Below are 55,365 nucleotides of genomic sequence, written 5' to 3' on the forward strand. Positions count from 1 at the left end.
GTCCCCGCTCGCGTATTCTACAAATCGCGAGCGGGGACGCTCGCACTATAAATGCAAAACTGAGATGCTCCAATTTAATTGAATACCCTAGCATTTGTTCACACTTAGAATAACAAAGAGTTTTTCTTTTTAAGCGAGCTATCCGGGTGTCTTAGTCTTGTATTTTCACCCTCAACTCTTGTCATATAGGTTTTGCTAATAATCTGATCTCCCTCCGGAATAACATTTGGGTAAACTTTCGGGCCATCTGTCACATAAAAATAGCATTTCCATTTACTAACAAGATCCCATAGTGGTTCAAAAGTTTTTGCGATATGGTCGCCTAAAGTCCATCCTAAAATACCTGGCTTAAAGTGGTCTACTGCTGTCCAGATCCAGAAGTTTTTTTTTGAACCGACAAATGTTTGTAATTCATCTAATTCTCCCACTTGTGGATTTATTTGTGGTTCATAAAAATCTGGCAAGAGTTTTCCTGCTTGTTTTACCCAATTAATAATTGGGCGTTGCTGAATACAGGTATGAATTAAAGATTTCCCAATTGCTATAAGCCAAGTATGGTGAGTTTTGTAACATCAAGCGAAAGTTGATTCATACGCCAGAATCAGCAACGCCAACGATTCTAGGGCGGTAGCAACCAAGTGAGCTTTATTTAAGGCGTCAGTGATGCCCTGCATTGTGAGGTAGCACCCACAAGTTTTGTTGACCCGCTTGTCGCCTAGTCTGAACTGAAGGGTGATGTAAGACCCTTTAGCCTTACTATCCTTCTTTAGTCCTACCCCTTTGGGGCATTCTTTCTGTGCTTGCTTGAAGTAGTCTAAAATCTGCTCATACCCAATAAGGTAGTCAGCGGATGTGCTGAGTGTGACTGAATTAGATTTTTCGCTCAATGTTGCATAATGTTGCATAATGCTGAGTCGCTTACTGTGTAAAGAATACAGCAGACCGCTCTGTTTTCGCTCAAACGCAAAACAGGTTGCCTAGATTGAGCGAAAAAATGGGCTAGGATGGCGGAAAGTGGTAGAATAGTTCTGAGAGCTTAATTCAAATCCTGTCATCCCGATTTTAAAATTAAATTGGATATTCCGCAGCAAGTGAGTTTGTATTGGGCGATCGTCCGGCTGGGTATATTTGTGGTAGGAGTAAATTGGTCTAGCTCCTTGTCCTGTTAATTCCCATTTGCTAAAAAATCAACTGTAGCCACTGTTTTCGTAAAGGGAATTAGACAATAAGGCGTAAAGAATCTGAGCAGCAATAGAGAATAGAGAGTAAGTGTTTGCGTTCTCCCTCTGTGAGGATTTTGGAATGTGTTTAATGACACGTACTTGCTCAATGCTGAGAAATTTTGCCCAGGTTTGAAACCACAGGCAATTAAAAAGACCGCAATAATTCTCAACTGCAAGCTCATCAATATTTAGATATTGAGATAGATGTATTAATAGCTGAATGAGCTTATAATAAAAGTAAATTGCTAGCTGTTCTAAAATTAACCCAAAAACCGGAGCATATTCCAATGCAAAGAAGTGGCAAAGCCTTCGGGTCATGCTCTCGCTGCGAAACAGTACCCGAAAAAATAGACGGAGGCGGAGGCCTATACTTGTGGTTTCCAGTATCGCACACGCTGAACAAGGTTATTTCTGCACTGACCCAGGCTAAATTTGAATTCCGGCTTTTAGAAGAGAGCAAGTGTTTGTACATTATGCTTGAGGGAATAGCGAAAGAAAAGTTTAGCGCCCTAGCCTCATCGGCGCTGACAAATCAAGAGTTGAAAAAGACAAAAGTTTTGTGGATGCGCGAAGTTGAACAGCCGAAACTTAGCGATTTTTCTCGCAGCACTTCCTTAGACTCTTTTATTAACTTCAGCAACTCTGATTGGCTGTTAGATTTATTGTCGGAAGAACGCATTACTACGCATTTTCAGCCCATTGTTTATACCTCAGATACTTCTAAAATTTTTGCCCACGAAGCGCTGTTCCGAGGAATTGACGAGCAGGGAAACTTAATTTATCCGGGTCGGATTTTTGCCCAAGCAGAATCAGCAGGCATAATTTTTCAACTAGATGCTTTGGCCCGGACTCGCGCTATCCGCGAAGCCCATGTTTACGATATCCAAGAACTACTTTTTATTAATTTTTCTCCGACTTCAGTTTACGATCCCGCTACGTGCCTGCGAATGACAGTACAGGCTATTGATGAATCGGGAATTCCTCACAGCAATATTGTTTTTGAGGTAGCGGAATCTCGGCACCCTCCAGATATCGAGCACTTGATTAAAATTCTGAGGTTTTACCGAGATGCGGGATTTTTAATTGCACTAGATGATTTTGGCAGCGGTTCTTCTAATTTAAACTTGATACACCAGTTGCGTCCTGATTTTATTAAGTTAGATATGGAATTGATTCGCAATGTCCATCAAGATTATTATAAGGCACTAATTACGGAAAAGATGTTAGAAATTGCCTGTAAATTAGACATTAAAACAGTTGCTGAAGGTGTGGAAACTGTGGAAGAGTTGGAGTGGGTGCGGCAGCGGGGAGCGGATTTTGTTCAAGGTTATTTGATTGCTAAACCAACTTCTCCGCCGATCGCAGTTACGAGCTATATTGGTGGTGTTGAAGCAGTGCCTATGTCTGCTTAAATAATTTCCAGTTGCGATTTGGCGCTACATTTGCTCGTTCCCAGGCCCTGCCTGGGGACGCATATCAGGAGGCTCTGCCTCCATTAAAATGAGACAACAATTTGGAGGCAGAGCCTCCGGATCTTCATTACCAGGCAGAGCCTGGTAACGAGAATAACCAGCACTTTAAACGCTCAAATTGCGCCGCAAAAAGCTTTCTAAGGATTCCATTCTCATGCCGTAGATTGATTCCAAGTTTTGCACTTCTTCGGGAGTGCAGAAAAACTCGTTACCCAGCAATACCCGCAAAGTTCCCAAGCCTTTTTGAGCTTGAGGGTTCAACAAACCCACAGCAGTTCGCAAGCCGTCAAACACAACCAATGGCGGGTTGATTACTATCGGTTCGCGATTGAATAAGCGTCCGAAAATGCGGGCAATGTCGTCTCTTGTCAGCACATCTGGGCCGCCGACTGGCAAGATTTGGTTGCGGGCGCCTGCAAGAGTTGGCGAGTCTACTGCAATCTTTGCCAAGTCGTCGGTACTAACAACAGATGTGCGGTTTTTGCCGTCGCCAATTAGCAGGTAAAGTCCGGTTTCTCGAAATCTTTCTGCTAGCGGTAACAAGCTGGAAGCAAAACCGGCAGGCCGCAAAATGGTATAATTCAATCCGCTGTTTTGCAGGTATTTTTCTACTTCTCGCTTGGCTTTAAATACTGCGGAATCTTCGTATCCCCGATCGACTCCCAGTACAGAAATAAAGACAAAGTGCTGCACTCCGGCTGCTTTGGCGCAGTCGATCAATTCTATGTTAGCGCGGTAGTGTACTGCTTGAACGTCGCCGCCGGTGCCGTGGGTGCTGATGATGTACTGCACTCCTTGGCAGGCTTTTTTAATATCTTTGTCTTGTTTTAAGTCGCCGATAAAAATCTCGGCGCCTCGGTTTTCTAGTTCCGAGTAGCGAGAGGCGAGGCGAACAAATGCGCGAACAGGCTTGTCTTGCTGTCTGATTTCTCGTACAATTCGGCGGCCTAGTGCGCCTGTTGCTCCGGTTACTAAGAACATGATTTTTAGTTGTTGGTTGTTACTTACATCTTGTACCTTTCTCAAGAACAGGCAAGATGCCTGTACCACAAAGAGTGAATTTTCTTGTGGGGTGGGCATCCTGCCCGCCCATAAAAGGCTTATTGAGAATGGTGCAAGATGTCAGTTGTTATTAACCTTATAACTGATAAATCAAATTTCGACAATTACGGGGGCGTGGTCGCTGGGTTTGATTAATTTTCTGGGGGCAATGTCTATTGTACAGTTTTTTGCTTGTTCGTACAGGGGAAAACTGAGATAATGGTGGTCGATTCTCCAGCCGTTGTTGCGGGGAAATGCGGCGGCGCGGTAGTCCCACCAGCTATAATGTCCGCCTTCTGATGTGAATTTGCGGAAGGGGTCGTTTAATCCTAATTCTATGATTTCTGTGAGTGCGAGGCGTTCGGCTACTGATAGGCCAACTGAGTTTGCAGCAGCTTTGGGATTGTGGATATCTCGATCGTCCGGGACGATGTTGAAATCGCCGCAAATGCACAATTTTGGGGATTTGTCGAGGGTAATTTTGAGGTATTTTTGGAGGAGTTTGAGCCACTTTAGTTTGTACTCATATTTCTCGCTGCCGACTTCGGAACCGTTGGGAACGTATACGCAAATAATGCAAATATCGTCGATTATTCCGGCTATTAGGCGTTTTTGTTCGTCAAAAATACCTGCGGTTTCGTCGCCGAGAATGGGGGCAAATCCGCTGCTGATTTGCTTTAGGGGCGATCGGCTGAGAATGGCGACGCCGTTGTAGGATTTTTGACCGGAAATGTAGCAGTTGTAGCCGAGGTTGGTGAAGGCTTCTAGGGGGAAGTCTTTGTCTGTAACTTTGGTTTCTTGGAGGCAGATAACGTCTGGGGAGTTTGCTTGCAACCAGCTAGTAACGTGTTCTAGGCGGGTGCGGATTGAGTTGACGTTCCAGGTGGCGATTTTCATTAATACAGTAATCCTAACGGTGATGTGGGGGGAACCCAAATTTGGATGACTCGGCGGTTGAAAGAGACTGTTGGCGAATCTCTGAGGGGCTTCACCCCTGGTAGATCGCCGTCCTGAATAGGCAGCATGATTGTGCGATCGTGCACCATATTAAATAATTTATTATGACTCTTCACCCACACAACTGGTCATGGATTCGAGAAATGACCGCCTCCGTAGCACGAACCTCCTTTCCCAAACCAAATCCATAGATGAAAATGCGCGACGAACTCGGAGTGTTGTACCAAGATACTGACTTTGTGACCTTGTTTCGAGCCGACGGCGGTCAAAGTGCGCTATCACCTGGACAATTAGCATTAATCAGTGTGATGCAATTTGCCTCCTGATTGACTGACCGACAAGCAGCAGAAGCGGTCAGAAGTCGTAGAGATTGGAAGTATGCTTATTCGACTAGAAATTACCGATAGCCGTGCGTGATTATTCAGTTTTAAGTGAATGGAGAAGTCGATTAATTACTTCGGGACGTGAAAGTGAATTACTCGCTCGAATGCTAGCACACTTTCAAGATAAGGGATGCCTCAAAGCCAGGGGGCAAGGCAGAACTGACTCGACTCATGTCATCGGAGCCATCCGCAAAATCAACCGTCTCTCAGGGGTTGGAGAAACTTTACGTCATGCCTTAAATCAGTTAGCAACTGTGGCGGATGAATGGTTGTTAACAGTAGTCGCTCGGGATTGGTCGGTACGTTATGGCGCGAGATTTGAGCAATACCGTTTACCAAAATCTCAAACAGAAAAAGAAAGCTTGGCATTGACTATTGGCCGTGATATAGCAATCCTAAATGATTTGAAAAATAGTACGCGAGCAAGATGCTCGCACTACAAGGATTCCGATCTAGCTCGATTTTGCGACAGATTTAGGACTGCTATAGTCATCTGTTATTGTCAGCTTTATATCACCCGTTAAGTCCTGAATGGTTGCGCCAGCTCAAAGCGGTAGAAATTTTACGATGTGTGTGGATACAGCAATATCGGTGGTGTAAAGGGCAAGTCTATTGGCCAGAAGCCGATAATTTACCGCCTCACAAGCAGTTAATTATTTCCCCCGATGATACCGAGGCTGGTAATCGGACAAAAAGAGATGTAAATTGGACAGGTTATACAGTACATATTACAGAAACTTGCGATCGAGATGCACCTGATTTAATTACTAATGTGGAAACGACACCCGCCACCACTGGAGATGTAGAACTGACTCAGGTGCTCGATTGAGCTAAAGCTCGATAAACATCTGTTGCCACAAGAACATACAGCATATTCCATGTATAGCCTTTCTCAAAAAGATGAGGTATGACTGACAGCTTACATAACCACCCACACTTATTGGGCCGGGGCCCAACAACGTCCGCGAATCTTTCGCTCGAACCGCTATATATAGCCTTTCTCAAAAAGATGAGGTATGACTGACAGCTTACATAACCACCCAGACGCTTGAGGGCCCAAGCCCAACTACGTACCTCATCTTGCTGAGAACCGCTATATGTAGTACACACAATCTTGTAGTAAGTAAGGTGCGTCGCTTTCAGAGTCAATCTGCAAGTTCCATTTAAAAGGTCGCAGCGACGCACCCTACATATTAGACCTCTTGCAAAAATTCTTTTATCAATTGATGGGACGGGCAAGATGCCCGTCCCACAAAAGTTATTTTTTATTGTGGGACGGGCATCTTGCCCGTCCTAACTATTTTTGCAAGAGGTCTATTAACATCACACAATATAAATATAGCGGCTGCTGTACTTCATCAACCTGGAATATGCTGTATCGTCGATACTGCTGATGTTGATGCCCAACATTTGCTGACGAGTGAGACTCAATTAGGTATTGAACTCTTTGGCCCTGTACCCTCTGACTCAAGTTGGCAAGAAAAAGCCAAGCAAGGCTTTGAGCTTTCTGGTTTTACCGTTGATTGGGAGCATCACCATGCTATTTGTCGGCAAGGCAATATCAGCCAATCCTGGCATCCACGCTCGGATAACTATGGCAATCGGGTGATTCAAGTCCGATGAAAGTCGCCCCGATGGTGCTGGTTGTCCTGTTCGCTCTCAATGTACTCATTCGCCCGCCTGGGCCGGTGTTCTGACTCTCAAACCTCAACCTCTTTACGAAGCTAAGGCCAAGGGTAGGGCCAGACAACATACCCTGGATTTTAAGCAGCGTTATGCCCGCTCGGGCTGGTGTTGAAAGCTCTCTGTCTCAAGGAATTCGTGTTTTTGGTTGGCTGCTTGTGCTGGTTATATGGGTCTTGCCAAGACTCGTCTGCAACATATTGTGACTGCGGCGATGAATCTGTCAAGAATCTGGGCAAGAGGGCGCAACATTCCGATTGGCTTGACGAGTGTCTCTCGTTTTTGTGCTCTTTTTACCTCCGCCCGATCGTAGTTCTCTTGCCATGATTATGGGATGTTTGGTTTCACCCTTTTTTAATTCGCCAACAGTCTCTTTCAATCGCCGAGTGACTTATAAAACTTCCCGTCCTAAATATGGTTGTAAGGCTTCCGGCACTTTTACAGTTCCGTCTGGCTGCTGGTAATTCTCCAAAATTGCCGCCATTGTGCGGCCCACAGCTAAACCGGAACCGTTGAGGGCGTGAACGAATTGAGTGCCTTTTTTACCAGCTTCTTTAAAGCGAATATTCGCCCGCCGCGCCTGAAAATCTGCGACGTTAGAACAACTGGAAATCTCGCGGTATTTGCCCGCAGATGGCAGCCACACCTCTAAATCGTAGGTTTTTGCTGCCGCGAAACCTAAGTCGCCCGTACACAGTGCGATCGCCCGATAAGGCAATTTCAGCGCCTGCAAAACTCCCTCGGCATCCTGCACTAACTTTTCGTGTTCTGCTTCGGAGGTACTCGGATGCACGAGTTTTACCAATTCAACTTTATTAAATTGGTGCAGTCTAATTAATCCCCTGGTATCTTTGCCGTAACTGCCAGCTTCGCGGCGAAAGCAAGGAGTGTAAGAACAGTGATAAATTGGCAACTGTTCTGCTGTCAATATTTCACCTCTGTACAAATTGACAACCGGAACTTCGGAAGTAGGAATTAACCACAAATCGTCTTGGTCGCACTTGAAACTTTCTTCGGCAAATTTTGGCAGTTGACCTGTGGCTGTGAGAGATTCGGTGTTAACTAAAAATGGGGGAAGAACTTCTACATAACCGGCTTTTGTGTGCCGGTCGAGCATGAATTGAATTATCGCTCTTTCCAGGGCTGCACCTGCGCCAATTAAGCTGACGAAGCGGGGCTGAGCGATTTTTACTGCCCGTTCAAAGTTGATGATTCCTAATTTTTCGCCGATTTCCCAGTGCGGCAAAATACCGGAATTTTGGGGAATGTATTCGTCTCCCCAGCGCCGGATTTCGACGTTTTCATTTTCATTTTTGCCGATCGGCGTTGACTTGTCGGGCAAGTTTGGCAGCGGCAATAATAAGGCTTCTATTTGAGCTTTTAGGTCTTTTTCTTGTGCTTGCAGTTCGTTCGACTCGGTGCCGACTGCGTTGCCTTCTGCTTGCAGTTCCTGAACTTCGGGAGATTCGAGGGTTAAACCCGATTTTCTTTTTTGACCGATGAGTTTGGCAATTTCGTTGCTGCGGGCTTGCAGTTGCGATCGCTTCCCTTCCAACTCCCGCTGCTGTTTGTCTAACTGCACGATCGGCTCGATTTCATAGTTACCTCCGCGCAGGTTGAGGCTTTCTTGCACGGCTTGCGGGTTTTCTCGGATTAATTTGAGGTCTAGCACAGATTTATTCTAAATCTTAAATCTTAGATCGGCTGGGACAAAACGAGATGATACAGAAGCTTTGTCAATCATTGGCGCATTCAATCATAACTTATTCTGATCTAAAATATCCGTTGGGTATCACCCATGAAGGGTGACACCCCACAAATGTCTGCTATACTTGCAAATATTAGTAGATGCACCCTGATAATTTTTTACCCCAGCCAGCAATGGCCGGGTTTTTTGTTGTGGCATGGACTTGAAAGGCGAGAGCGTATTGGTGCGTCAGTCCTGACAAATATCTTTCCGACTAAAAGTTAAACCCAGTGCGGAGCAACCAAACCCATTGAGTGTCGTTGCGGCTGTCATTCTCAGGATTCACAACGACCCAAAAAGCAGGGGTGATGGAAATGTTGTCGTTGACCTGAAAGCGATAGAACGCTTCAATGTGATAGGAAGTATCTCGCTCGCGGCGCACATTACTGCTGGTCACGCGACCTGGTAAACCCACCAAAATCCCGGGTAGATTGCCTTCACCTCCTACATCTGGGAAACTGATCCCGATCGCCCCATACACAATATCCGCGCGATCGTCGCCGTCAACATTTAGCAAAACCACGCCGCCTCTACCATCAGAAACGCTGCTAACACCCGAATTTTCTGCATTGGCGCGAGTATAAACGCCCCAACCGTGAACTTGGAAGCGGGGAGCAAGGCGGTAGAATCCTTGTACGGCTACAGAATCGCTGGATGTAGCAATATTGTCCCCAAACGGTCGCGCAGCCAGAAAACTGCCCGTACCGCCTGTGAGGTCGGCTTTACCGCTTGGTGCAAAGGTACGAGAATAGGCTACGCCAATTGCTCCGCGATCGCGCCGGTAGGCAAGCTGAACCAGAGCGTTGTACGAACCGTTGAATAAACCGTTACTTTGCTGCGAGAGATTGGGATTTCCGGCGACATAGCCCACAGTCAGGGTGAGGTTTTTGACGATCGTCCAGTTGACAGCAGCACCGCCACCTCCCCGGCGGTAGAGGGGACTGTATTGTCCGAACTTCGAGGGAATTCCCTCACTATCGCTGGCGATCGTGGGAGGAGTCAGCAAATCGGTAATATCGGAATACCCAACACCTGTCGGGCCCACGGTCAGCGAGAGATTAGAGGTCAGCGGGGTGACATACAATATGTGAGGGACGGTGATTGTGTTATCGACATTGCCGTCAAAGTTCAAGGCCGTCATATTTGTACCCGTCTTGTCGGCAATTCTGCCCAAGTTGCCGAATTCCAAACGGGTTCTCAGCATATCGCGACCGGTGAAGCTGGTTTCAAAATTTAATCGCCCCCGGTTGGCAAGAATTGTGTTGGTGCGATCGCGCGAATCCCCAACACTGTTACCGGAGGTATCTGTTACCACCACGATAATTTCGGCATTCAGCTTCGTCGTAGTCGAGAACTGATTCGCTTCTAGTTCTGCTGTGCGTGCATCGAGAGCATCGACTCGACCCCGCAACACCGATAATTCAGTTGCAAATTCTGCTTGCAGCTTTTGGACGATCGCTAAATCTTCCCCAGTAATCTGGTTGGTTGTTCCGGCGGCAATTAGTTCGCTGACTCGATCGAGACAGCTATTCAATCCTGCTGCAAATTCGTACCGCGTTACCGCGCGGTTTCCTCTGTAAGTACCGTCGGGATAACCGGCAATGCAACCGTAGCGTTCTACTAGAGATTGCAGCGCCTGAAACGCCCAGTCAGTGGGTTTTACATCCGAGAGTTGAGAGACAGAATTCACCTGCGCGAAAGGGTCTTCTGCCAAGGTATTTAACGGTTCAGAAGCTACCGTTTCAGTTGACTGAGGAGCAACTGAGCTATCAATTGGTGCAGCAAAACTTGAGGATAATGTTAGTAGAAATACAGCAGGCGTTCCCAGGATAAAAGCAGTAATCGGGTGATAATAATGCTGGATGTGCATAGGACAAAGCTCCGCATAAAAAACAGATAGAACGAATTAGCAATACCTTTACGCTGCGCTAGAACTGGTGCGAACTTTGTCAATCGTCACAGCGACAATAATCACCCAACCTTTGACAACTAACTGCCAGAAGAAAGACACATTCATCAGATTTAGTCCATTGTTAAGCAAAGCAATACTACTGGTTTTTGTTTGCATTTCGCTCATGATTTTTTGACCTCTATTGCCCCAGTGGCATAAGCCATAATGTTCTCTTGTGTAATTTTTTCGCCCGTCGATCCGCCGACTTCACCTACGAGACTTCCGGCCCGCATCACTAAGACGCGATCGCTCATTCCCACAATTTCCGGCAACTCGCTGGAAATCATCAAAATGGCTACCCCTTTGGCTGCCAATTCGCTAATAATTCGATAAATTTCGCTTTTTGCCCCAATGTCCACACCCCGCGTCGGTTCATCTAGCAAAAGTACCTTTGGATTAATGGCCAACCAACGTGCTAACAGTAATTTTTGTTGATTTCCCCCAGATAAATCCATTGCTCTGATGCTCGGACTGGCAAGACGAATGCCTAAGTCTTGAATGGCATCAGTCACAACTTTTGCCAGGTTTTTGGAATTGATTATGCCAGCTTTTGTCTCTCGATCCAAAATATTTAGGGTGATATTTTCGCCCGAACTCATATCGAGAAATAAACCGAGATTTTTCCGATCTTCTGGTACGCAGGCAATTCCAGCTTCTATTGCATCATCTGGACTTAAGATGTACTGTTGTTTTGCTTGAGTGCATCTAGAGCTTCTGGTGCGCCATCTACGCCAACTATAAAGAATTAGCTCCTTTGTGCCTGTTTGGCGGCTAATTCTGCACCTATGGCACAGGGGTCATTAATTGCAAAAACGCCGTCTATACTAAAAATACTGAATGCGATCGTTATTCGTTTCACCTCAAACTCCAATTAATGCTTGTTTGGAGAGAGTCGCTTGCCCGTATGACATTGGACACCCAACATTATTTTTTGTTGGTTTAAGCTTAAATACCTAATGTTTTATGTGACAGGCTTTTCTTGGTACATGATTGTACGAGACCTTGTTTTTTTCTGCTCGTAAAACTTTCTCTATCGGCTCGATAAACTAATTTTGTGAACAGAAAAGATACGAATATATAATCTCTGTCCTCACTGCAAAAAAATCAACGATGCTTGAATTTTTTAAATGCTTTATGAGCCTTATTCTTTTTATTTGGAGAAGATTTCTAGGAGAATATTTTCGACAAAATCTTTCAGAATTTTAAAAAAACCTGGCAGAATTATATTAGATTTAACTCTCTATCTCGGATGATGATAACAGTTAAAAACTGGCTCGATATCTATCTTTGGATAGATAATACTTTTACCAAAAACTAAAGAGGCGATCGCCTCGATCGGCACCGGTCTGCTAATCCGCAGTCTGGTCGGACGCGCTGCGCCAACTCAATAAATCTTAAATTTTGCTTGGGGTAGGATATTGTTAAAAATCATTAAGTTTACAGTAAATTACGGTAGATTATAGTAAACTTCAACCACAGCCTCGCACTCACCCATGCAGCTAGTTAAAAAGCCCTAATAAAAAAGCAGATCGTCGCTCAAAACCAACGGTGAAAGTAGGCGAGTCAAATATTTGCCTGTAAAACCTGCAACTACAGTCATCTTGACATGGTTTAAAAGCTCTGGATAATGGCGATCGCCCTTTTTTGCGGTTACTATACAGCAATAATTGTCTGCGCTGTCAATGCGTAAATCTGAGATGCGATCGGCAAATTACCTATTCTGTTTCCTAGAAATATTTGCCAGCGAAGGCGGCATTCAATCCTACGTTCAAGACATTCTGAAAGCTTATGCGTCAATAACCGCAAAGACAAACTCGCCGCAAGCTGAAGTTTTGCTGTTGCGAGATTCCCCAAACTGCAACAATCCTTACCAGTCAAAAAATCTGAAATTTTATTACCTCAAAACTGAGAATGCCGGGTTGGGCCGTCTTAAGTTTGCTACAGTATTACTAACTCGCTTGCTGCAAAAACGACCGAAACGGGTTTTCTGCGGTCACATCAAACTCGCACCGCTAATTCAGACTTTGTGCCAACCTTTAGGAATTCCCTACACGATTTTAACTTACGGCAAGGAAGTTTGGGAACCGCTTCCGCCCAAATATCAAATAGCAATGAGCAAAGCTGAGAGTATTTGGACTATTAGCAGGTACACGCGCGATCGCACTTGCTGCAATAATCAATTAAATCCCGAAAAATTCCACATAGTACCTTGTACTGTAGATGGTAATATGTTTGCTACTGGCCCTAAACCGCTGCATTTATTAAAGCAGTACGATCTGGTTGGTGCTAAAATATTGATGACCGTGGCCAGATTGCGATCGACAGATATTTACAAAGGTGTCGATGTCACAATTCAAGCTTTGCCGCTAATCGCAAAAACGTTTCCCAATGTGAAATACTTAGTTATTGGCAGAGGAGACGATCGACCTAGATTAGCCAAACTCGCTGATGATTTGGGAGTTGCCGAAAGAGTAATATTTGCGGGTTTTGTACCGACAGAAAATTTAGCAGCCCATTACCAGTTAGCCGATGCTTATGTAATGCCCTCCCAGGAAGGCTTCGGTATAGTTTATTTGGAAGCGCTGGCTTGCGGAATACCTGTCCTTGCGGGGGACGCGGACGGCTCGGCAGATCCGCTGCAAGATGGTAAACTGGGGTGGCGAGTTCCTCACCGAGATTCGGCAGCAGTAGCGGTTGCTTGTGGGGAAATGCTGCGGGGGGAGGATAAAAGGTGCGATCGCCGCTGGTTGAGGGAACAAACCCTCGCAAGATTTAGTTTTGAATCCCTTTGTCAATCCTTGCAAGGATTTTTTCAACCCTCTGAGTCAGATTAACTTATGCAGTAGAGAGCGGTCTCTCCGTGTACAATGGGAAAATTAACTCGATCGACCGCAGGAATTTCTGAGTAGGATAGAGTTATGCCTACCTGCAAAGACACCCAAGGAGACCACCGTGAACCAAGGCACCCCCAAAATCTCTTTAAAGTTACCCCGTATTAGCAATTGGCTGATACTGCTGGGGATCGCGTGTTTGTTGGTGTCAATCGGTTTGGGTTGGGTAGTTAAATCATTGTTGATTGTAGTAGGTTTTTTGTTTCTGACGCCTGTGGTCGCATTTTTCGCGCTTCAGTGGTGGCTGAAACGCAATTTAATTGAGGACAAGTGTCCGGTTTGTCAATACGAATTTACAGCTTTAAATCAAACTCAGTTTCAGTGTGCCAACTGCGGCGAACCTCTGAAAATAGAGCAAGGTCATTTTAGCCGTTTGACTCCGCCCGGTACGATCGATGTTACCGCAGTTGAAGTATCATCGGTGCAACAGTTGGAAGAATAGTTAGTTGTTATTGGTTATTGGTTATTTGTTACTTGTCAGTAGTTTTTGGTTGTTAGTTGTTAAGTTCTTAGTTGTTGGCTCTAATAACCAATAACCAATAACCAATAACAACTAACTATTCCCAAAATTACTTTTCTAGACGCACTGCATACCACTGCAAAAACTTTCCAGGCCCGACATCTAATTCACAATAAGTATTAATTAAATACTTAGCTTGAGCTTCCAAACCCGATATTTTATTCACGTCCTGCGGCAAATCTTCGTGTTCCTGAGCTAAGACAGCTTTCAGCTTTTCTAAGAGTTCCGCCGCATTCAAAAACTGCTCTGGCTGGTTTGTTTCTAACACCACAAAGGTGTCTTCGTCATACAGTGACATAGTTTCAAAGGTTGAGGTTAATTATTTGTAAAATTTCGTGCAGTTAAGCGATCGAAAGTATAAACTCTTAATTACAATTTTCCAGCCCCGGCTCGATCGTGTTACACTTGAACAACATCAGAATTCCTACCGGATTACCGTTATTAACTTACTTGTTAACTTACTTGTTAACCGAGTGGTCAACATATCCGACACAGCATTTCTGAGTAAATTTGTCAAGTACAAATTTGTCAAGTGTCAAATTGTCAAGAAATATTCGATCGGCTGTATCTAATTATAACTGGCACTATACATTCCCATGATCACATCTTCCACTTCAACCCCAGTTGCGCGCAAGCCCTCTAAATCAGAAGGTCTCAAAGAACGCAGCAACTATTTACGAGAACCTGTTGCGACTGAACTGTTACAAGAAACTACCCACTTCACCGAAGACGGGATTCAGATTCTCAAATTTCACGGCTCGTACCAGCAAGACAACCGCGACAATCGAGTTAAAGGACAAGAAAAAGACTATCAGTTCATGCTCCGCACCCGCAATCCCGGCGGGTTCACTCCGTCGCAATTATACCTAGCCTTAGACAAGCTATCTGAAGAATACGGCAACCGCACGATCCGCGTTACAACGCGCCAAGGTTTCCAACTTCACGGGGTGTTGAAAAAAAATCTTAAAGCAGTGTTTTCCTCAATTATTAAAAATATGGGGTCAACCTTGGGAGCTTGCGGCGACTTGAACCGCAACGTCATGGCACCGCCAGCACCGTACAAAAATCGCCCAGAATACAAGTATGCGCTGGAATACGCCAACAATGTCGCCGATTTGCTGACGCCGCAAACCGGTGCTTATTACGAAATTTGGTTGGACGGCGAAAAAGCTATTTCGGCCGAGGAAGACCCCGCAGTGAAGGCTGCGAGACAGAAAAACGGCAACGGCACAATTTTTAGCGACGACAAAGAAGAACCGATTTACGGCAGCCATTATATGCCGCGCAAATTTAAGTGTTCCGTTACCGTGCCGGGAGACAATTCAATTGACTTGTACTCTCAGGATTTGAGCTTGGTGGTAATTACCAATGAAGCTGGCGAATTGCAAGGTTTTGACGTGTTTGCTGGCGGCGGTTTGGGCCGCACTCACAATAAAGAAGAGACTTTTGCGCGGGTTGCGGATGAGATTTGCTATGTTGCCAAGGATGATGTTTACTATTTGGTCAAGGCAATTGTAGCAACGCAAAGAGATTACGGCGATCGCACAGACAGACGGCACGCGCGGCTGAAGTACCTGATGAACGACAAAGGCGTAGAGTGGTTCCGCGAAAAAGTAGCAGAATATTTTGGCAAACCCCTAGAAGCCTTTAAACCGCTGCCTGAGTGGAAGTATTTTGATTTCTTGGGCTGGCACGAACAAGGAGACGGCAAACTGTTTGTCGGCATTTCCGTGGATAATGGCCGGATCAAGGATGAAGGTTCATTTCAGCTAAAAACGGCTTTGCGGGAAATTGTGCAGAAGCACAACTTGCCGATACTGGCGACGCCGCACCAAAACGTGCTGATTTACGATATTTCGCCGGATCTCAAACAGGAAATTCAGGGAATACTCGATCGATGCGGCATTCAGCGGGAAACAGCGATCGACCCCTTAGTGCGCTATGCAATGGCCTGTCCGGCAATGCCGACTTGCGGGCTGGCGATTACCGAGTCTGAGCGCGTGATTCCGAGCATTTTAGAGCGGATTCGGGCGATTTTGACCAAAGTTGGCTTGGCAGACGAGCATTTGGTGGTGCGGATGACTGGTTGCCCAAATGGATGCGCCCGCCCTTATATGGCAGAATTGGGGTTTGTCGGGAGTTCGCCGGAATCCTACCAGATTTGGCTGGGCGGTTCTCCCGAACAAACGCGGCTGGCAAAACCAATTGAGGAAAAGCTGCACGTCAAGAATTTTGAAGCTTTTCTGGAGCCGATTTTTGTTTATTTCAAGCAAAAACGGCAACTGAGCGAGAGTTTTGGCAATTTTTGCGATCGCGTCGGGTTAGAATCTATCCGTCAATTTGTAACCAACTACCAATCTACTGACTCGATGACAACCGATATTAATGATTTAGATGTTACGTCTAGTAACGATGACGGGAACGAGACAGCCACTCCTAGCGGTGGCAAAGTCCGCCGTCGAATTAGCGTCCGCGATGAAATCTACAACGAGCTCAAGGAAGAAGCAGCCCGTCAGGGCAAGCCGATTACACAGCTAGCTACAGAGGCGATTTCCACTTATTTAAAGAAGATTAAGGAGGAAGCATAAGCCGATTTTCACTTTTCGATTTTTGCTCGCATCAAATAAACCTCACGCAAAAATAACATAAGGGCAGAGCATTTGCAGAAAAAAACTTGGATTTGTAAAATAATTCCGGTTGTAAATGCTTTGCCTTTATATTGTTTTTGAGCGGTTAAAACCCCGCCTGCCTATCTCCTTTCATTCTCTCTTACTCTGCGTTCTCTGCGTTCTCTGCGGTTAAATAAAAAAAAATCTAATAGAAAACGAACAATCCCAAATTCAATGCCTCAATTACAAAGATTAGCAATTAGTGCCGCTCAAATTTGCGATCGCAAAATCGACTTAACCAAAGAACAGCAGCATTATTTAAACCGAGTGCTGCGTTTGAGTGAGGGCGATCGATTTATTGCGATGGACGGCCGGGGACATTGGTGGTGTGCCGTCCTAGAATTGCGGGAAACCGGGTTATTTGCCTCGATAGCAGAGGAGATTTCTGTAAACAGTGAGCTACCCGTAGAGGTGACTTTGATGGCGGCATTGCCGAAGGGAAACGGCTTTGACGAGGTTGTGAGACAGGCGACGGAGTTGGGTGTGGCAAGTATTGTGCCGGTAACGAGCGATCGAACTTTGCTCAAACCGAGTTCTCAGAAAGTCGATCGGTGGAGAAGAATTGCTGCGGAGGCGGCGGAACAATCGGAACGTCAATTTGTGCCGGCGATTTTAGAGCCTGTTTCGTTTGATGTTGCTGTAAAAGATTGCGGTCAAAAATATCGATTTATTTGTGTTGCTCGCGGGGACAATCGGCATTTGTGGGATTGTTTGTTGGGTAATTTAGAACCCCCCCAGCCCCCCTTGTTAAGGGGGGAGCCAGATGGAGCGACTGGTTTCGATCCCCCCCAGCCCCCCTTAATAAGGGGGGAGGAAGAACGGGAGGAATTAGCGATTGTGATTGCTGTTGGGCCGGAGGGTGGATGGACTGAGGGTGAGGTGAAAAGAGCGATCGAGTTTGGTTTTGAAGCTGTTTCTTTGGGGAGTAGAATTCTCAGGGCGGTGACAGCGCCGATTGTGGCTTTATCCTTAGTTGGCGCCGCATTTGAGAAGTGCTAATATTCACAAAAAAGTACGGAGACTTGCTGGGTTTGGCGATCGCCGCTAAAATGTAAATGGCTAATTATCACAGAAGTAAAATGTTACAGTCAGTAGAGGGCATATATCGAAATGGCAAAATCGAATTACTGGAAACACCCACCGACATAGAAGAAGCGCAAGTTATTGTTACTTTTATGCCAAAATCAGGGCTAGTAAACTTGCAATCTCGCGGTATCGATCGGGAGCCAGCAGCAGATTTACGAGTTCGGCTGAGGAGATTGGCTCCTGATTGGGAACTACCGGAAATGGATGCTTACGATGCCTTATAATCATCGCATTCAGTAAATAAAAAAATGTTTAAATAAATCAAATCTACTTTGTTTTGTGTTAATAAAAATTATCATATAGGTGGGGTTTACGAATAATGAAAATAGATTTGAAGAAAAGTCGATCGCTCTTTTGGTCGATTCCCTACGGGATAGCTTCGCTTCACGCGCTTTTGGCAATTTTCGGTACAACATCAGTTTTTGCACAATCTGGGCGCTCTGTCATTGCTCAACAGATTAATTGCGATCGCCCTCAAGGAGATGTAGAAGTCAGAGCTTGTATTCGGTTGAAGTATGAGGCCTCGGATCGACGACTGAATGAGGTTTACAAACAACTGATTTCCCAATTAAGCGGCGAAGAGCGATCGCTACTTTCGGAAGCACAATTAGGGTGGATTAAACTGCGAGATAAAACCTGCGAGTTTGAAGTGTATAGAAATCGCGGCGGTACAGGTTATCAAGATTTTCTAAACGAATGTTTGGAGCGGATGACGAAACAACGTACAGCCGAATTAGAGAAATATTTACAGAGATAAAGGAGGAATAGCAATCGATGCGAAAGTTAAACTCTTCAACAAAATTTGTCACATTACTAATTAGCACGCTTGTCATTTTTGCGGTTTCGGTAACATCAGTTAATGCTCAAGCGCAACTCACAGAGCGATCGCAACTAGCAATTAATGGCATTAGGCCGATCCGAGTAGGAATGACCGTTGATGAAGCCTCAAAATCTGCTGGAATTAAATTAATTACAAGTGGGAGTGGTGGTGTTGACGAATATCAGTGTTCCTACGTTCACCCACAAGGAGAACCAAAAGAAATTGCCTTTATGGTAGTAAAAGGTCGTATTGCTAGAGTAGATATTAACAACAAGCGCATGACCACCCTCAGAGGAGCTAAAATCGGGAATACTCAAGAGCAAATTATTAAGCTGTATCCAGGGCAAATTAAAGAAACTCCACATCCTTATGTTGGCGGCCCGCCTCAAAATGGCAAATATTTAACTTTTGTACCTAAAGATGCCGCTGACAAAAACTACCGGATTATTTTTGAGACTAGCAAAAATCGTGTAACTCGATTTCGTTCAGGGAAACTTCCTGAAGTTGAGTATATAGAAGGCTGTTCGTAATCTGGCAAAAATCCCTACCAAAAACAAGGAAAATTCATGAAAATGCGATCGCCCATCACCATCACCATCATCGCAGCAATCCTAGCCGCCAGCATACAATCTGTAACGGCTGAGCGATCGACAAATCAAGGGCAATTGCTAGCCAATACTCAGCTATCTGACATACAAACAAATCAGCTTAAGTCTCTCGGAGTTAAAGTTGCCATTCCTAGCTATATTCCCGCCGGATTTCAGGTGGCTAGCGTTCAAGTTAAACCTTGTCCTTCAGGAGTCCGCCGTTTTTGCCCTAACTACGCAATTATCTATGGAAACTCTAATAACTCTTGCTTTGCTATTGAATCCACAGGTGGCGGTATTGGCGATATGCCATCGACGGACTTAGAACGGAGTTATCCCGTCAACAATTCAATATTGGGCAAAAGCGCAGTGTTAAAATATCGTAAAAACCCTCGACTTTCTGGCCCTACTTTAACAGGATCTTGGATGGGTAAAGGCCCATTTTACAGATTTACTGGTGCGGGTTCTCGTCTTTTCTTAGATACTGCGCCTCCAGAGTTATCTAATTGTAAGGACATTAGCCCCCAAGAAGCTGTCCGGGTTTGGGAATCTCTGCGATACTTACCATAAAATCCTCAAATAATAGCAGCATAGTGTTCTCATTGTTGGGCGATCGTACAAGCAAAGGTACTTACACCTTAAGCATAAATTCCAATCAGCTTTAACTGAACTTTAACCAACCCCTAAGCAAATTCAAAAACAGGTGTTTCAATCACCCTAGTCGGCTTTCTATCTTCCCAAATCATCTTCTGCAACTGTTCCACAGTCTCAGGTGAAAAAAACCGCTCTCCCGTTTCCAAACACACTCTAGCAGGAACATTTTCAATAATAATAAACTTACCATTGATTTCAAGGGTATAACTTACTTTTTGTTCCACCATTGTTTCTTGCCAAATATCATTGTTCATTTTGATTTATCCTTAACTTAAAATCAATCCAAATTTTCGGATCTGGTTCGTATAAAGTAATGATTTTTACCAAAGGACGAGATGGATAACTGCACTGAACGTGCAAAGGTCTATTGGTCATGGTGAAGCCGAAAATCAAACAGCTTGGGCCATATTTGTCATTCGGATACTCTTCGATAACTTCACCAGCCATTATTGCTTCCCGGAGTTCTTGTACCCTGATACGGCGAACGATACTTTGGTTTACTGCGTGTTGTGAAAGCTCAAAATCATTTTTTACAACTTTGACACGTATTTTTTCAATGATTGTCATAGTTTCATATCATATCTATAAGTTAACACAAGAGCGAAAGTTGTTAACCAGTAGCGGAACCAACCAAACATCAGCCAAGATAGAAACAACGCCATTCCCGCAACCGCCATGACAGACATCAACCAAATAGCCGCCGCCCTAGATGGCAAAGAATACAAACAAGCCGCCCAACTCATCAAACAACTGCAAAAAGAATCCCCCGAAAATCCGTGGGTGCAATATTACATCGGCCGTTACTACGAACTCACCAACAACCTCGAAAAAGCCCAAACAACCTACAAACAAATACTCCGCGACATCACCAACCCCAAAATCGTCTCCCAGACCCGCCAAGGCATTCAACGGATTGAAATCGCCCAACAAAACCTCCGCCAACAAGCCATAGAAACCGCCAAAAACGACCCCAGCAACCTCGAACCCGGACTCCTCATCCTCGAACCCGTGAGTCCCGAAAACAAAGCCGCAGCCGTACAAAATATCAGCAGAATCTTTAAAATCGACGCTTACACAACCCGGATGCAAATCCAAAGCCGCGGCTGGAGACTCTACAAAACTGGCCCCATTGCCGAACTCCGAATTTACGGTAAAGAAATCCTCAACGCCGGCATTCCCGTATTTTGGGCCACCCTAGCCGATATTCAAAAAATCCAAATCTTCCGAGTGCAACACTTCCAGTCTCTCTCTTCCCCAGCGGTTGTTTGCAAAGATCGACTCGATCGACTCGGTGCGATCGAATTTAACTGGTCAGAAGTTACCCAAAGAGTAGAAGGCTTGTTGCCGATGTTCATCGAAGTCATGGACTACTCCCCAAACCGAAGAACCGAGCAATTTCGCCACAGAGAAATCAGGCAAGATTACGCTCAAATCTGTGACTTGCACATTCCCAGCAGAAACTGCATTCTGCGAATTTGCGACCAAAGTTACGAATTTCAACAAGGAGTTGACTTCACCAAAGCTTCTGCCGATATCCCCACTTCACCGAACCCGAAACACAAAACATCCAGAGTCAAAAACGCTCAACAAATTCCTCAAAGTACCACCAGAATTAACTGGAATCATTTACTTGAAATATTCGATCGCCAGCTTGACATTACAGTTTGGTCAGAATTTACGCCCTTTGCCGAGACAGTGCTCGATTACACTAATATGTTGAGCAAGATCGAATCTCATATAGAAGTCGATCGCAAATCCGAAACTCCTTGGGACTCAGCTTTTCAGCTATACAGCGGATTAGCCTTCCTCAGAAACCAAGAAAATAGGGAATAGAACAAAGAGTTAAAATTAAAAATGAGTAATCCCCTTTTTAATTTTTAACGCCAGCATTTGGAATTATCCAATGCCCAATTCCCTATTATCAATTCCCAATTTCCTACTTAGTTTTCACCTGACGGGCCATTTCCCGGAAATTGTTCATGCTGGGGCCCGGGCCGCGACGAGTTGCATTTGATGTCGGCATTAAGTTATTAGGAGCAAAAGTCCGAATCGGTTCAGCTTGACTCGGCACTTTCCCGTTAGTTGCTGCCGCTGCAGGTATCTTAGCTGGTTCCGCAGTCTTAGCAGGAACGCTAGCGACTGGTTCCTTTTCTTTGTCTTTCTTAGACTTTTTCTCTACCTTAGCCTTCTTAGTCGGTTCAGACTTCTCAGACTTCTCAGACTTCTCAGACTTCTCAGACTTAGCAGGCTCAACTTTTGCAGGTGCGATCGCAGCAGTCTCAGCCTTGGCAGGCTCAACTTTAGCTGGTTCCTTCGTTCCAGATTCGCCCAAATCTAGGAAATATTCAGACTTTTTCAAGCCCAACAGTCTGCCGAAAAAGCCGAAAATACCGCCGAAGAAATTTTTGATAAAACCAAACATTACACTTACTCCTTTTGTTCTTTTAGAGAAATTTGTACAAGCTTGTCAACAAAGTTAGACTACGAGGTAAGGCAACCTTTGTCTACATTTATTAATCAAAATTTACATTTTGCTGTATTTAAGCTGCCTCATCAAAGCTAATTTTAGGTATAAATACCATCACAGCTTTGCACTTATTTACAAGTATCTCAGAATTTGTTAGCGATTCCCACTAATTGTCGATCGTACCTCGATCCGATTCGCTAGCTGTCCTAGTAGGGGTCAAACTCCCTAGGGGAGTAATCTATGCTGTAATCAGCAAGCAATTTTCTTTTCAAATGAACAGTTCGCTCGATCGCAATCCCGTCATCCTCATACACGGCATCTGGGACACAAAGATGATTTTCAGCCAAATGTCCGCCCGCCTCACCCAACTCGGATGGTCAGTCCACAGCCTCAACCTCACCCCCAACGACGGCAGCCTCGGCCTCGACTTACTGGCCAAGCAACTCGCAGACTACATCTCTGAAACCTTCGATCCAGAACAGCCTTTAGACATAGTAGGCTACAGCATGGGCGGCATCGTCAGCCGCTACTACGTCCAGCGACTCGGAGGAATCAACCGCGTACAGCGTTTCATCACCCTATCTTCCCCTCACCGCGGCACCCTCACAGCCTATTCCCTACGCCTACCAGGATACCTGGATATGCGCCCCGATAGTGGCTTGCTGCGCGATTTGAATCAAGATGTGACCATGCTCAAACGCATAAACTTTACATCAATGTGGACGCCATTTGACATAATGATTGTACCGTCGAACAGCTCCCAAATGCCAGTAGGTAAAGAAGTTAAACTCAACGTTTTGCTGCACCGCCAAATGGTGACAGAACCCCAAAGTATTAACGCATTAGTTGAAGAACTAAAAGCACCTCTCGAAAATAAAATCCCCACTTAAAAATGAATAGCAATTTCAGCCGCAATCCAGTCTTGCTAATTCACGGAATCTTCATAAAATCGGTAATTTTTTACAAAATGTCTGCCTATCTCACCCAACTGGGATGGTCAGTCCATACCCTCAATCTTTCGCCTCATTGGGGCAACGCCAGCATAGACGAATTAGCCCAACAAATAGCAGATTATACAGACAAAACCTTTGCGCCCGAACAGCATTTAGATATAGTAGGATTCAGCATGGGCGGTTTAGTAACTCGCTACTACCTGCAAAGGTTAGGCGGCATCAACCGAGTGCAGCGCTTTATTGCCATATCTTCTCCTCACAGCGGTACTTGGATGGCTTACACTCTCTGGGGAAAAGGCTGCATCCAAATGCGTCCGGGCAGTGCTTTTCTAGAAGATTTAAATCGAGATGCTGCCTTGTTGGAAAAGCTCAATTTTACTTCGATTTGGACAGATTGGGATTTCATCATCGTACCCGCTTCTAGTTCCCAAATATCTGCTGCAAAAGAAGTAAAATTGTCCGTATTCGCCCATGCCATGATGGCGAGGCATTCCAGCAGTTTAAAAGCGGTCGCTGAAGCACTGTCAGAACCATTAAAAGTTCATGATTAACCGTTTGATTAATTCTTGTATAATGTCAAATTTTGTTGGGCGGGTTTCACCTACAAAAATTGCCTAAAACCAACAATCTCGTAAACCCGCCCCCACAGGAGGCAAATCGCTACCGGACTAGATATCAAACAGCGTCGCCAACTTCAGCGTATTCGCTGCGGCCAAAAATTGCTTCAGCTTCGCAGTAATACTTGAACTCCAGTATATTGTGGAAAGGGTCTTCTAAGAAGAAAGTGCGGTGTTCTGTAGGCAAACCGACAAATCGCCGTCTCGGTTCTTGATAGAAATTTAAGTTATTTTGCTGGGCTTTTTCTAGCAACCCTTCCCAGTCAGCTTCGGAAGTAAAAATTAACCCAAAATGCCGGGGATAGATGCCTCGCTGAGGCGTCAAAGGTTCGTGGCTGACGTGGGCGACAATTTGATGGCCGCACAGACCCATAATCGCAGAATTCGGCGATTCGCGACCTAGTTTGCAGCCCAGCCCGTCTACATAGAAGGCTTTTGTTTTGGCAATATCGGTCACGGGGAAGGCAAGATGAAATAAGACTTGGTTCATGGAGGTAATAAATGCAGAATTCAGAATTGTTCTTTAATTATTTATCTTGGTCTAATCCTTGGTTGGTGGCGATCGCCCTAAATACAGTTTTACTCGCGATCGGCACCATTGCTCCTAAAAAATTGCTCACTCCCGCTGGCCAATTTCACGGCTGGGTATTGGGCGTCCTCATCTGGGGCTGTTTGGGATGGCAAGGCTATGCTGTGGTGATGTTTTACTTTCTTGTCGGATCGGGAGTTACCAGCATCGGCAAAGCCCAAAAAGAAGCAGAAGGCATAGCCGAAAAGCGTTCAGGCGCCCGAGGCCCAGAAAATGTCTGGGGTTCGGCTTTAACTGCTACTATGAGCGCTTTGGGAGTTTTGGCATTATCTATTTTAGGAGAGACAGGCAATATTTTAGGAGAGACAGGCAAGATGCCTGTGCCGCAAGATGCTATTTCCCTGTTATTGCTGGGTTACGCCGCGAGTTTTTGCACCAAACTTTCCGATACCTGCGCCAGCGAAATCGGCAAAGCTTACGGCAAGCGGACTTTTTTGATTACCAGCTTGCAGCCTGTACCTAGGGGTACCGAAGGGGCTGTAAGTTTGGAAGGAACAATTGCGGGTATTGTCGGATCAATTCTGATCGCGCTGTTGAGTTGGGCAGTCGGTTTAATTGACTTGACAGGAATTGTTTTTTGTGTTATTGCAGCTTTTATTGCCACGAACATCGAGAGCGTGATCGGGGCGACGGTGCAATCAAAGTTTGAGTGGCTCACGAACGAGGTAGTAAATTTTTTCAATACACTCATAGGAGCGATCGCAGCGATCGTTTTAGCCGCGACTTGGAGAGCTTTTTTAGCTTAGTTAATCCTGGACGCATTCGCAACCTAAGAAACCGGGTTTTTTACGATAAGTCAAGGCATTAATGCAATATTTTTAGAAAAAAACCCGGTTGCGCCGTCCAGGGCTATTAGCTATTAATCATTAGTGATTAGTCTCAAGCAATCAACGGCAGTCCTGGACGAAAGTGGCATATATAGTAAGGTGCGTCAGATCCGAAATCTTCGATAATCGTTCAATAACGGAGTCTGACGCACCCTACAAGTCGGTGGTCGCGTGACAGTTGCCCTTAGTCCTAAACTGATGACTAATGATTAATAACTAATCAAACTAAGCGTCGTCTTGCGGCCCAAAAACCATTTGTACAATCATTGTCGGTTCGCCCCGCTTGTGATAGCGATCGGCCCAATTACGAATAATCTCATCTAATTCCTCAAGAGCTTGGTCGAGGCGTTCCGGCGGAATATCCAAAGTTTCCATAATTCGCATCACCTTCGGTTGTTTTTCCGCCCAATCCTTCATCAGCCGGAAATATCTAGCCGTATCCTCCACCATAGTAAATGTCCGCTCTTCCTGCTCTGCTGGAGAGTAAGTAGCGCGGCTGAGGGCATAAAAAGGCATTCCCCAAGGAGAATCAATGCGAGTGACTGTTCCCGAATAGATCAAGCGGCGCTTGATGTGTTCTGCTAGAGCTTCGCTCAAAGGCATTCGCCTTTCTGGAGACATATCTTCTTGCGATCGCCTGTGCAGAAACTCGATCAACTCCATAAACTGAAAAGAATTGATCAGTTGAGCGTCAGGGGGATTCGGAGGAATCTTGCCTTCGAGATATTTTTTTTCATCCGCAGTCAAGCTGTTTCCTTGAATGCGAGGGCGTCCAGGCATCCAAGCATACTGTTCCAGCCAGACATAAGGAAACTGAATCAAATATCTAGGTTCTTGGGAACCCAACATTTTCAGCAATTTTCCTTGAGTCAGAGCTTCCCGGACTTCTTCAACAATCACCTTCACCCGTTTAGGCTCAATGTGATGCAAGTGTCCGGTCATCCGCAGGTTGTTGTCCTGCTCCATATAAGTCATATAAATGGCACACTTAGCCGCCGTTGCGGCCGCGTCTAGAAACGCCCCGTGCCTGTGCCCACTGGTTCTCATGGCGCTAAACGCCAGATATAGCATGATCTGATCCATTGCACTAGGGCTGAGGCTTTTGACCAGATCCAAAGAGTCATTTTTCATCACTATCCCCGAAATAGCCAAATTTGGAGGCATTTTGTCGTCCTCCCTTAAATTATTGCGAGAGCGCCGAATCAAGCATAGCCGACTGTCGCCGGAAAGCTGGACAGCTACCCTAATATTCAGGTTAGTTAATTTCCCTGAGGTAACACGGGCATGGGCTTAAAGGCGATCCACACCGCATAAGTGGTTCTTATTGGCGAATTTATGTAGATTGCTGCACCCTCTGCGCTCACAGTTTACCTATATATAAGTTAGTTATCGCACGTTAATTATAGTGCAGCCGTTGAAAATTAAACCCTAGCTGCGGCGGAGAGAACGTAAATAACTTTTGCGATCGGAGGACTTTGAGGGGACTCCGAGCTGATAATTCTTGAACAGTCATTGATGCCGAAACTCGGTTTGACAAACTAAAATATGGCGTGGAGGGCGAGGGATATCGGTTGAAAAACCCAGATGCTCTGCGCCCTGTGGGTAATTCCTGTTTAATTAAAGCGTTTTCAATACAAAACCGCCACATACTAGAATCTATCTCTAGGTAGATGGCGGTTCCAGGTTTATATGCTACCATCTTTTACACAATAAAGAATCTCCTAATAACTGTAAACAAAAAGTGCAGTTGTCGCTTAACCTGAAAAACTAGAATCCCAGAAAATCCGATCGAGCGATCGAATGAACGGCCCGAACCAACTCAGTTGTAGTAATCGCTTGCGTCCAGTGCCATTAGAAATTTTGTAGGGAATCAGTGTAAACATTAGGCTCGGTAAAACCCCTACGTCCGCTGCCTCTCTCAGGATGGCGCTCGCCCTTTTGTTGAGTTTGGGCTGATAACATATATTGGGCGGTGGCAGTTTCGAGGATTGCGAGTGGAGATTCAAAAGCTTGAGCGGCGCTGGCACTCAAGGTAATGCCCAACAGGCTCAGTAAAGCAATTGCAGTGTAAGTTTGCATGGGTAGTATCCGTGTCAGTGTCTATTACGTGATACGGACTTGCCCGGGTCTATCAGGATAGATATCTGTGCAATTTTCGGATCTCTGCAAAAACCCTACCTCTTCAATTCTACTGCTACCGACAGCAGCCAAGCACCCGCAAAATTCAGCCTGCCCCATACTGTCAGAGGCTTTTCGGTTTCGCACTTCTGTAAAAATCTGTCGGTTTCCGAGTCCAAAGTCACGAGTTGCCAAGTTTGACCGGCTAAGGATTGGGGACTTGTCAGCGTTAGTTTCCAGTCTTGTTCGCCGAGGCGGCGGAAAATGCCCGAAAACTCGCTGTGGGTATTTGCTGTTTGACTGCTTTGTTTCTCTACAGACAAAGGACATTCGCCGCTGGCGGGATATGCTTGAGGCCGATCGAGATAATAGCGCTGCCAATCGAGCCAGTCCGATCGATCCCGTGTCAAATTAAATAAGGGAATAACTGCCGCACTCGCCTCGGAATCTTGCAGCAAAGCTTCCTGCAAAACTCTCACCGACAAATCCCGCGGCTGACATCCAGATTCCGCGCACAAAGCCGCCGCCATCCCCGCAGCCTGTCCGATATTCATTACCGTCGGTTGCAAGCGAGTTGCACCGTTGGCGATGTGAGAGACGGAAATATTTTTTTCGCAGGCTAGCAAACCGTCTACACTCGCAGGAATTAGCGCGCTGTAAGGAATGGTAAACGGAGTTCCCGTCCAGCGGCCGCCCCAGCGGAGGGATTTGGGCTGCAAGGGAATGTCGCCACTGGTGTAGTGGTGGTCGTTGGCATAGTTGCCGATCGCAATTGTTTCACAAATGCCCTCAGAATTTATCGGCAACTTCGCGACTCTTCCACCGACAACAGGCAAAATATCTTGTTCTCTGATTGTTTGTACTCCCCGCAAACGGCGGCTTTCTCGGTAGTAAGGATGTAACGCGAAAGAACCCAGAATGGAAGAATTTTGTTGATTTTCGATCGTTGAAATGGGGAAAATATCCTGTGCTAGGCCGTAGCGGGGGCCGAGTTGCGTTTGAATGAAACGGGCGAAACTTTGAGTGTGCCACAGACTTTCTTGCAGGAATTCTTGTCGAGATGCTTCAGATGCAATTAGTCGATCGACTCCTTCACCATAATCATTACCTCGAATCGGCCAATTAATCATCAACAATCCGCCCGGAAGTCGGCCGTAATTGAGAAATTGTTCGGGAGTGTAACCGTCCCAAGCACCGATAAATCGATCGGGATTGTCAACAGGCGGCGCGGGAATTTCTGGCCCGGCCGCACCTTTACCAAAATCCTGCATAATTGCCACCCAAGTCGGAGCTTGCACCGAATAGCGCTCTGTGAGAGCATTAGAGGCAGCCGGCGCGCTGGGTTCTCCCCACTCGGCTTGGAATTCCCAACCCCAGCGGTGCCCAACTTCCGCTAAAGCCAGCAAATCTCCCAATTCCGTTGCATCCAAAGTGATTTTGGCCGAAACCGTAAAATCTGCAAACCGGACGCCTGAAATGCGATCGCCTTCAGATAGCACATCTTGAGCGATTTGTCCAGAAATCCAGTGCAAGTTCGGCAAACATTTAACCCAATCAGCGAAAATTTCAGCACCGGTGCGGGGATCGTAAGTAAAAAAACTGACCCAGCCCCAATCCAAACCTCCCGGCTGTCGCTGCTGGAGTTCGCGGAGAAACGCGCCCCACAAACCGGTTTGAAAAGCTGCTAATTCATTGCCATCGGGGGCAGAAACGCCTGCTGCAGTCAGCATTCCTCCCAGCCAGGGGAATTCGCTTACTAAAATAGTTTTCGCACCTCGGCGGGCTGCTTGCACGGCTGCTGCGGTGCCGCCAGTGCCGCCACCGACGACCAAAACATCTGCTTTTAAGGTTGGGGACATGGGGAATAGGATTTTAGATTTTAGATTTTAGATTTTAGATTGCAAGAGGCTCATTCATCATGTAAGGTGCGACCACAAGCACCCAGAGGATAGATGTTCGGCGTTGGCGATCGCGAATTGAATTTTACTGTTTAAAGACTTGACAAATAATAAATCGGGAATTATACAGAGATCGCACAATTTTGTTACTAAATGACCGCAGGAGCGATCGCAACTTTTGATTTCTCACTTTTTGCGCGCAAATATTGCCAATATCACACCGCGAATAACGATAATAGAAAAAAGGGAACTGCATCTATAAAGTTTTACGTCTTAATTATTTCCCAGTTACTAATTAACAGATGCAAATGGAAAAAGGTTTTATTTTGTGGTTCACCGGGCTGAGCGGTTCCGGCAAGACAACTATCACCAAAGCTCTCGAACCCGAATTGAAGGCAAGAGGTTGCAAAGTGGAAATATTGGATGGAGATGTCGTCCGCACCAACTTGTCAAAAGGTTTGGGATTTAGCCAAGAAGACCGAGATACTAATATTCGGCGGATTGGATTTGTAGCGAACCTGCTGAGCCGCAATGGAGTTGTGGCAATTACGGCAGCTATTAGCCCCTACAGATCAATTCGCGACGAAATTAGAGCAATGGAGCCAAATTTTGTTGAGGTATATGTCACAGCGCCGTTAGAAGTGTGCGAAGGTCGCGATGTCAAGGGGCTGTACGCTAAGGCGAGAGCAGGAGAAATTAAGGGTTTTACGGGAATTGACGATCCTTATGAAGAACCGCTCAATCCTGAAATTATTTGTGACACAGAGCGAGAAAATGTGGAAGAGAGTGTTAAAAAAGTTCTGAGCAAGTTAGAAGAGTTGGGTTACATTTGATGGTGGCGGGGTAGGAAGCGGATAGGGGCGAAAGGCGATGGCGAGCAAAAACTATTCAAAATTCAATACTGTCAAAGGTTTCACGGTCAAATTTTTAACAGTGTCAGCGCTGGCTGCGAGTTCATCTCCGGCGATCGCTCAATTTTTGCCTCCTCCTCCTGCTTTATCTCCTCCTCCTCCTCCTCCTGGTTCTGCAGTTCCCGTACCCGTGCCCGCAGTTCCCGGATTTCCGGCGGTTCCGGCAAGTGCATCTTCAAGTTTCCGATCGGAAGTTTACACTTTAGGCGCGGGCGATCGCATTCAAATGGACATCTTCAACGTCCCGGAATACAGCGGCCCCAACGGTCAACACCAAGTACAGGCCGACGGTTCCCTGAGTTTGCCCTTAATTGGCAGCGTTTCGGTGTACGGGATGACCTTAGAACAAGCTTCTAATGCTGTTAAAGACAAATACGGCAAATACCTCAAACGTCCTTGGATTACGCTGAAATTGCTGGCGCCGCGTCCTTTGCAAATTGCGATCGCGGGCGAAATCAACCGCCCCGGAGCCTATACAATATCCTCAGCAGCAGGCCCTGGAGGCACAGCAGAGCAAATGGGAACTCAAATGCCAACGATATCGCGGGCTCTGCGAATGGCCGGCGGAATCACGCAGTCAGCAGACGTGCGGCAAATCAAAATCCGCCGCCCCCAGCGCAACGCACCGGAACAAATTATTAGTGTGGATTTGTGGGAATTATTGCAAAACGGCGATTTGCGGGCCGATATGACTTTGCGCGACGGCGATACTATATTTATTCCCACTGTAACTAGCCTCAACCGCCAAGAAGCACCGACTTTAGCCGTAGCTAACATTACCGGACAAAGCACTCAACCAATTAATATTGCTGTGGTGGGCGAAGTAACTCGCCCCGGTACTTATACTTTGGCAAAAGAGGTTCAAAGTAGGGTACAAGAGAATGAAATGGGTGCAAATTCTGGTTTGTTTGCTGCCAGCGAAACCAACGGCGGGGAAACTGTTTTGCCGCAAACTGTAACGAGGGCAATTAAAATGGCGGGCGGCATTACGCCCGTAGCTGATATCAGACAAATACAAGTTCGCCGCCTGACGCGGGCGGGTACAGAACAAATTATTAATGTGAATTTGTGGCAACTTTTGGAAGCTGCAGATGTCTCCCAAGATTTAGCACTGCAACAGGGAGATACGGTAATCGTTCCCAAAGCCGAAAACCTCGATGTAACTCAAGACGAACAAGTTGCTAATTCTAATTTTTCACCGGATACGATTAAGGTGAACATTGTGGGAGAAGTCGTGAAACCGGGAGCGATTGCGGTGCTGCCAAACACTACTTTAAATCAAGCGCTGGTAGCAGCGGGAGGTTTTAATAAAGCACGGGCCGAAATGGATTCGGTGGATTTAGTTCGCCTCAATCCTAACGGCACTGTTTCGCAGCTAACTGTTAAGGTTAATTTTTCCGCAACAGCTAATGAGGAAACTAATCCCAAACTGAAAAATAATGATGTAATTATGGTAAGGCGATCGGGCCGCGCTGCGTTCTCGGATAATGTAGGCGGAACTCTCGGTCCTCTCAGCCCGCTGTTAGGAATATTTCGGTTGTTCGATATTTTTCGGTGATTTGAATAGACTGGCACTAAAGCCTCATAAACCCACTTTCTAGAAAATTTTTCGGTTGTAACGAAATATCTAGGACTCAACCGGGTTCCTGAAACTGCGCCAGCCGTAAAGACGTTTAAACTAATAAGTTGTAGAAATCAAATGAAACCAGGGAAAAAATCTCAAATAGCACTTTTTAATAACCATAAAAAAGCCGCCGATCTGCAAAAACTATCTTCCGTGCTTTATGAAGAAGATCAATTTTTAGGCAGGGACAAAACAGAGGCAGAAGAGTTAAGTTTTTGGCAAGTTTGCCGCAGTCGATCCATCTTAGTCATCGGCGTAGCAGCGGCACTGACCACCGGGGTTTTTGCCTGGACGCTGAATCAAAAAAGCGAATACGAAGGGCGCTTTCAATTATTAGTAGAACCTGCTGTTACGCAAAATACTTTAGCAAAAATATACTCCGGTGAGCTGAAACTGCAACCAGCGGCCCCCGCGACGCAACAAAATCCCGTTTTTGACTACGAATCGCAAATTCAAGTTTTGCAAAGCCCGCAAGTAATGTCGCCGATTATTAAACAGTTGCAGGCTAAATATCCCGAAATAAATTACAACTACCTTTTGAACCAAAAAGCAGATAATTTACCTTTTTCTCAACAAACCAGGCTGTCTATTAATCGCTTCAAAAATACCAAAATTATCGAAGTTAGATATCGGGATTACGACCCGAAAAAAATTCAGTTTGTTTTGGAAAAAGTGGCGCTAGGCTACCGCAACTACAGCGTGCAAGATACCAGAACTCAAATTAGTCAGACTCTGGATTTTGTGAAATCGCAAATTCCCAACCAGCAAAAGCGCCAACAAGCTCTGCAAACAGAAATTCAAAAGTTGCGGCAGCAGTACAATTTCATCGATCCGCAAATTCAAACCCAACAACTCGCACAGCAAATCAGCCAACTTCAAACGCAAAGATTGGAGGCGCAAACGCAGCTCAATCAGCAGAAATTCCTCTATTCCAATCTGCAAAATCAGCTTGGATTAAACCAGCAGCAAGCGCTGATGGCCTCGGCTCTGAGTCAAGCTCCACGCTATCAAGCGATGCTGACTCAATTGCAGCAATTAGAAGGGCAAATTGCGATTAACTCGGCTACATTTACAGACCAAACTCCGCAAATGCAATTGTTGCGAGAACAGCGCAAAAACCTAATTCCTTTGTTGAAGAAAGAAGCCCAACAGGTTCTGGGAACTGATTTGGCTAAGGTAAATTCGCAAGTGCTGGCTTTTCAAGATCCGGTGCGGATTAAGTTAATCGAGCAGTTGATCGGTACTGCTAATTTAATTCAGGTGCTGGGCGTGCGGAATCAAGTTTTGGAACAAGCTGCTAAGCAGTTGAATCAATATTCTCAAGGATTTCCGGTAATTTTGCGGCGCTATTCCGATTTGCAGCGCGAGGCGGAGTTGACTAACAGTACGCTGAATAGTTTGCTGGCAAAACAGCAAGCTTTGCAGCTTGAAGCTGTGGGCAAAAAAGAGGTGGCTTGGGAAGTTATTGCTAAGCCGGAAATTCCGCGCTACAAAAATGGCGAGTTGATGGCTGTTACTCCGATTATGCCTTTGAATTTGGCTTTGGGGGGATTGGCTGGTTTGCTGTTCGGTATGCTGGCGGCGCAGTTGGCGGAACGGTTTAAGAATAAAACGGTTTTCCACACTCCAGAGGATGTGAAACAGTCGATTCGGCTGCCTTTGTTGGGGGTAATTCCTGCTAGCGATAAAATTTTGAGACTTCCTCCTGCTGAGACAAGTCCCGTGGATGTGGCAAGTTCGCCGATGCCGACGGATGCTTTTCAAGAAGCTTTTCGATCGCTCAATGCTAATATTCGCTTACTAAACGTTGATACTCCGATCAATTCTTGCGTAATTACTTCTTGTCAAGTAGCTGACGGCAAGTCTACTGTGGCGGTAAATCTGGCGCGGGCGGCGGCTGCAATGGGCCAGCAAGTGCTGTTGGTGGATGCCGATTTGCGGCGCCCGCAGGTACACGAAATGCTGGGTTTACCGAACTGGCAAGGCTTGCACAATGCGATCGCGGATGATGTGGATGTGGAACAGTTGATTTTGCGATCGCCCCGCGATGAAAATTTGTTTGTGTTAACTTCCGGCCCGGTTCCTCTCGATCCCACAAAGGTGCTTTCTTCCAGAAAGATGCAGCATTTAATGGCAGCTTTGTCAAGTCATTTTGACTTAGTTATTTACGATACTGCGCCGCTTTTGGGTTTGGCAGATGCGAATTTGTTGGCGGCTCACACTAACGGATTGATGCTCGTAGTGGGGCTGAATCAAACTGAGCGGGAGGCGCTGTTGTTGGCTTTTGAAGATTTGAAAATGGCGGGGATTCCGCTGTTGGGAATGGTGGCGAATAACGATAAAGGCAGCAGGTATTACTATCAGTCTTACGTGCAGAATTACATTGAGGAAAAATCTGTTTGAGGGAGGGGAATAGCTAATTATCGTAGGGTGCGTCGATGCGAGATTTTCGCTCTTTTTGGGGATTTTTGATGGCGACGCACCTTATGCCTAATTTTTGCAAGGTGCGTCGCTGGGAGATTTTCGCTTTTTTTGAGGATTTTTGATGGCGACGCACCCTACGGCTTACGTGCAGAATTACATTGAGGAACAATCCGTTTGATGTCAGTGAGGGCTGAAATTACCCTACCTTGAGAATTGGATTGGCGATCGCCCCGATGTCGAGGAGTCTTACAAAGACGAATTTTCTTAAGATTTGCGATCGAGATTCTAAACTATAATTAAAAGTAGAGAGATTTAAACAAATCCGACACTTGCAAATTGGCAAGACCTGAAAACGTGGCTGGCAAGTTCCCATTTTGTAATACCTTGATACAACTCCCCACCTAGCTTGAAAACTAGCAGGGAGTTTTGTATTTTTCATGCAGGAGATCAAACAATGGCTATTGCTACTATCAACCCGGCAACGGGAGAAACGCTGAAAACTTTCGATCCGATAACGGATGAGGCAATAGAAGTTAAGCTGGAATTAGCACAGCAAGCTTTTAACAAATACCGCAACCTGCCGTTTGAGCAGCGAGCTCTGTGGATGCAGAAAGTTGCGGACATCTTGGAGCGCGATCGCGAAATTTACGCTGAAATGATGACCCTGGAAATGGGCAAAACCCTCAAATCTGCGATCGGCGAAGTGGAAAAATGCGCCTTAGTTTGCCGCTATTACGCCAAAAATGCCGCTCAATTTATGGCAGACGTACCGGCAACCACCGACGCTAGCAGCAGCTTTGTCCGCTACCAACCGCTGGGCGCTATTTTAGCCGTCATGCCGTGGAATTTCCCATTTTGGCAAGTTTTTCGGTTTGCCGCGCCGGCGCTGATGGCGGGCAATGTGGGCTTGCTCAAACACGCTTCCAACGTGCCTCAGTGCGCTTTGAAAATCGAAGAAATTTTCGCGCAAGCTGGCTTTCCCGAAGGAGTTTTTCAAACTTTGTTAGTGGGTTCGGACAAGGTAGCTAAGATAGTTGCGGACGATCGCATCAAAGCAGCAACTCTCACCGGTAGCGAAGCAGCGGGTGAAAGTTTGGCAGCAAATGCGGGCAAAAATTTGAAAAAAGTAGTGCTGGAATTGGGAGGAAGCGACCCATTTATTGTGATGTCAAGCGCCGATTTAGCAGCAGCTTTATCAACTGCTGTCACATCGCGGATGCTGAATAACGGTCAATCTTGCGTCGCTGCCAAACGCTTTATTTTAGCAGAAGAAATAGCAGACGAATTTATCACAGGATTTGTCGAAAAATTCAAGCTATTAAAAGTAGGCGATCCGATGTTGCCCGAAACCGATATCGGCCCTTTGGCTACCCCCACAATTCTCAAAGACTTGGACAATCAAGTGCAAGCTTGCATCCAATCGGGAGCAAAACTTCTGACAGGCGGCCGCCCATTGTCAGAGAAAGCGGGTAATTTCTACTTGCCAACTATTCTGGCAGACATTCCCCCGGATGCTGCGGCGCGTCAAGAAGAGTTTTTTGGCCCAGTAGCTTTAGTATTCCGAGTTGCAGGCATCGATGAGGCGATCGCCCTCGCAAACAGCACATCTTTTGGCTTGGGTGCGACCGCTTGGACTACAGTAAACTCAGAGAGCGATCGGTTTATTTCGGAACTAGAAGCCGGCGCCGTATTCATCAACGGCTTAGTAAAATCAGATCCGAGATTACCCTTCGGCGGCATCAAACGCTCCGGTTACGGACGCGAATTGAGCATCCAAGGAATGCACGAATTTGTTAACATTAAAACAGTCTGGGTAAAATAATATCCCACTCTATCAACAGCTCGCAAAAATCTCAATTAATCTGTATTGATTGTGGCACGGGCGTCCCGCCCGTGAATCATCGGTTAAAAAATCAAAATTAGTATTTTTGCGAGAAGTTGAAAAAGAGAACAAATCCCCATTAATCGAGAAAAAAACGGAAATGAACACAGCTCAACTATTGGTCAAATGTTTAGAAAACGAAGGCGTTGAATACGTCTTCGGACTCCCCGGCGAAGAAAATCTAGAAGTTTTAGAAGCCCTGAGAAACTCTTCAATTAAATTTATTACTACTCGCCACGAACAAGGCGCTGCTTTCATGGCCGACGTTTACGGCCGCCTCACCGGCAAAGCCGGCGTTTGCTTGTCCACCTTGGGCCCGGGCGCAACTAACTTAATGACAGGCGTTGCTGACGCCAACTTAGACGGTGCTCCTCTAGTAGCAATTACCGGACAAGTCGGCACAGATAGAATGCACATAGAATCGCACCAATATTTAGATTTGGTCGCCATGTTTGCGCCAGTTACTAAGTGGAACGCTCAAATTGTCCGCCCCAGCACGACGGCAGAAATTGTCCGCAAAGCCTTTAAAGTAGCTCAAAGTGAAAAGCCGGGAGCAGTTCACATTGACTTGCCTGAAAACATCGCAGCAATGGCTGTAGAAGGAAATCCTCTCACCAAAGACAACCGCGAAAAAACTTTTGGCGCTTACCAAAGCCTGAATAAAGCCGCTGTGGCAATTTCCAAGGCAAAAAGTCCTCTGATGTTAGTAGGAAATGGTACGATCCGCGCTAATGCCAGCGATGCTTTGACACAATTTGCTACTCGATTGAATATTCCTGTAGCCAATACTTTCATGGGCAAAGGCGTAATTCCTTACACTCATCCTTTGGCACTTTGGACGACGGGATTGCAAAAACGGGATTACATTAGCTGTGCTTTTGAAGAAACGGATTTAGTGATTGCTGTTGGCTACGATTTGATTGAATATTCCCCGAAAAAGTGGAATCCTGACGGCAAAATTCCGATTATTCACATTGGAGCTCTGCCCGCAGAAATTGACAGCAGTTATATTCCTACTGTAGAAGTTGTGGGGGATATTTCTGATTCGCTAAATGAAATTTTGCAGCGTGCCGATCGCATGGAGAAAACAGACCCTTTTGCTAAGCAATTGCGGGCGGATATTCGCGCTGGGTACGAACAATATGCAGCCGACGACGGTTTCCCGATCAAGCCGCAAAAAATCATTTACGATTTGCGGCAAGTAATGGGCCCGGAAGATATTGTCATCTCTGATGTGGGAGCTCACAAAATGTGGATGGCGCGGCACTATCACTGCGATCGCCCGAATACCTGTTTGATTTCTAACGGATTTGCGGCGATGGGAATTGCCATTCCGGGTGCGGTGGCAGCAAAACTTATTTATCCCGATCGCAAAGTAGTAGCAGTCACCGGCGACGGCGGCTTTATGATGAATTGCCAAGAATTAGAAACTGCTTTGCGAGTCGGTACTAATTTTGTGACGCTGATCTTTAATGACGGCGGTTACGGGTTAATTGAATGGAAGCAGCAAGATTATTTTGGTCATTCAGATTTCATCAAATTTGGCAATCCCGACTTTGTGAAATTTGCCGAAAGTATGGGTTTAAAAGGCTATCGAGTGGAATCTGCAACGGATTTAATTCCTGTCTTAAAAGAAGCCCTGGCTCAAGATGTCCCTTGCGTGATTGACTGTCCGGTAGACTACCGGGAAAACGCGCGTTTCAGTCAACTATCGGGGGATATGAGTTGCCCTTTGTAAGAGTAGCCCGAAATCAGGAAACGGCACTGCCGTTTCCCGAAATTAGGACACGGCAGTGCCGTTTCCCTACAATTAATCTGGCGATGGATTATTTTGGGGTAGGGACACGGCATTGCCGTTTCCTCCATCGGCGTGTTGTTGATGGTTATATTCTTAGAGTGCGATCGGCTTTTTCACAAGTTGGAATTTAAGGGCAATTTCGTTATCCCCTAACGCAGCAAAGCAACAAATCCAGCTTGTTCAAAATGTTTATCATAGGCGAGTGCTTCTAATATATTTTGTTGCTGCATAATTTGAAATGATGTGCAATCTGTGTGACTCCATGCTTGATCTGGTCGGCTATTGTATAGCTCAAGTGCACTTTTGAATAGTTCATTTGTTTGACTAACTACTTCGATTTCAGGACTGTTAAATGAATGATTGATAAAATTAACGGCTTTTTGTCTATAAAAACTCCCCTTTCCCGAGAAGGCATTTAGTAATTCAGTAAATACCATTTCACTGGTAACAATGGGTACATTTTTTAGAGAGATTGTGAGATTTCGAGCTTTTTGATGTAGAGTATCATCGGGATTGAGTAAGGCAATCCAATAACCTGTATCAGCAAAGATTTTTCTCATTATTCTTCCTTGGGTGAGCCATACAAGTAGCTATCTAGATTTTTTGATAAGTCTCTCGGTAGCTGTGCATTCTCTTCTGCTGGTATTTCAGAATTAACTCTATCTATGAAATTCAAGAAAGATGGAAGCTCGGAATTTTCTGAATTATGGTTGTGAACATAATCTTGATTTGTTCGGGCTTTAATGAATAGCAAAAAGTTCAAAACTTCTCTCACTAAAGTATCGGGTGTTTGGGAAATTTCACGAATCAATAATTCTCTTTCTGACATTGTTTTATCCTCATTCAGAGGTTGCTTGGTTTTTATTTCCTAGTTTATCTCAGATCGAAATTTTTTACAAGCACAGGAGAAGTGAGGCGCGATTCCCTACGGGATAGCTGCGCTTCACGCACTTTTTGACAAATTGGGATGTAAGGGCGATCGCTATTAGGTCATTATTCCGCACTGTTTGCTACAATTATTTAAGTCAGCTTTAAAAACTGTCATGACCCAAGCTACCTCAATAACAACTGAATATCAAATAACTGTGAGTTCTCCTGTTTTGCAAAGACTTGAGCAAATTGCCGGAGAATTTAACTTGTCAGTTTCTGAACTATTGGAACAGATAGGCGAAGGTCAACTGAAAGTTGTTGCGGTTGCAGCTAATTCGGACAAATTGAGCGATCGAGATATTGCAAATGCTTTCATTTGGTTGGCCTCGCAAACTAATGTAGAAATCAATGTCTACAAGCTACAAAAACTCGTGTATTACGCTCAAGCTTGGCATTTAGGAGTTTACGGCAAGCCACTATTTGATGCAGATTTTCAAGCCTGGATTCACGGGCCAGTTATTCCTGATTTATTAGAAAAGTATCAATGCCAATTTAGTTGGGAACCAATTACAGAGAAAATCGAACAACCGAAACTTCCCCAAAAAATTGGGCAATTTATCGAAGAAGTTGCCGAGGCATATTTTGAGTATGATGATGAAACTTTGGAACGAATTATTTGCAGTGAAATGCCTTGGCTAGAAGCGAGAGGGGATGTACCCAGAGACGAATCTTGTCATGCGATTATTTCTCAAGAATCGATGAAAAAATATTATGCCGCCCGTGTCAAAGAAGAAACCTCTGTCTAAAATTGTCCCTTCTCAACCGAAATCGCCCGAAGGTTTGGGATTTTCTTTCAAGTACCTGCAAACTCAGAATGAAAAATTTTCAATTCGCGATCTGGATCGGTAAGCACTCATTTTCTAAATAATAAACGATGAGGCTACTATGAATCAGGTAGCTCAAGTTATGCTAGGATACTCTTGCGAAAAGTAGTCACATGACACGCGATCGCTCCCATTAAAATCCCGATCGCCTATGTTAAAATTATGGAAGCTCAACCACGAGAAGTACAGAACTATCTGAAAGCCGACGGGACAAGTCCCTTTGAAGGACGGCTTGATTCCCTTCAAGATACTAAGTATCTAAAATCAAGAAGCGACTGAGGCGAGTTGAGCTAGGCAATCTGGGAGATTATCGCTCAGTAGGAGCGGGAGTTTTTGAACTTAAAATTGATTATGGCCCAGGCTATCGGGTGTATTTTGGACAAGTCGGGTTAACAGTTGTGTTGCTGCTATGTGGCGGTGATAAAAGCACTCAAGAACAAGATATTAGCCAAGCTAAAAAATACTGGAGAGATTATGAAAGAACTCAAAGTGCCAACAACTAGAAGCTACCACGAATACTTGATTTCTTCTTTAAAAACCCCTGAAAGTGCTGCTAGCTATATCGAGGTTATGCTGGAATTAGAGTCGGAAAAACCAGAACCGGAATTACTGCGAGCAGGACTTAAAGATGTGGTGGATGCTTATTTACAGATGAATAAGTTATCGACAGAAGCTAAACTTATATATGAGAAGCTCGATCGAATCTTGTCAGAAAGTGGGGGCGAGGAAATTTATGCTTTGATAACTCTACTAGATAAATTGGGGTTGCAGTTGGCTGTCGCAGTAAAATAGGTTAATTAATAAAATAGTTAGGGCGATTCCCTACGGGATAGCTGCGCTTCACGCGCTTTTTGACAATTTGGGATGTAAGGGCGATCGTTATTTCATTACGATCGCGATCGACCCCTACAAGCTACAAAAACTCATCTACTGGGAAACCCGGTTATTCTCACTTATAAATTAGCTATAAACTCATCAGGTGTGACCTTTGCTTGCTTTAGAACACCGCTGAGAGTACCAATTTTTAACTCGCGGTGGAGTGGCACAACGCAAACAATTTCTCCGTCTGGAAGAGGCTTTTTAAGGACAACGTGGCTACCCGTTTGTCTGGCTTGATAAAAGTCTAAACGCTCTAGTACGCGAATTACTTCTAGGCTTGATATTCTGGGCAACCTAGGCATAGCTAACCTCTATGCTAGTTACAAACCTGGGAGTGATTTCGTCGGGTAAAGGACACTCTTCGAGATAGAGCCTTGTAGCTTCTTTGAGATTAGCGATCGCTTGTTCTATGGTTTCGCCTTGGTCAATTGTGCCGACTTCTGGACATTCGGCAATGTACATATCTTCTTCTTTGTAAATGATGACTGTGAAGCTTTTAGTTTTCATTATATTTTTGCTTTCAGCATCAGAGGTTGCTTAGTTTCTATTTCCTAGTTTATCTTGGATGTATTTTTTTTGCAAGTACAGGGGAAGAGGCGCGATCGCGCTTTTTGACAATTTGGGACGTAAGGGCGATCGCACTTTTTCACAAGTTGGGAGATGAGGGGCGATCGCTCCAGTTTATTAAACAACAGAAAAATCTACATACCATTCAGGTAGTAGATATCATTCATGGCTCCTCCCCAATCTCGCACATCACTTAACTCTGCTTTGATAGCATCGACAAGCGACTTAAGAGCTTCTTCAATTTCATTAGGATCTGTATCTAAATGCGCCTCCGTAAGAGCATTCCACCTATCTCGGAGAAGATAGCTAATTGTTTGACAATATTTTGAGCCTCGGGCATGGTGCTTCTGATGAAAGTTTTTGGGTAAGGGCATCAAGTTATCGTTCCCATCTTTGTTAAAACGATTATATTTCTCTGCTGCAAGTACTAATTCACTCTCATTACAAATGAAGTGGGGAATTACATGGTGATTGCAAAAACCTCCCCCTGCTGACGGATAATTCTTATTCTTAAGTTGTTGCATCAATTCCGATTTTTCACGATCGGGAAGAAGATAAACCAGATCCACAGGTGAATTTAGTGGTTTCCTGCATACAATCTTGCCTTGAGTGGCTTCCTTGATTATCAGTTCTCCAGTCGAGCCATCATACATAATCAAATATTCACCAGGTTTTATGTTGTATTGTATGCAAAATACTGAACCTGGCAGGATTGATTTTCTTGTCCACTGTCCAATACCCATTAAATTACCCCAATTCACCAGTGAGTAGTTTGAGAAGAAGAAGGAAGATAATTTCCATTTCATCATCATCACTTATTGCTTTTTTAATTTGAGAGCGCAGACCCAGACTGTCTAAACCTCTTAGTTTTCGGAAAACCTTTTTTTCCTCTGGGTTTAGTTGATTATTTCTGTCTGCTTTTTCAAGCTGGTTGCCAAAATTTTGTAATAAGTCTTCAACTCTCATCTCCTCAAGTTCTCTTCGGAATTTTTTAGAGTTAAATTCTTCAGGTCTTCGTTTAGGAGTAAAATCAGGAAGATTTGGAAGCCTAACACCTCCAAGTGCCAAAGCAAATGCAATGACTCCAAACACCAATCCAAATGCGATCGTGAAGCACCACTTTATTATAAACCAAACTACCTTCCAAATTCTAGAAAGGACTTGGGAAGTCCTCTCATTAGGATCTGTGGACGATGACTTTAGTTTTACCATATTACTGTTGATACTCCTGCCAAGTTTAAAAAGTCAACTTGACGGCAATTTTTTTGTGGATTTTTAAGAGTTATTTGTAGAATATCATTTCATTCTAGTCATTAGCAAAGAGTCGGATTTAGTAGCCATTTTTCCATTAAACTATATTAAATCAAGTAGGATTTAGTTGCTAAAGTATCAAACTGTAGGATAGAGTAGGATAACAATAGGCAAAACCAAACCCATTACTCGACCTATGGACGTTCAAGAAGTCTTACAATGCGCTGACAATCTTGTATTCGCCAAAACGGAAAAACACCTCGATCATCTACAAGAAGCTATATTACGCGGCACTTGGCAACGCCAAAAATACCCGGAAATAGCAAAAGCTTGCCACCGTAGCGAAGCTCATGTCAAAAAGGTCGCAGCAAAATTATGGAAACTTCTCTCAGAAACATTAGGTGAAGACATCAATCAATCCAACTTTGGATATACAGTAGAAAGATGGCTGTTCTCCAATAGTTTTTCTATTACGGGAAATAACTGCGTGCAGATAGGTAAAGTCTCCTGCGATCCTTCTCACTATTCAAAAGTATCAGAATCAACATTATATGAAGATAGCTCCAATGAACCAACTAGCAATACTAAACCAAAAGTATGTCAAGATTTATCCGATGCACCAGAGCCAAACCTATTCTATAATCGCACATCCGAACTCACCACCATCCAAAACTGGATTTTAGGCCGCACCCGCCTCATCACCATTTTAGGCTTATCCGGTATTGGCAAAACCGCCCTGACACTCCAACTAATCTCACAAATTAAACACGAATTCGATCGCATTATCTGGCGAAGTCTCCGCAACTCTCCACCGCTGGCATCACTCCAAACCGACTTAATTAAATTCCTCTCCCAGCAGCAAGAAACCGAATTACCCTATTTGATCGACTATTTACGATCGCACCGCTGTCTCATCATCCTCGATGATATCCAAACCATTTTCAGCAGCGGACAACTCGCAGGAAATTACCAACCTGGATATGAAAATTACGGCGCATTCTTCAAACAAATAACAGAATCATCCCACAACAGTTGCTTAATCCTCCTGAGTTGGGAAAAACCCAGAGAAATCGCCGCCTTAGAAGGCGAAAACCGCCCCTGCAAATCTCTGCAACTCAACGGTTTAGGCCCGGAAGCACAAGAAATATTCAGAGAAAAAGGATTAGCAGAACCGGAGAAATGGTCAGAACTGATCGACCTTTACCGAGGCAATCCCTTATGGTTAAATATAGTTGCCACATTGATTCAAGATTTATTCGGCGGTAGCGTTTCCGAATTCCTCTCCTATGATACCCTATTCTTAGGAGACTTAGAATCTCTCCTGCACCAACAGTGCGATCGCCTAACCGCATCCGAACAACAAGTTATCTCTTGGCTAGCCAATACCCCCGAACCAGCCGACATCTCAAAAATACCAGAAAACCTGCAACTATCACCGCCAGAACTATTAAAAGTCGTACAATCTTTAGGACGAAGGTCATTAGTTGAAACAGTCAAACAAAACGGGCGATCGCACTTCACAATTCAAACAGTAATCAGAGAATATATAATCAACAAAACCCGAAGCAAAAACTGATAAACTTATCCATCTTAGTCCGGGAGGCAGAAACCTGGTTTTTTTACGAAAATACTGCATCCCTGCCTTGAATTTGGTAAAAAACCCGGTTTCTTTGATATTGATGCGTAAGTCCTGAATCTGCATTTACTCAGCAATCACTGACCCCACTCACGGAGTTTTACAATGGCTACAACAACATTGGTGGCGTTGCTGATTCTGGCGTATGAATCAACTTTTTGCTTGATGTTACAAAACTCACCATACTTGGCTTATAGCAATTGGGAAATCTTGAATTCATACCTGTATTCAGCAACGCCCACCCTTTTTTAATTCGCCAACAGTCTCTTTCAATCGCCGAATCATCGACGTGGTATTTTATAGTTTGAGCAATGCTTCCTTGATGTCCAGGGCTAAAAATCTATCCAATGCTAGATACATCCAGTAAACAGATAACTGACTGTCACTGCTAGTCTTGTGAAATCCCAAAGCCAGAGCCTGTTTTTCGTACAGGGGGTGAATCATCAGCGTGTACAAGTCGCAAAGATTGGGAAAATCTGTTTGCATTTCGACTAAAAATTTTTGTGTGTCTTCGAGGAAAGCAATTCGGTATTCTGACAAATACTGCGGATCGATCATCCAACTGCGGACAAATACAGACTGGCAATTTGGATCTCCTGGTAGCGCCATATTGAAAGGATCGATCTCGGAAATAGAACTTAAATGCAGGCTTTTGCTAGGAGCGTTAAAAAAATTTACTTCTGATTCGGTAGCGGTGGGATAAAGTAAGTAAAACCCGACTGGATTGAGATTATCTGAGCGGCGCAAAACTCGCATTCCTTTTGAGTATCGATCGGCCAAAAGCCGGAGGATTTTAACAATTTTGTAGGGAACGGCGTTAGTGTTGCGGTTCATCCAGTTGTAATTGGTGGCTAATAAATTTGCAACGGGAATCGCGTCGCACCGAGGGTTAAAATTATCTAATTCGAGTTGTACGGGCTTTTGAGGTTCGGAAATATTTAAAATTTCTGGAATGGGTTGAATTTCTATTTCCGTAGTGTTACCGTCAAAGTGTTTTTTAATTAACCCCAGGGCTGCTAATTTATCTAACATCATTCCCGCCGCCCGATCGCTACCGCGGTCGGAATCGCAGTAGAATAGTTCTGCGGCTTCCCGGTGAGTGCACTGCACTTCTGTTGCGGGCAATTCCAGTTTCGCCAGCGGCGGTTTGAGGCGGGGCTGATTTTCCTGAAGCTGTTTCACCAATAAGTAAATCCACAGCCTGATAAAGCATTCAGCCCTAGTGCGAGTTACGCCGACTCGTTTCATCAACAGCGAGACAGCCGTGCGTCGTTGAGATTGAGAATACCAAACATTTAGTTGTTCAAAATCCATTGTAGTTGCCAAGTAGTGAAGGAACTCTACTTACATATTGGCTCACTTTCCGAAAAAACTTCACCCTGCTTCAGGTTACTTGTGGTCGCTGTTGCTCGATTTCTGTGATTTCGAGAAGCTTGACAAGATAGCTAGTTTCTCGTTGCAACTTCACTGCTTCCCAAGCCACAATCAATTTTAGATATTTTCTGGCTTGATTTAACAAAACAACGAACCCGAGTAAATTAGCAACTTTAGAGGTTTACGCCATGTACAGTGCTTATATCAATCGGATTGGCAAATTTTTACCGGGAGAACCGATTAATAATGATGAGATGGAAGAGTATCTCGGCAAAATTGCCTCGCGCCCTTCAAGAGTCAGGCAGCGAATTCTCAACAGCAACGGCATTCAACAGCGCTATTACGCGATCGACAAACAGCAGCAAACATTATATTCTAACAGCCAAATGGCAGCGTTTGCCGTCCGCGACGCGATCGCCCAGGGAAATTTGGAACCAGGGGCGATCGACTTATTGGCCTGCGCTACCACTTTACCAGACTTATTAGTACCTGGATTTGCCAGCACAGTACACGGAGAACTTTCCGAATTATCTCCCCTAGAAATAGTGTCAACTCAAGGAGTTTGCTGTGCCGGAGTCAGTGCCTTAAATTACGCCGCATCTCAACTAGAATTAGGCAAAAAACAAACAGCAATCGCCGTCGCTTCCGAATTTCCATCGCGCCTGTTCAAAAGCACCAAATTTGAAGCAGAGACTTCAGTGCAAGCGGGAAAATCCCTGCCTTTCGATACAGAATTTTTGCGCTGGATGCTATCAGACGGTGCCGGAGCCTTTTTGCTGCAAAACCATCCCAACTCCACGGGAATTAGTTTAAAAATAGAATGGATTGAACTCGTTTCTCACGCCAACGCCTATCCTGTTTGTATGTATTCAGGAATGGCAACTGAAAACAGCACCAAAAGCTGGCTGGATTATTCCTCCTACCTCGATGCAGCCACAGCGGGAGCTTTTGACTTGCGGCAAAATATTCGCTTGCTGGACAATGTAATGAAATTAGGCGTTGAAGGTTGGCTGCGGTTGATTAAATCAGGGAGGGTTTGTCCGCAAGAAATCGACTGGTTGCTTTGCCACTACTCGTCTCACTTTTTCCGGGGACAAATTGTAGAACTTCTGGAACAAGCAGGCTGCATGATTCCCGAAGAAAAATGGTTTACTAACTTGTATACACGGGGAAATACAGGGTGCGCTGCGATTTATTTAATGTTAGAGGAATTGTTCAATTCTGGCAAGTTGCAGCCCGGGCAAAAAATCTTTTGCTTTGTGCCGGAAAGCGGGCGATTTACAACCGCTTACATCATGTTAACTGCTGTCGAAAATACCAATAAATCAATGATTTCTCAAAGTTATAACTCCCTTGACATTCCCGAAGCGTCTCCCCTCGCCAACGTTAAACCGGAAATCCACAACTCTCCGCAAGCTTATTTGCTGCGGGAGTTAGCTGGGATTTGGCTGAAGTTCGATCGCGAAATTCGTTCTGTTCCCATTGTCCGCAAATTGTACCGGGGAGAGTTTACAATAGAAGACTATCAAGCTTTACTTTGCAATCTGCGCCCGCAAGTTGTCGAGGGAGCTCGCTGGATTGCTCGCGCTGCTTCTAACATGAGTGATTTTCGACTGCGATCGACTTTTATCGGCCACGCCCAAGACGAACACCGCGACTATCAAATGCTAGAACAAAATTATGTTGCTGTGGGCGGTGAATTGTCAAAAATTGTGGAATATGATAAGAATATTGGCAGCGAAGCACTGTCAGCTTTTATCTTCCACCAAGCATCGCGGGAAAATCCGGTTGATTTAATTGGCAGTATGTTTATCATCGAAGGATTGGGCAATCAGTTGGCAGGAAAATGGGCAAAACAAATTCAAGAAACTCTCGGTTTGCAAGATGAACAAGTATCGTTTTTAGCTTATCACGGAGCTAACGACGAGTCGCACCTCGGCAAACTGGAAAATTTGATTAATGCCGAATGGATGACAGATGATATTGCCCGCCGCATTGTCAAAACTGCTCGCGTCACTGCTCGTTTATATTTGCTGCAATTGGAGGAAATTCGCTAATGCAAAAGCTGCAAAAACAAGATACCGAAAATCTCCCAGATGAGCGAAAAATCCCTTACGCTACCAAACCATACAACCGCCGAGATCCGAATGTTTGGGACGTGTTGTTTTGCGATCGAGCTATTCCGGTCGATTTAGTGGCAAAAGCCTACATGATGCGGGATTTGCAAAGCTGGACTCGCAATTATTTGCTCATCCCGATCAAAGTAATTGCTAACGTATTGCTGGCGGTAATTATGACAGCAAAGCGCTTATTGCCCTTTCAATTTCGCGCTTACACTTTAATGCACAAGTCGGCTGCATTTTTCCTGAATAACTTTGTCTCGCCAGAAGCTTGTTATTTAATTGTCCGGCACATCTGCGCCGGCTCCAACATTATCAACTTCTTGATTGACAACGGCCCCGACACCCAGATTGAAAAGTCAAAGCTTTATCCGCGCACAGTTAGCGATTTAGCTGACAATGCGTTTCTCGAACATGACTTAATTCTCTATAACTTTGTCTGGGATTACAACCAGGCAATGCTGACAAATCCTAACTGGTTGCAGGCAGTCAAAAAACGGGTAATTAATTATGATAGCATTCAACCAGTAGAAGTTTCAATAGATTTTGAAAAACGCAGATGGCTAAAAATTCTGGATTTAGAATCTGCGATCGAATTGTTTAAAGTCTTTTATTCTTTGTGTTTGACTAGCGACGAATTTGCGCGAGCAGTGATGTCGCTTCAGTTAGATGAAAACTTCGGACTGTACGTCAGCGAGATTACTGGAAATTGCGACTGGAATCATGTAATTGTCAACCGCCATCCGCTAGCGCCAAACAGTCCGTTTAATGCGGCACGCGACTTGTTTTTGCACGGGATAATTTCGGAATATCTCTATCGGTATTTGGAACTGCAAAAAGAGATGAACTAAACTCCGATTAAATAACCCTAAATACCGTAGATGTAGGTTTTACCAAAAATATTTAATAACCGCAAACAATCTACGTAAACCCGCCCCATACAACTAATAATCTACATCAACCCTTTCTTTGATACCATAAAAAAAAATGTAGATTTCCATTGACCGATGAGCGGGTGTACGAGATTGTTTGTTTTAGGCAATTATGGTTGGTAAAACCCGCCCTGACGCAATCAGAAATTATAGTTGATTTTTCAGGTAAAGTTAATAGGAGAACTCAAGCTGCTGCTAGCTGTGCGTATTCCGCTGATTTCGGCAAATTCTGATTCACAACAATCCATTTACCTGTAATCGGGTCGCGGTAAGTAATAAACGGATTGGATTTTAAGGGTTCACTGCAAGGTTTAGCCGCCATTTGTACACACTCCCAATAACTGATGTTGAATAACTCCTACAACACCGTACCTTTAATAATCGGATGTTTTGCCTAAAATCCGCGTGATTTATACCTGAACAATAGGTGATATTTTAGGTATGGTTTGGTGACAGCGAGCAGCGGCCTAATGTGATTGAAAACTGCGTTGGCAGTGAGCAGTATCACCAAAAAGCCTCCGCAAACAAAATCTGCCTTCTGCCATTTACCTTCTACGATCGATAGGGCGACTATTTTCAGTGTCGATCTGATATTATTAAGTAAGGTAAAGACGTTTATCAGAGATCCCCCTTACAAACTTATGGTGCTATTTGGATTTGGCAAAAAGTCGAGCCTGCCCTCTCCCCAAGAGGCATTACCGGGACGGGCAGAGTCGATGTCGGTACCGGCAACTCACTTTGTTAACGGCAATCCGCTCAAACCTCCCTTTCCAAACGGTATGGAGACTGCCGTGTTTGGCCTGGGCTGTTTTTGGGGAGCAGAACGCAAATTTTGGCAGCAAAATGGAGTTTTTTCGACGGCTGTTGGCTACGCAGCCGGAATTACTCCGAATCCTACTTACAACGAAGTTTGCAGCGGGATGACGGGACACAATGAAGTTGTTCTGGTTGTGTTCGATCCGAAAGTAATTAGTTACGAAACGCTCTTAAAAGTTTTTTGGGAAAGTCACAATCCTACTCAAGGAATGCGTCAGGGCAATGATTCCGGTACTCAGTACCGATCGGGAATTTACACGTATTCAGCTACCCAAATGCAGCAAGCTGAAGCTTCGCGCGATGCTTACCAGCCGGCTTTGACGGCGGCCGGTTACGGCAAGATTACCACTGAGATTATTGAGGCTCCTGAGTTTTATTACGCAGAAAGCTATCACCAGCAGTATCTTGCTAAAAACCCGAACGGTTATTGCGGTTTGGGGGGTACTAAGGTTTGTTTGCCTGCTATGTCTCAGGCTTAAAACTTTTACAAGGGGTATTTTGGGGCTTTTGCAATAGTCCGGCAGTCCGGCAGGGGTTTAAACCCCTGCCTCAAAGCTTAAGTCGTCTGAAGACGAATGAAAGGTTATTGAGATGGTCAAAGGGATTAGTTGAAAGCAGGTAAAATAATGCTGGCTGGTGTGGTAATTATCAATTTAATGATATCTCTGGTTTGCTTTTATGTCGCTGCGAAGGTGTGGAAAATCAGGCGGACGATCGCACGTTTGGAAATTCGGATCGCAGTAATCGAACGCTTTAGCAGCAATGTCCTCAGTATGTCGCCGGATTTCCTTGGTAACAGGCAGCAAGGTGCCCGCCAACTGCGACGGCGCTATCAACAAATGGAATTGCAACTGCAACAGGTTCAGCAACTTTTGGGATTGCTGGGTTTGGGACGGATGCTTTGGCCCAGGCGCGATCGACCTTTGAGGTAAGCTATCCTAACACTGCTGCAAATTTTGCCCTCTCTACCTGCGGACTGATGGCAGCAGCAAATCGCCGCCTCTGGTTGAAATCCAGAATTATCGAGAATATTTCTATCTTTGTAAAGGGCTGCGATCGGGCAAACGTGCCTAAAATTGGTGTATGGAGAGAAGTTATAAAAATGTCAACTAAACGTTCAGGATTATTTATTGGCGGTTTGCTTGTGGGTTCTGCGATCGGGGCCGTGACTGGGTTGCTGATGGCACCGCGAACGGGCAAGGAGACGCGGCAGATATTGAAAAAATCGGCCGATGCTTTGCCGGAGTTAGCGGAAGATTTATCGACTAGCGTGCAGTTGCAGGCCGATCGACTTTCTGAAACTGCAATCCGAAATTGGGACGAAACTTTGATTAGACTCAAAGAGGCGATCGCGGCAGGTTTGGAAGCGACTCAGCGGGAACGCCAAACACTGTCGGAAACAGAAGCTGAAGTGAGTCCCCCGTCGCGCCCTCCCATCCGTTAAATGACTTAGCTGTTGGGGACGGGCAGGATGCCCATCCCACAAGAATTTCATCAAAATTGACTGTAAAATTAGATCCACATTTCCTGATGAAATCCCAAACCCCAAATCCCAGATTCAAGTGAGCGATCCCATATTTTGGCTAGGACTTTCGATTTTGCTAGTGGCAGTTAGCCTGACTGCTGTTTTAGTGACTTTAATACCTGCAGTGCAAGCGCTGGCCAGGGCGGCCCGCAGTGTGGAAAAGCTCGCTGACACGCTTTCTCGCGAATTTCCGCCCACTTTGGAGGCGATTCGGTTGACGGGGCTGGAAATTAGCGAGTTGACGGATGATGTCAGCGAGGGAGTACAAAGTGCGGGCGAGGTTGTCAAACAGGTCGATCGAAGTATTGGTAGCGCCAAAAAGCAGGCGCAAAACGTGCAGGTAACAACTCGCAGCGTGGTGACTGGGATTAAGGCTGCTTGGAAAACTTTAACTCGGAAGCCGCCCGTGTCTGCGACAAATCGCCGATTGACAGAGAGATTGTCGCCGAGTCAAAGAAGTGCGATTTCGCTGAGGGATTCGGGTTTGGAGGATAGGTATTCTGGGGCTTACGGTGCGGGTGCGAGTAATGGGGAATCGCCCCGGTTGAGGGGTAGCGAGGGTTCGGGTTTGCCGGGGGATGCTGAAGAGTTTGAGGAAGTGCGATCGAACGATTCTTGATTCCACCAAAGTTCTCATCCTCCCTCAACAGCACAGCCCTCCCACCAGCAAGGATTCTTATCAATAAAATCCATCAAAGCATCATACTTAGGCGAACCCTTTTGTTCCACATATTCCAAAGCCCCCCAACTTCCCCACTTACTAAATCCGCTTACATCCACAAAGTGCATGAAAAGACTGCCTCCAGCTTGTTTCCAACTATTCAGTAATTGCGTGTATATCTCATACATTTCTGGCCGCCTATTTAATTCCATAAAAAACTGAGTCAGTTTTTCATTATTCTCAACTCCTTCAATACCTACAATATGTTGACCGCCCTCGTAAACAAATAACTTGAGACCTTTTTTTTGAGCCACATCTAAGAAATACCTAAAGTCATTATCAACATCTGGCAAACTATCTTTGAAGCCCGGAAGTAACCCGCCCTCTCTTAATTGCTTAAAAGCTTTCCCAAACCCGCCATCTGCGTCATTCAACCAAGACTCTACTGTGCTGACACTTTCTTTCCCGCCCAAGTTGCCGCTAAAATATCCAGCTATGGCTACGGCATCAATGCCGTGTTGATAACAAGGTTTATTGCCATCAGCTACCCAATAGGAACACTCTAAAGCATAAGTTTCTAACTCTCTCCAGGCTCTTTGAGTTCCCAACACGCAGACAACTCGATTCTTTTGCTCCCCAAAAACACCTTTCCAGATATCGCACATTTGAGCAGTACGCATTCCGTACCATTGCATAAAAGCATCGCCTTTATCTCCCCACTTCGCTTTACCTTGTTCCAAAGCATAATGCGATTGTGGAAATGACCAATTCCAAACCTCATTAGAATACTCTACATAAACTTTCAGCTTTGGATCTAAACTATCTTTTACCATTTTAGCAAAGTTAGTCATATATTCATCCGTAGCCTGATGCGGCATATTAAACCAGGGTTCTGCTTGGACTTTATTAGCTAAATTCACCATAACTTCTATGGGAACATTTCCTCTGTAAGCATAGGAAATACTATCTGGTTTAGGTCGGTTTGACCATTCTTTTTGTTCAGAACCATTTGTCCCCATCCAGTCCATAAAACGCAAGACTCTAAATTTTTTAATTTTTTCTATAAATAGCGGATTAAATATTTCACCACTTCGATCGAGCTGTTCATCTTGGGAACGAACAACTTTAATATTGCGGATATAATTCCCTGTTTTCTTGGGATCGGTAGCAGTAATTGTAATCATTATGCCTCCGCCTTGTGTGGCATCTACATTAATGATATCCCTCCCGGGTTTCGACGCAGCCTCATCTTTTTTGGCATCATAGGTATATTCGATCGCACCCTCACCCTCATAAGTAACAATATATTGCCCTGAAGGATAGAGATTGGGGATTTCCCTAAGTAATAGGGTACTTACCCTAGTATATTTAGGAGCATCATCGGGAGATGGGAGAGACTTCACCCACCCATTTTCATCAAGGTTTAAAAGATTATACTCCTCTGTATCCCATTCACCTTTACAGTTTGGTTGTTCGCTGAGGCATTGAGTTATCCATTGTCGAGCAGATTTGAAAGCATCTAAAAAGGGTAATTGTGTGGAGTAGTCAGCAATACCACTAAGCCCAACTCCTAAAGAAGAGCGAGAATTTGATGTATTTTGTACATCTGCACGCGCAGCTACTTTGTTATCTGCTTGCCGTGCTGTTGTTGGAGCAATATTAGTTGTTAAAGCCCAACATCCGGGAATGAAAATGACAAAAATTAATAAACCAATGACAAAGCCCAGAGCTTTGTTGTTCGATCTGATACTTAATCGAGACATAAATTTGACTAATTTGATTGTTTTAGGTAAAATCGGAGCGGGTAAGACAGTTTTAATTTTGATATTTTATCAAAAAGTTCCTTCTCAAACTATCCGCTATAAGATTATTAACATTTTTGCCTCTCAGTGGAGGGGCGATCGCCCTTTCTGTCCCCAAGTGCGATCGCCCATCTAATCCTCTTTATCCAAGTCTTCTGTTTTTGCAGTTTCTGAAGTTGAGGGGAATTCTAGTCGAATGTTAATATCAATTGATACTGTATTTTTCTCAATCACACCTATACCAACTATTTTTACTAATGCTTCTGTAGGTACAGAATTATTTATTTTAAATTCAGGAGAAGACTGAGTTTTATATCCGGCTTCCTGTAGCCGATCGCAAATATTGCGCCAATTTCCTACAGGTTCGTTAGGTACATCTGCGAGTTTTTTTACATATTGGTATAAAGTTTTACATAGATAAACCTCTGCACTTTTGGAAGTCTGAAACAGTTGGCGGGCGATTTCGGCGGGACTGCAACCGGAAAGCAATCCTCGGAGGTAAAGTTTTTCTGTTTCTGTTAGTCCTCTTCGCGATCGAGGTGAGATTTGCCGTTTAGCTTCTGCAAAAGCTTGGTACAGCCTTTCTAAATCCCAGTGTTTGGCGGCTTCGGCAAATAAGTCTTCCTTTGAGGCCATTTTAGGGTGTGGTGAGATGTGGCTAACGATAGCATAACCGAAATTGCTAGCGTTTGTTAGTTGCTTGGTAGCGGTAGCTAGTGTATTATTTTACTAATACTAAAGATATAAGTGTAAATACTTAGCTCAACGGGGAGGCGCGATCGCTTCAACTAACGTCAAAGCTAGTATTTGCAAAAGTCAGAGGGCGCTAAGTAAAGTTTTGTAACAAAAAAGCAGTATTTTGCATAAAACTTGCGGACTCAGCCTGATAGATAAATAGAGCTTGAGAAGTACCGCTACTGTTGCGGTTCATCGGGGCTCAGGGTTCATTAGGGCGATCGGCCGATCGACTTTTACAACAAATCGTTTATTTAATCTAAGCAAACACAGGGCAAGTCCATGTACTTGTCTCTAATCAACACGGGAGAATAACGTGTCTAATTTTTTCACGCCAGAATTTAATAACGAAAGTGCGATCGCTCCTTGGAATGCCAGCCTAGAACCGACTAAGGCTATTATTCCGCAGCTAGATGCTAACGGTGTGGTAACGGGGGGTGTCGGTGAGGAAGTTAATCTCCCGACTTTAACGCCTGAAGCCTATGACAATATCATCTTGCCTGACGCTGCGCTAACCCGGATGGCTAGTGCGCTGACAACTGACACCAACAGCAGTTTACCGGATAGCTCGATCGATTTGCTAACAGGTCAGGCGATGTCAGAGGTTTATGGAGATTTGAGTAAGTTTGCGGCCGGGCCAGATTTCGCAGCTAAGCTGAATGTGGCTTTTGGGGAAAACTGGGATGCTGCGGCTGCGAAAGCCTTAGCTGAAGAATGGTTTCAGGGAGATTTTAGCGATATCCCGCGGGTGAAGGTTGTCTCGTCTGCTGAGATTGGTCGAGCGAATGGGGCTTTTGCTGCTGCGACGGATACGATTTATTTATCGAAGGAATTTTTGACTGAGAATGGGGCGAATCCGGCGGCGGTTGCGGATGTGTTGCTGGAAGAAATCGGGCATTCTGTTGATGCGCGGTTGAATGTTACGGATTCACCGGGAGATGAGGGGGCGATTTTTTCGAGGGTTGTTCAGGGGAAGGTGTTAAGTCAGGGTGAGCTTCAGGCGTTGAAGAGTGAGGACGATACTGCGACTGTTGCGCTAGGTGGTGAAGATACCACAATAGAAATGAATCAGCAGTGGGTTCTTAAGAGCTGGAGAAAGCGGGACTTTAACGGAAAAGCCGATCAAATCATCTCTCAGAATGGAAATCGATCTGATGACAAAGATGGTATTGATATCAATTGGGGCAAAGGATCACCTTTTTCTCTCCGTAACACTGATATTATTGAACAACTCGACAATTTTGTTACGTTTGGTTATACCGAAAAGAGTTTTGAAGCTGGCCAGAATTACAATTTTAGAGTCAGTGCAGATGATGAAATCGTAATAGCTGTTAAAAAAACTGACACAGACTCTTATAAATTTATCACCCCTCCTGAATGGCAGACATTTCCCAACGGAATCTTTAAAAATTATAGTTGGACTCCCGCTCAGAATGGTTCGTACAAGTGCGATTCGTTCAGTCGAAACCGAGAAATCGGGGGATGACTGGCTTCTACAGGGTAATCCATCAGGATTGAGTT

59 protein-coding genes and 3 pseudogenes are annotated in these 55,365 nt (G+C 44.9%); 34 read left to right on the forward strand and 28 right to left on the reverse strand.

The features are described from left to right. Window positions 1-70: 70 nt before the first annotated feature. Both QUA56_RS24945 and QUA56_RS24950 read right to left on the reverse strand, forming a co-directional pair. Window positions 71-497 (reverse strand): annotated as a pseudogene (locus QUA56_RS24945) (IS1 family transposase); the annotation flags it as partial. A 75-nt stretch (window positions 498-572) separates the two neighbouring features. After that, window positions 573-905 carry a hypothetical protein gene (locus QUA56_RS24950; protein ID WP_333363102.1) on the reverse strand — a complete coding sequence of 111 codons (333 nt, stop codon included), beginning with the start codon at window positions 903-905 and terminating at the stop codon, window positions 573-575. A 605-nt stretch (window positions 906-1,510) separates the two neighbouring features. On the opposite strand from QUA56_RS24950, the gene QUA56_RS24955 reads away from it, so the two are divergent. After that, entirely contained in the window at window positions 1,511-2,635 is a 1,125-nt protein-coding gene (locus QUA56_RS24955) for an EAL domain-containing protein (RefSeq protein WP_333363105.1), read from the forward strand. Between the two features lie 165 nt (window positions 2,636-2,800). Here the strand turns inward: QUA56_RS24955 and QUA56_RS24960 are convergent, their stop codons facing one another. From QUA56_RS24960 to QUA56_RS24970, 3 genes are all read right to left on the reverse strand, one after another. Then, the gene (locus tag QUA56_RS24960; RefSeq protein WP_333363108.1) at window positions 2,801-3,676 is read right to left on the reverse strand and encodes an SDR family oxidoreductase; all 876 of its coding nucleotides are present in this window, start codon (window positions 3,674-3,676) and stop codon (window positions 2,801-2,803) included. Window positions 3,677-3,847: 171 nt separating this feature from the next. Continuing rightward, complete coding sequence (gene xth, locus QUA56_RS24965; RefSeq protein WP_333363111.1) at window positions 3,848-4,633, reverse strand: exodeoxyribonuclease III; 786 nt, start codon at window positions 4,631-4,633, stop codon at window positions 3,848-3,850. After that, the gene (locus QUA56_RS24970) at window positions 4,633-4,782 is read right to left on the reverse strand and encodes a hypothetical protein (RefSeq protein WP_333363113.1); all 150 of its coding nucleotides are present in this window, start codon (window positions 4,780-4,782) and stop codon (window positions 4,633-4,635) included. The genes xth and QUA56_RS24970 overlap by 1 nt, the downstream gene beginning before the upstream one ends. 15 nt (window positions 4,783-4,797) lie before the next feature. Between QUA56_RS24970 and QUA56_RS36930 the strand changes: the two are divergent. The 3 genes and pseudogenes from QUA56_RS36930 to QUA56_RS24985 all read left to right on the forward strand — a co-directional run. Then, a pseudogene (locus tag QUA56_RS36930) lies at window positions 4,798-5,201 on the forward strand (transposase); the annotation flags it as partial. Between the two features lie 374 nt (window positions 5,202-5,575). Beyond that, complete coding sequence (locus tag QUA56_RS24980; protein WP_333363116.1) at window positions 5,576-5,905, forward strand: hypothetical protein; 330 nt, start codon at window positions 5,576-5,578, stop codon at window positions 5,903-5,905. A 455-nt stretch (window positions 5,906-6,360) separates the two neighbouring features. After that, window positions 6,361-6,699: a hypothetical protein gene (locus QUA56_RS24985; RefSeq protein WP_333363119.1), complete on the forward strand. Its 339-nt coding sequence runs from the start codon at window positions 6,361-6,363 to the stop codon at window positions 6,697-6,699. A 451-nt stretch (window positions 6,700-7,150) separates the two neighbouring features. Here QUA56_RS24985 and serS read toward each other — a convergent pair whose 3' ends face one another. The 4 genes from serS to QUA56_RS25005 all read right to left on the reverse strand — a co-directional run bounded on the left by serS (window position 7,151) and on the right by QUA56_RS25005 (window position 11,251). Continuing rightward, window positions 7,151-8,431: a serine--tRNA ligase gene (serS, locus tag QUA56_RS24990; RefSeq protein WP_333363121.1), complete on the reverse strand. Its 1,281-nt coding sequence runs from the start codon at window positions 8,429-8,431 to the stop codon at window positions 7,151-7,153. Between the two features lie 289 nt (window positions 8,432-8,720). Next, a complete protein-coding gene (locus QUA56_RS24995; protein WP_333363124.1) occupies window positions 8,721-10,376 on the reverse strand; it encodes an iron uptake porin in 1,656 nt (551 codons plus the stop codon). Window positions 10,377-10,424: 48 nt separating this feature from the next. Next, a complete protein-coding gene (locus tag QUA56_RS25000; RefSeq protein ID WP_333363127.1) occupies window positions 10,425-10,583 on the reverse strand; it encodes a hypothetical protein in 159 nt (52 codons plus the stop codon). Continuing rightward, window positions 10,580-11,251 (reverse strand): ATP-binding cassette domain-containing protein, encoded by a 672-nt coding sequence (locus QUA56_RS25005; protein WP_333363331.1) that lies wholly within the window; start codon window positions 11,249-11,251, stop codon window positions 10,580-10,582. The genes QUA56_RS25000 and QUA56_RS25005 overlap by 4 nt, the downstream gene beginning before the upstream one ends. Before the next feature lie 888 nt (window positions 11,252-12,139). On the opposite strand from QUA56_RS25005, the gene QUA56_RS25010 reads away from it, so the two are divergent. Together QUA56_RS25010 and QUA56_RS25015 are read left to right on the forward strand one after the other, a co-directional pair. Further along, the gene (locus QUA56_RS25010; protein WP_333363130.1) at window positions 12,140-13,291 is read left to right on the forward strand and encodes a glycosyltransferase family 4 protein; all 1,152 of its coding nucleotides are present in this window, start codon (window positions 12,140-12,142) and stop codon (window positions 13,289-13,291) included. Between the two features lie 118 nt (window positions 13,292-13,409). After that, window positions 13,410-13,790: a hypothetical protein gene (locus QUA56_RS25015; RefSeq protein ID WP_333363133.1), complete on the forward strand. Its 381-nt coding sequence runs from the start codon at window positions 13,410-13,412 to the stop codon at window positions 13,788-13,790. A gap of 127 nt (window positions 13,791-13,917) precedes the next feature. Here the strand turns inward: QUA56_RS25015 and QUA56_RS25020 are convergent, their stop codons facing one another. After that, window positions 13,918-14,166 (reverse strand): chlororespiratory reduction protein 7, encoded by a 249-nt coding sequence (locus QUA56_RS25020; protein ID WP_333363136.1) that lies wholly within the window; start codon window positions 14,164-14,166, stop codon window positions 13,918-13,920. Between the two features lie 298 nt (window positions 14,167-14,464). Between QUA56_RS25020 and sir the strand changes: the two genes are divergently transcribed. The 6 genes from sir to QUA56_RS25050 all read left to right on the forward strand — a co-directional run bounded on the left by sir (window position 14,465) and on the right by QUA56_RS25050 (window position 19,600). Further along, a complete protein-coding gene (sir, locus tag QUA56_RS25025) occupies window positions 14,465-16,456 on the forward strand; it encodes a sulfite reductase, ferredoxin dependent (RefSeq protein ID WP_333363139.1) in 1,992 nt (663 codons plus the stop codon). 255 nt (window positions 16,457-16,711) lie between these two features. Then, window positions 16,712-17,536 (forward strand): 16S rRNA (uracil(1498)-N(3))-methyltransferase, encoded by an 825-nt coding sequence (locus QUA56_RS25030; RefSeq protein ID WP_333363142.1) that lies wholly within the window; start codon window positions 16,712-16,714, stop codon window positions 17,534-17,536. An 80-nt stretch (window positions 17,537-17,616) separates the two neighbouring features. Then, on the forward strand, window positions 17,617-17,847 hold the full coding sequence (locus QUA56_RS25035) for a hypothetical protein (RefSeq protein WP_333363145.1): 231 nt from the start codon (window positions 17,617-17,619) through the stop codon (window positions 17,845-17,847). Between the two features lie 95 nt (window positions 17,848-17,942). Continuing rightward, complete coding sequence (locus QUA56_RS25040) at window positions 17,943-18,380, forward strand: lysozyme inhibitor LprI family protein (protein ID WP_333363148.1); 438 nt, start codon at window positions 17,943-17,945, stop codon at window positions 18,378-18,380. 17 nt (window positions 18,381-18,397) lie between these two features. Beyond that, window positions 18,398-18,973, forward strand: coding sequence for a hypothetical protein (locus QUA56_RS25045; protein ID WP_333363151.1), 576 nt, complete (start codon window positions 18,398-18,400; stop codon window positions 18,971-18,973). Between the two features lie 36 nt (window positions 18,974-19,009). Continuing rightward, complete coding sequence (locus QUA56_RS25050) at window positions 19,010-19,600, forward strand: hypothetical protein (RefSeq protein ID WP_333363153.1); 591 nt, start codon at window positions 19,010-19,012, stop codon at window positions 19,598-19,600. A gap of 113 nt (window positions 19,601-19,713) precedes the next feature. On the opposite strand, the gene QUA56_RS25055 is transcribed toward QUA56_RS25050, so the two are convergent. Both QUA56_RS25055 and QUA56_RS25060 read right to left on the reverse strand, forming a co-directional pair. After that, complete coding sequence (locus QUA56_RS25055; protein WP_333186241.1) at window positions 19,714-19,938, reverse strand: YgiT-type zinc finger protein; 225 nt, start codon at window positions 19,936-19,938, stop codon at window positions 19,714-19,716. Beyond that, complete coding sequence (locus tag QUA56_RS25060; RefSeq protein WP_333363156.1) at window positions 19,928-20,251, reverse strand: DUF4258 domain-containing protein; 324 nt, start codon at window positions 20,249-20,251, stop codon at window positions 19,928-19,930. The genes QUA56_RS25055 and QUA56_RS25060 overlap by 11 nt, the downstream gene beginning before the upstream one ends. Window positions 20,252-20,359: 108 nt before the next feature. On the opposite strand from QUA56_RS25060, the gene QUA56_RS25065 reads away from it, so the two are divergent. Beyond that, entirely contained in the window at window positions 20,360-21,517 is a 1,158-nt protein-coding gene (locus QUA56_RS25065; RefSeq protein ID WP_333363158.1) for a tetratricopeptide repeat protein, read from the forward strand. 103 nt (window positions 21,518-21,620) lie between these two features. On the opposite strand, the gene QUA56_RS25070 is transcribed toward QUA56_RS25065, so the two are convergent. Then, the gene (locus QUA56_RS25070) at window positions 21,621-22,106 is read right to left on the reverse strand and encodes a hypothetical protein (RefSeq protein ID WP_333363161.1); all 486 of its coding nucleotides are present in this window, start codon (window positions 22,104-22,106) and stop codon (window positions 21,621-21,623) included. Window positions 22,107-22,423: 317 nt separating this feature from the next. Here QUA56_RS25070 and QUA56_RS25075 point away from each other — a divergent pair, with 317 nt between their 5' ends. Together QUA56_RS25075 and QUA56_RS25080 are read left to right on the forward strand one after the other, a co-directional pair. Next, a complete protein-coding gene (locus QUA56_RS25075; protein WP_333363163.1) occupies window positions 22,424-23,041 on the forward strand; it encodes a triacylglycerol lipase in 618 nt (205 codons plus the stop codon). Window positions 23,042-23,043: 2 nt separating this feature from the next. Then, window positions 23,044-23,655, forward strand: a complete 612-nt coding sequence (locus tag QUA56_RS25080) for an alpha/beta fold hydrolase (protein ID WP_333363166.1) — start codon at window positions 23,044-23,046, stop codon at window positions 23,653-23,655. 124 nt (window positions 23,656-23,779) lie between these two features. Here the strand turns inward: QUA56_RS25080 and QUA56_RS25085 are convergent, their stop codons facing one another. Further along, the gene (locus QUA56_RS25085) at window positions 23,780-24,211 is read right to left on the reverse strand and encodes a VOC family protein (RefSeq protein ID WP_333363169.1); all 432 of its coding nucleotides are present in this window, start codon (window positions 24,209-24,211) and stop codon (window positions 23,780-23,782) included. An 11-nt stretch (window positions 24,212-24,222) separates the two neighbouring features. Between QUA56_RS25085 and QUA56_RS25090 the strand changes: the two genes are divergently transcribed. Then, window positions 24,223-25,056 carry a TIGR00297 family protein gene (locus QUA56_RS25090; RefSeq protein ID WP_333363171.1) on the forward strand — a complete coding sequence of 278 codons (834 nt, stop codon included), beginning with the start codon at window positions 24,223-24,225 and terminating at the stop codon, window positions 25,054-25,056. A 306-nt stretch (window positions 25,057-25,362) separates the two neighbouring features. Here the strand turns inward: QUA56_RS25090 and hetR are convergent, their stop codons facing one another. From hetR to QUA56_RS25110, 4 genes are all read right to left on the reverse strand, one after another. Further along, on the reverse strand, window positions 25,363-26,268 hold the full coding sequence (gene hetR, locus QUA56_RS25095; RefSeq protein ID WP_333363334.1) for a heterocyst differentiation master regulator HetR: 906 nt from the start codon (window positions 26,266-26,268) through the stop codon (window positions 25,363-25,365). Window positions 26,269-26,533: 265 nt separating this feature from the next. Continuing rightward, window positions 26,534-26,836, reverse strand: coding sequence for a hypothetical protein (locus QUA56_RS25100; protein ID WP_333363174.1), 303 nt, complete (start codon window positions 26,834-26,836; stop codon window positions 26,534-26,536). A gap of 152 nt (window positions 26,837-26,988) precedes the next feature. Next, window positions 26,989-27,216 (reverse strand): heterocyst-inhibiting protein PatX, encoded by a 228-nt coding sequence (gene patX / locus QUA56_RS25105; protein ID WP_333363177.1) that lies wholly within the window; start codon window positions 27,214-27,216, stop codon window positions 26,989-26,991. A 95-nt stretch (window positions 27,217-27,311) separates the two neighbouring features. Further along, window positions 27,312-29,114, reverse strand: a complete 1,803-nt coding sequence (locus QUA56_RS25110; protein WP_333363180.1) for an FAD-dependent oxidoreductase — start codon at window positions 29,112-29,114, stop codon at window positions 27,312-27,314. Window positions 29,115-29,461: 347 nt separating this feature from the next. Here QUA56_RS25110 and cysC point away from each other — a divergent pair, with 347 nt between their 5' ends. From cysC to QUA56_RS25135, 5 genes are all read left to right on the forward strand, one after another. Then, entirely contained in the window at window positions 29,462-29,986 is a 525-nt protein-coding gene (gene cysC / locus QUA56_RS25115) for an adenylyl-sulfate kinase (protein ID WP_333363183.1), read from the forward strand. A gap of 37 nt (window positions 29,987-30,023) precedes the next feature. Beyond that, the gene (locus tag QUA56_RS25120; RefSeq protein ID WP_333363185.1) at window positions 30,024-31,622 is read left to right on the forward strand and encodes an SLBB domain-containing protein; all 1,599 of its coding nucleotides are present in this window, start codon (window positions 30,024-30,026) and stop codon (window positions 31,620-31,622) included. Between the two features lie 141 nt (window positions 31,623-31,763). Continuing rightward, window positions 31,764-34,091: a polysaccharide biosynthesis tyrosine autokinase gene (locus QUA56_RS25125; protein WP_333363188.1), complete on the forward strand. Its 2,328-nt coding sequence runs from the start codon at window positions 31,764-31,766 to the stop codon at window positions 34,089-34,091. A 475-nt stretch (window positions 34,092-34,566) separates the two neighbouring features. Next, window positions 34,567-35,934 carry an NAD-dependent succinate-semialdehyde dehydrogenase gene (locus QUA56_RS25130; protein ID WP_333363191.1) on the forward strand — a complete coding sequence of 456 codons (1,368 nt, stop codon included), beginning with the start codon at window positions 34,567-34,569 and terminating at the stop codon, window positions 35,932-35,934. 160 nt (window positions 35,935-36,094) lie between these two features. Beyond that, the gene (locus QUA56_RS25135) at window positions 36,095-37,732 is read left to right on the forward strand and encodes an acetolactate synthase large subunit (protein ID WP_333363194.1); all 1,638 of its coding nucleotides are present in this window, start codon (window positions 36,095-36,097) and stop codon (window positions 37,730-37,732) included. A 209-nt stretch (window positions 37,733-37,941) separates the two neighbouring features. Here the strand turns inward: QUA56_RS25135 and QUA56_RS25140 are convergent, their stop codons facing one another. Both QUA56_RS25140 and QUA56_RS25145 read right to left on the reverse strand, forming a co-directional pair. Then, window positions 37,942-38,352 carry a PIN domain-containing protein gene (locus QUA56_RS25140; RefSeq protein ID WP_333363197.1) on the reverse strand — a complete coding sequence of 137 codons (411 nt, stop codon included), beginning with the start codon at window positions 38,350-38,352 and terminating at the stop codon, window positions 37,942-37,944. Next, window positions 38,352-38,621: a hypothetical protein gene (locus QUA56_RS25145; protein WP_333363200.1), complete on the reverse strand. Its 270-nt coding sequence runs from the start codon at window positions 38,619-38,621 to the stop codon at window positions 38,352-38,354. Before QUA56_RS25145 ends, QUA56_RS25140 begins: the two co-directional genes overlap by 1 nt. A gap of 214 nt (window positions 38,622-38,835) precedes the next feature. Between QUA56_RS25145 and QUA56_RS25150 the strand changes: the two genes are divergently transcribed. From QUA56_RS25150 to QUA56_RS25160, 3 genes and pseudogenes are all read left to right on the forward strand, one after another. Continuing rightward, window positions 38,836-39,468, forward strand: coding sequence for a type II toxin-antitoxin system antitoxin SocA domain-containing protein (locus tag QUA56_RS25150; protein WP_333363202.1), 633 nt, complete (start codon window positions 38,836-38,838; stop codon window positions 39,466-39,468). A 240-nt stretch (window positions 39,469-39,708) separates the two neighbouring features. Next, window positions 39,709-40,049, forward strand: a pseudogene (locus QUA56_RS25155) (type II toxin-antitoxin system RelE/ParE family toxin). Further along, window positions 40,021-40,338, forward strand: coding sequence for a transcriptional regulator (locus QUA56_RS25160; RefSeq protein WP_333363206.1), 318 nt, complete (start codon window positions 40,021-40,023; stop codon window positions 40,336-40,338). Before QUA56_RS25155 ends, QUA56_RS25160 begins: the two are co-directional and overlap by 29 nt. Before the next feature lie 161 nt (window positions 40,339-40,499). On the opposite strand, the gene QUA56_RS25165 is transcribed toward QUA56_RS25160, so the two are convergent. From QUA56_RS25165 to QUA56_RS25180, 4 genes are all read right to left on the reverse strand, one after another. After that, on the reverse strand, window positions 40,500-40,727 hold the full coding sequence (locus tag QUA56_RS25165; RefSeq protein WP_015174173.1) for a type II toxin-antitoxin system HicA family toxin: 228 nt from the start codon (window positions 40,725-40,727) through the stop codon (window positions 40,500-40,502). After that, window positions 40,720-40,932, reverse strand: coding sequence for a type II toxin-antitoxin system HicB family antitoxin (locus QUA56_RS25170; RefSeq protein ID WP_333148509.1), 213 nt, complete (start codon window positions 40,930-40,932; stop codon window positions 40,720-40,722). The genes QUA56_RS25165 and QUA56_RS25170 overlap by 8 nt, the downstream gene beginning before the upstream one ends. Window positions 40,933-41,126: 194 nt before the next feature. Further along, window positions 41,127-41,804: an AHH domain-containing protein gene (locus QUA56_RS25175; RefSeq protein ID WP_333363209.1), complete on the reverse strand. Its 678-nt coding sequence runs from the start codon at window positions 41,802-41,804 to the stop codon at window positions 41,127-41,129. After that, window positions 41,740-42,084, reverse strand: a complete 345-nt coding sequence (locus tag QUA56_RS25180; RefSeq protein WP_333224129.1) for a hypothetical protein — start codon at window positions 42,082-42,084, stop codon at window positions 41,740-41,742. Before QUA56_RS25180 ends, QUA56_RS25175 begins: the two co-directional genes overlap by 65 nt. On the opposite strand from QUA56_RS25180, the gene QUA56_RS25185 reads away from it, so the two are divergent. Together QUA56_RS25185 and QUA56_RS25190 are read left to right on the forward strand one after the other, a co-directional pair. Continuing rightward, window positions 42,071-42,271, forward strand: a complete 201-nt coding sequence (locus tag QUA56_RS25185) for a hypothetical protein (protein WP_333363212.1) — start codon at window positions 42,071-42,073, stop codon at window positions 42,269-42,271. The two genes, QUA56_RS25180 and QUA56_RS25185, sit on opposite strands and share 14 nt — an antisense overlap. A 168-nt stretch (window positions 42,272-42,439) precedes the next feature. Further along, window positions 42,440-43,819: an NB-ARC domain-containing protein gene (locus QUA56_RS25190; RefSeq protein ID WP_333363215.1), complete on the forward strand. Its 1,380-nt coding sequence runs from the start codon at window positions 42,440-42,442 to the stop codon at window positions 43,817-43,819. 357 nt (window positions 43,820-44,176) lie between these two features. Here QUA56_RS25190 and QUA56_RS25195 read toward each other — a convergent pair whose 3' ends face one another. Beyond that, entirely contained in the window at window positions 44,177-45,193 is a 1,017-nt protein-coding gene (locus QUA56_RS25195; protein ID WP_333363218.1) for a hypothetical protein, read from the reverse strand. Between the two features lie 248 nt (window positions 45,194-45,441). On the opposite strand from QUA56_RS25195, the gene QUA56_RS25200 reads away from it, so the two are divergent. Together QUA56_RS25200 and QUA56_RS25205 are read left to right on the forward strand one after the other, a co-directional pair. Then, the gene (locus QUA56_RS25200) at window positions 45,442-47,310 is read left to right on the forward strand and encodes a 3-oxoacyl-[acyl-carrier-protein] synthase III C-terminal domain-containing protein (RefSeq protein WP_333363221.1); all 1,869 of its coding nucleotides are present in this window, start codon (window positions 45,442-45,444) and stop codon (window positions 47,308-47,310) included. Further along, complete coding sequence (locus tag QUA56_RS25205) at window positions 47,310-48,224, forward strand: DUF6999 family protein (RefSeq protein WP_333363224.1); 915 nt, start codon at window positions 47,310-47,312, stop codon at window positions 48,222-48,224. Before QUA56_RS25200 ends, QUA56_RS25205 begins: the two co-directional genes overlap by 1 nt. A 265-nt stretch (window positions 48,225-48,489) precedes the next feature. Here the strand turns inward: QUA56_RS25205 and QUA56_RS25210 are convergent, their stop codons facing one another. Then, window positions 48,490-48,627: a hypothetical protein gene (locus tag QUA56_RS25210; RefSeq protein ID WP_333363227.1), complete on the reverse strand. Its 138-nt coding sequence runs from the start codon at window positions 48,625-48,627 to the stop codon at window positions 48,490-48,492. Between the two features lie 319 nt (window positions 48,628-48,946). On the opposite strand from QUA56_RS25210, the gene msrA reads away from it, so the two are divergent. The 4 genes from msrA to QUA56_RS25230 all read left to right on the forward strand — a co-directional run bounded on the left by msrA (window position 48,947) and on the right by QUA56_RS25230 (window position 51,265). Continuing rightward, a complete protein-coding gene (msrA, locus tag QUA56_RS25215; RefSeq protein WP_333363229.1) occupies window positions 48,947-49,600 on the forward strand; it encodes a peptide-methionine (S)-S-oxide reductase MsrA in 654 nt (217 codons plus the stop codon). A 147-nt stretch (window positions 49,601-49,747) separates the two neighbouring features. Further along, window positions 49,748-50,053, forward strand: coding sequence for a hypothetical protein (locus QUA56_RS25220; RefSeq protein ID WP_333363232.1), 306 nt, complete (start codon window positions 49,748-49,750; stop codon window positions 50,051-50,053). 170 nt (window positions 50,054-50,223) lie between these two features. Next, window positions 50,224-50,565 carry a YtxH domain-containing protein gene (locus tag QUA56_RS25225; protein WP_333363337.1) on the forward strand — a complete coding sequence of 114 codons (342 nt, stop codon included), beginning with the start codon at window positions 50,224-50,226 and terminating at the stop codon, window positions 50,563-50,565. Window positions 50,566-50,683: 118 nt separating this feature from the next. Beyond that, window positions 50,684-51,265 (forward strand): DUF948 domain-containing protein, encoded by a 582-nt coding sequence (locus tag QUA56_RS25230; RefSeq protein WP_333363235.1) that lies wholly within the window; start codon window positions 50,684-50,686, stop codon window positions 51,263-51,265. A gap of 14 nt (window positions 51,266-51,279) precedes the next feature. On the opposite strand, the gene QUA56_RS25235 is transcribed toward QUA56_RS25230, so the two are convergent. Beyond that, the gene (locus tag QUA56_RS25235) at window positions 51,280-53,070 is read right to left on the reverse strand and encodes a cellulose-binding protein (RefSeq protein WP_333363238.1); all 1,791 of its coding nucleotides are present in this window, start codon (window positions 53,068-53,070) and stop codon (window positions 51,280-51,282) included. Between the two features lie 4 nt (window positions 53,071-53,074). Here QUA56_RS25235 and QUA56_RS25240 point away from each other — a divergent pair, with 4 nt between their 5' ends. Then, window positions 53,075-53,245: a hypothetical protein gene (locus QUA56_RS25240; protein WP_333363241.1), complete on the forward strand. Its 171-nt coding sequence runs from the start codon at window positions 53,075-53,077 to the stop codon at window positions 53,243-53,245. Here QUA56_RS25240 and QUA56_RS25245 read toward each other — a convergent pair. After that, complete coding sequence (locus QUA56_RS25245; RefSeq protein WP_333363244.1) at window positions 53,242-53,745, reverse strand: DNA-binding response regulator; 504 nt, start codon at window positions 53,743-53,745, stop codon at window positions 53,242-53,244. The two genes, QUA56_RS25240 and QUA56_RS25245, sit on opposite strands and share 4 nt — an antisense overlap. A 415-nt stretch (window positions 53,746-54,160) precedes the next feature. Between QUA56_RS25245 and QUA56_RS25250 the strand changes: the two genes are divergently transcribed. Beyond that, window positions 54,161-55,330, forward strand: coding sequence for a hypothetical protein (locus QUA56_RS25250; protein ID WP_333363247.1), 1,170 nt, complete (start codon window positions 54,161-54,163; stop codon window positions 55,328-55,330). Window positions 55,331-55,365 lie beyond the last annotated feature (35 nt).

Source organism: Microcoleus sp. N3A4 (assembly GCF_036701805.1).
GTDB lineage: Bacteria > Cyanobacteriota > Cyanobacteriia > Cyanobacteriales > Microcoleaceae > Microcoleus.

Coding starts and splice junctions, on each gene's coding strand:
- QUA56_RS24950 (WP_333363102.1), bottom strand. CDS start 905: ATGCAACATTATGCAACATTGAGCGAAAAATCTAATTCAGTCACACTC.
- QUA56_RS24955 (WP_333363105.1), top strand. CDS start 1,511: ATGCAAAGAAGTGGCAAAGCCTTCGGGTCATGCTCTCGCTGCGAAACA.
- QUA56_RS24960 (WP_333363108.1), bottom strand. CDS start 3,676: ATGTTCTTAGTAACCGGAGCAACAGGCGCACTAGGCCGCCGAATTGTA.
- xth (WP_333363111.1), bottom strand. CDS start 4,633: ATGAAAATCGCCACCTGGAACGTCAACTCAATCCGCACCCGCCTAGAA.
- QUA56_RS24970 (WP_333363113.1), bottom strand. CDS start 4,782: ATGGTGCACGATCGCACAATCATGCTGCCTATTCAGGACGGCGATCTA.
- QUA56_RS24995 (WP_333363124.1), bottom strand. CDS start 10,376: ATGCACATCCAGCATTATTATCACCCGATTACTGCTTTTATCCTGGGA.
- QUA56_RS25000 (WP_333363127.1), bottom strand. CDS start 10,583: ATGAGCGAAATGCAAACAAAAACCAGTAGTATTGCTTTGCTTAACAAT.
- QUA56_RS25010 (WP_333363130.1), top strand. CDS start 12,140: ATGCGTAAATCTGAGATGCGATCGGCAAATTACCTATTCTGTTTCCTA.
- QUA56_RS25020 (WP_333363136.1), bottom strand. CDS start 14,166: ATGTCACTGTATGACGAAGACACCTTTGTGGTGTTAGAAACAAACCAG.
- sir (WP_333363139.1), top strand. CDS start 14,465: ATGATCACATCTTCCACTTCAACCCCAGTTGCGCGCAAGCCCTCTAAA.
- QUA56_RS25030 (WP_333363142.1), top strand. CDS start 16,712: ATGCCTCAATTACAAAGATTAGCAATTAGTGCCGCTCAAATTTGCGAT.
- QUA56_RS25035 (WP_333363145.1), top strand. CDS start 17,617: ATGTTACAGTCAGTAGAGGGCATATATCGAAATGGCAAAATCGAATTA.
- QUA56_RS25040 (WP_333363148.1), top strand. CDS start 17,943: ATGAAAATAGATTTGAAGAAAAGTCGATCGCTCTTTTGGTCGATTCCC.
- QUA56_RS25045 (WP_333363151.1), top strand. CDS start 18,398: ATGCGAAAGTTAAACTCTTCAACAAAATTTGTCACATTACTAATTAGC.
- QUA56_RS25050 (WP_333363153.1), top strand. CDS start 19,010: ATGAAAATGCGATCGCCCATCACCATCACCATCATCGCAGCAATCCTA.
- QUA56_RS25055 (WP_333186241.1), bottom strand. CDS start 19,938: ATGAACAATGATATTTGGCAAGAAACAATGGTGGAACAAAAAGTAAGT.
- QUA56_RS25060 (WP_333363156.1), bottom strand. CDS start 20,251: ATGACAATCATTGAAAAAATACGTGTCAAAGTTGTAAAAAATGATTTT.
- QUA56_RS25065 (WP_333363158.1), top strand. CDS start 20,360: ATGACAGACATCAACCAAATAGCCGCCGCCCTAGATGGCAAAGAATAC.
- QUA56_RS25070 (WP_333363161.1), bottom strand. CDS start 22,106: ATGTTTGGTTTTATCAAAAATTTCTTCGGCGGTATTTTCGGCTTTTTC.
- QUA56_RS25075 (WP_333363163.1), top strand. CDS start 22,424: ATGAACAGTTCGCTCGATCGCAATCCCGTCATCCTCATACACGGCATC.
- QUA56_RS25080 (WP_333363166.1), top strand. CDS start 23,044: ATGAATAGCAATTTCAGCCGCAATCCAGTCTTGCTAATTCACGGAATC.
- QUA56_RS25085 (WP_333363169.1), bottom strand. CDS start 24,211: ATGAACCAAGTCTTATTTCATCTTGCCTTCCCCGTGACCGATATTGCC.
- QUA56_RS25090 (WP_333363171.1), top strand. CDS start 24,223: ATGCAGAATTCAGAATTGTTCTTTAATTATTTATCTTGGTCTAATCCT.
- hetR (WP_333363334.1), bottom strand. CDS start 26,268: ATGAAAAATGACTCTTTGGATCTGGTCAAAAGCCTCAGCCCTAGTGCA.
- QUA56_RS25100 (WP_333363174.1), bottom strand. CDS start 26,836: ATGGTAGCATATAAACCTGGAACCGCCATCTACCTAGAGATAGATTCT.
- patX (WP_333363177.1), bottom strand. CDS start 27,216: ATGCAAACTTACACTGCAATTGCTTTACTGAGCCTGTTGGGCATTACC.
- QUA56_RS25110 (WP_333363180.1), bottom strand. CDS start 29,114: ATGTCCCCAACCTTAAAAGCAGATGTTTTGGTCGTCGGTGGCGGCACT.
- cysC (WP_333363183.1), top strand. CDS start 29,462: ATGGAAAAAGGTTTTATTTTGTGGTTCACCGGGCTGAGCGGTTCCGGC.
- QUA56_RS25120 (WP_333363185.1), top strand. CDS start 30,024: ATGGCGAGCAAAAACTATTCAAAATTCAATACTGTCAAAGGTTTCACG.
- QUA56_RS25125 (WP_333363188.1), top strand. CDS start 31,764: ATGAAACCAGGGAAAAAATCTCAAATAGCACTTTTTAATAACCATAAA.
- QUA56_RS25130 (WP_333363191.1), top strand. CDS start 34,567: ATGGCTATTGCTACTATCAACCCGGCAACGGGAGAAACGCTGAAAACT.
- QUA56_RS25135 (WP_333363194.1), top strand. CDS start 36,095: ATGAACACAGCTCAACTATTGGTCAAATGTTTAGAAAACGAAGGCGTT.
- QUA56_RS25140 (WP_333363197.1), bottom strand. CDS start 38,352: ATGAGAAAAATCTTTGCTGATACAGGTTATTGGATTGCCTTACTCAAT.
- QUA56_RS25145 (WP_333363200.1), bottom strand. CDS start 38,621: ATGTCAGAAAGAGAATTATTGATTCGTGAAATTTCCCAAACACCCGAT.
- QUA56_RS25150 (WP_333363202.1), top strand. CDS start 38,836: ATGACCCAAGCTACCTCAATAACAACTGAATATCAAATAACTGTGAGT.
- QUA56_RS25160 (WP_333363206.1), top strand. CDS start 40,021: ATGAAAGAACTCAAAGTGCCAACAACTAGAAGCTACCACGAATACTTG.
- QUA56_RS25165 (WP_015174173.1), bottom strand. CDS start 40,727: ATGCCTAGGTTGCCCAGAATATCAAGCCTAGAAGTAATTCGCGTACTA.
- QUA56_RS25170 (WP_333148509.1), bottom strand. CDS start 40,932: ATGAAAACTAAAAGCTTCACAGTCATCATTTACAAAGAAGAAGATATG.
- QUA56_RS25175 (WP_333363209.1), bottom strand. CDS start 41,804: ATGATGATGAAATGGAAATTATCTTCCTTCTTCTTCTCAAACTACTCA.
- QUA56_RS25185 (WP_333363212.1), top strand. CDS start 42,071: ATGACTCCAAACACCAATCCAAATGCGATCGTGAAGCACCACTTTATT.
- QUA56_RS25190 (WP_333363215.1), top strand. CDS start 42,440: ATGGACGTTCAAGAAGTCTTACAATGCGCTGACAATCTTGTATTCGCC.
- QUA56_RS25195 (WP_333363218.1), bottom strand. CDS start 45,193: ATGGATTTTGAACAACTAAATGTTTGGTATTCTCAATCTCAACGACGC.
- QUA56_RS25200 (WP_333363221.1), top strand. CDS start 45,442: ATGTACAGTGCTTATATCAATCGGATTGGCAAATTTTTACCGGGAGAA.
- QUA56_RS25205 (WP_333363224.1), top strand. CDS start 47,310: ATGCAAAAGCTGCAAAAACAAGATACCGAAAATCTCCCAGATGAGCGA.
- QUA56_RS25210 (WP_333363227.1), bottom strand. CDS start 48,627: ATGGCGGCTAAACCTTGCAGTGAACCCTTAAAATCCAATCCGTTTATT.
- msrA (WP_333363229.1), top strand. CDS start 48,947: ATGGTGCTATTTGGATTTGGCAAAAAGTCGAGCCTGCCCTCTCCCCAA.
- QUA56_RS25220 (WP_333363232.1), top strand. CDS start 49,748: ATGCTGGCTGGTGTGGTAATTATCAATTTAATGATATCTCTGGTTTGC.
- QUA56_RS25225 (WP_333363337.1), top strand. CDS start 50,224: ATGTCAACTAAACGTTCAGGATTATTTATTGGCGGTTTGCTTGTGGGT.
- QUA56_RS25235 (WP_333363238.1), bottom strand. CDS start 53,070: ATGTCTCGATTAAGTATCAGATCGAACAACAAAGCTCTGGGCTTTGTC.
- QUA56_RS25245 (WP_333363244.1), bottom strand. CDS start 53,745: ATGGCCTCAAAGGAAGACTTATTTGCCGAAGCCGCCAAACACTGGGAT.